The organism is Flavobacterium artemisiae, from assembly GCF_042678225.1.
In the GTDB taxonomy this organism is placed as follows: domain Bacteria; phylum Bacteroidota; class Bacteroidia; order Flavobacteriales; family Flavobacteriaceae; genus Flavobacterium; species Flavobacterium artemisiae.
In genome coordinates, this window is record NZ_JBHUDZ010000018.1 from 646292 (window position 1) to 703962 (window position 57671).

At 34.5% G+C, this 57671-nt stretch carries 47 protein-coding genes and 1 pseudogene (1 of these 48 cut by a window edge); 23 read left to right on the plus strand and 25 right to left on the minus strand.

The window, feature by feature from the left end; translation table 11 throughout:
- The 3 genes from ACFSC2_RS22670 to ACFSC2_RS22680 all read left to right on the plus strand — a co-directional run.
- Window positions 1-552 carry the 3' portion of a hypothetical protein gene (locus tag ACFSC2_RS22670; protein ID WP_379813378.1) on the plus strand. Its footprint begins 144 nt before the window's first position, so the window shows 552 of its 696 coding nt (coding positions 145-696); its start codon lies beyond the left edge, outside the window; its stop codon occupies window positions 550-552.
- 21 nt (window positions 553-573) lie between these two features.
- Window positions 574-945 (plus strand): hypothetical protein, encoded by a 372-nt coding sequence (locus ACFSC2_RS22675; RefSeq protein WP_379813379.1) that lies wholly within the window; start codon window positions 574-576, stop codon window positions 943-945.
- Between the two features lie 63 nt (window positions 946-1008).
- Complete coding sequence (locus tag ACFSC2_RS22680) at window positions 1009-1560, plus strand: HD domain-containing protein (RefSeq protein ID WP_379813380.1); 552 nt, start codon at window positions 1009-1011, stop codon at window positions 1558-1560.
- A gap of 31 nt (window positions 1561-1591) precedes the next feature.
- On the opposite strand, the gene ACFSC2_RS22685 is transcribed toward ACFSC2_RS22680, so the two are convergent.
- The 5 genes from ACFSC2_RS22685 to ACFSC2_RS22705 all read right to left on the minus strand — a co-directional run bounded on the left by ACFSC2_RS22685 (window position 1592) and on the right by ACFSC2_RS22705 (window position 7501).
- Window positions 1592-3022, minus strand: coding sequence for a glycosyltransferase family 2 protein (locus ACFSC2_RS22685; RefSeq protein WP_379813381.1), 1431 nt, complete (start codon window positions 3020-3022; stop codon window positions 1592-1594).
- A gap of 11 nt (window positions 3023-3033) precedes the next feature.
- Window positions 3034-3855 carry a hypothetical protein gene (locus ACFSC2_RS22690; RefSeq protein ID WP_379813382.1) on the minus strand — a complete coding sequence of 274 codons (822 nt, stop codon included), beginning with the start codon at window positions 3853-3855 and terminating at the stop codon, window positions 3034-3036.
- A gap of 1 nt (window position 3856) precedes the next feature.
- Window positions 3857-5071, minus strand: a complete 1215-nt coding sequence (locus tag ACFSC2_RS22695; RefSeq protein ID WP_379813383.1) for a tetratricopeptide repeat protein — start codon at window positions 5069-5071, stop codon at window positions 3857-3859.
- Entirely contained in the window at window positions 5068-5436 is a 369-nt protein-coding gene (locus ACFSC2_RS22700; RefSeq protein ID WP_379813384.1) for a response regulator transcription factor, read from the minus strand. The genes ACFSC2_RS22695 and ACFSC2_RS22700 overlap by 4 nt, the downstream gene beginning before the upstream one ends.
- Window positions 5437-5512: 76 nt before the next feature.
- Window positions 5513-7501 (minus strand): GAF domain-containing hybrid sensor histidine kinase/response regulator, encoded by a 1989-nt coding sequence (locus ACFSC2_RS22705; protein ID WP_379813385.1) that lies wholly within the window; start codon window positions 7499-7501, stop codon window positions 5513-5515.
- A gap of 171 nt (window positions 7502-7672) precedes the next feature.
- Between ACFSC2_RS22705 and ACFSC2_RS22710 the strand changes: the two genes are divergently transcribed.
- Window positions 7673-8593, plus strand: a complete 921-nt coding sequence (locus ACFSC2_RS22710) for a phytanoyl-CoA dioxygenase family protein (protein WP_379813386.1) — start codon at window positions 7673-7675, stop codon at window positions 8591-8593.
- 127 nt (window positions 8594-8720) lie between these two features.
- On the opposite strand, the gene ACFSC2_RS22715 is transcribed toward ACFSC2_RS22710, so the two are convergent.
- On the minus strand, window positions 8721-10988 hold the full coding sequence (locus ACFSC2_RS22715; protein ID WP_379813387.1) for an ATP-binding protein: 2268 nt from the start codon (window positions 10986-10988) through the stop codon (window positions 8721-8723).
- Window positions 10988-11590 (minus strand): biliverdin-producing heme oxygenase, encoded by a 603-nt coding sequence (locus ACFSC2_RS22720; RefSeq protein WP_379813388.1) that lies wholly within the window; start codon window positions 11588-11590, stop codon window positions 10988-10990. The genes ACFSC2_RS22715 and ACFSC2_RS22720 overlap by 1 nt, the downstream gene beginning before the upstream one ends.
- A 327-nt stretch (window positions 11591-11917) precedes the next feature.
- Between ACFSC2_RS22720 and nadA the strand changes: the two genes are divergently transcribed.
- The 4 genes from nadA (at window position 11918) to ACFSC2_RS22740 (ending at window position 15852) form a co-directional block, all read left to right on the plus strand.
- Window positions 11918-12850: a quinolinate synthase NadA gene (gene nadA, locus ACFSC2_RS22725; protein ID WP_379813389.1), complete on the plus strand. Its 933-nt coding sequence runs from the start codon at window positions 11918-11920 to the stop codon at window positions 12848-12850.
- 29 nt (window positions 12851-12879) lie between these two features.
- On the plus strand, window positions 12880-14403 hold the full coding sequence (gene nadB, locus ACFSC2_RS22730; protein WP_379813390.1) for an L-aspartate oxidase: 1524 nt from the start codon (window positions 12880-12882) through the stop codon (window positions 14401-14403).
- 19 nt (window positions 14404-14422) lie between these two features.
- Window positions 14423-15172, plus strand: coding sequence for an iron-sulfur cluster repair di-iron protein (ric, locus tag ACFSC2_RS22735; RefSeq protein ID WP_379813391.1), 750 nt, complete (start codon window positions 14423-14425; stop codon window positions 15170-15172).
- Window positions 15173-15405: 233 nt separating this feature from the next.
- Window positions 15406-15852, plus strand: a complete 447-nt coding sequence (locus tag ACFSC2_RS22740) for a copper resistance protein CopD (RefSeq protein WP_379813392.1) — start codon at window positions 15406-15408, stop codon at window positions 15850-15852.
- A 117-nt stretch (window positions 15853-15969) separates the two neighbouring features.
- Here the strand turns inward: ACFSC2_RS22740 and ACFSC2_RS22745 are convergent, their stop codons facing one another.
- From ACFSC2_RS22745 to ACFSC2_RS22755, 3 genes are all read right to left on the minus strand, one after another.
- Window positions 15970-16701, minus strand: coding sequence for a hypothetical protein (locus ACFSC2_RS22745; RefSeq protein ID WP_379813393.1), 732 nt, complete (start codon window positions 16699-16701; stop codon window positions 15970-15972).
- Between the two features lie 141 nt (window positions 16702-16842).
- Window positions 16843-17940, minus strand: coding sequence for a PepSY-associated TM helix domain-containing protein (locus tag ACFSC2_RS22750; RefSeq protein WP_379813394.1), 1098 nt, complete (start codon window positions 17938-17940; stop codon window positions 16843-16845).
- A gap of 57 nt (window positions 17941-17997) precedes the next feature.
- Complete coding sequence (locus ACFSC2_RS22755) at window positions 17998-20373, minus strand: TonB-dependent siderophore receptor (RefSeq protein ID WP_379813395.1); 2376 nt, start codon at window positions 20371-20373, stop codon at window positions 17998-18000.
- Window positions 20374-20625: 252 nt separating this feature from the next.
- Between ACFSC2_RS22755 and ku the strand changes: the two genes are divergently transcribed.
- A complete protein-coding gene (ku, locus tag ACFSC2_RS22760; RefSeq protein WP_379813396.1) occupies window positions 20626-21396 on the plus strand; it encodes a non-homologous end joining protein Ku in 771 nt (256 codons plus the stop codon).
- Window positions 21397-21435: 39 nt separating this feature from the next.
- On the opposite strand, the gene ligD is transcribed toward ku, so the two are convergent.
- A complete protein-coding gene (gene ligD, locus ACFSC2_RS22765; protein WP_379813397.1) occupies window positions 21436-23961 on the minus strand; it encodes a DNA ligase D in 2526 nt (841 codons plus the stop codon).
- 88 nt (window positions 23962-24049) lie between these two features.
- Window positions 24050-24178 (minus strand): hypothetical protein, encoded by a 129-nt coding sequence (locus ACFSC2_RS22770; RefSeq protein ID WP_379813398.1) that lies wholly within the window; start codon window positions 24176-24178, stop codon window positions 24050-24052.
- Window positions 24179-24394: 216 nt separating this feature from the next.
- On the opposite strand from ACFSC2_RS22770, the gene ACFSC2_RS22775 reads away from it, so the two are divergent.
- From ACFSC2_RS22775 to ACFSC2_RS22795, 5 genes are all read left to right on the plus strand, one after another.
- A complete protein-coding gene (locus tag ACFSC2_RS22775) occupies window positions 24395-24838 on the plus strand; it encodes a response regulator (protein WP_379813399.1) in 444 nt (147 codons plus the stop codon).
- A gap of 221 nt (window positions 24839-25059) precedes the next feature.
- A complete protein-coding gene (locus ACFSC2_RS22780; protein ID WP_379813400.1) occupies window positions 25060-25863 on the plus strand; it encodes a DUF2490 domain-containing protein in 804 nt (267 codons plus the stop codon).
- 188 nt (window positions 25864-26051) lie between these two features.
- The gene (locus tag ACFSC2_RS22785) at window positions 26052-26642 is read left to right on the plus strand and encodes a hypothetical protein (protein ID WP_379813401.1); all 591 of its coding nucleotides are present in this window, start codon (window positions 26052-26054) and stop codon (window positions 26640-26642) included.
- Between the two features lie 107 nt (window positions 26643-26749).
- Window positions 26750-27232 (plus strand): GNAT family N-acetyltransferase, encoded by a 483-nt coding sequence (locus tag ACFSC2_RS22790; RefSeq protein ID WP_379813402.1) that lies wholly within the window; start codon window positions 26750-26752, stop codon window positions 27230-27232.
- Window position 27233: 1 nt separating this feature from the next.
- On the plus strand, window positions 27234-27707 hold the full coding sequence (locus ACFSC2_RS22795; RefSeq protein WP_379813403.1) for a MarR family winged helix-turn-helix transcriptional regulator: 474 nt from the start codon (window positions 27234-27236) through the stop codon (window positions 27705-27707).
- Between the two features lie 259 nt (window positions 27708-27966).
- Here ACFSC2_RS22795 and ACFSC2_RS22800 read toward each other — a convergent pair whose 3' ends face one another.
- A complete protein-coding gene (locus ACFSC2_RS22800; protein WP_379813404.1) occupies window positions 27967-28323 on the minus strand; it encodes a winged helix-turn-helix transcriptional regulator in 357 nt (118 codons plus the stop codon).
- Between the two features lie 107 nt (window positions 28324-28430).
- Here ACFSC2_RS22800 and ACFSC2_RS22805 point away from each other — a divergent pair, with 107 nt between their 5' ends.
- The 5 genes and pseudogenes from ACFSC2_RS22805 to ACFSC2_RS22825 all read left to right on the plus strand — a co-directional run bounded on the left by ACFSC2_RS22805 (window position 28431) and on the right by ACFSC2_RS22825 (window position 31371).
- Window positions 28431-29063: an NAD(P)H-dependent oxidoreductase gene (locus ACFSC2_RS22805; RefSeq protein ID WP_379813405.1), complete on the plus strand. Its 633-nt coding sequence runs from the start codon at window positions 28431-28433 to the stop codon at window positions 29061-29063.
- Between the two features lie 270 nt (window positions 29064-29333).
- On the plus strand, window positions 29334-29711 hold the full coding sequence (locus ACFSC2_RS22810; RefSeq protein WP_379813406.1) for a hypothetical protein: 378 nt from the start codon (window positions 29334-29336) through the stop codon (window positions 29709-29711).
- 121 nt (window positions 29712-29832) lie between these two features.
- Window positions 29833-30279: pseudogene (locus ACFSC2_RS22815) on the plus strand (transposase); the annotation flags it as partial.
- 43 nt (window positions 30280-30322) lie between these two features.
- Window positions 30323-30886 (plus strand): Crp/Fnr family transcriptional regulator, encoded by a 564-nt coding sequence (locus tag ACFSC2_RS22820; RefSeq protein ID WP_379813407.1) that lies wholly within the window; start codon window positions 30323-30325, stop codon window positions 30884-30886.
- 95 nt (window positions 30887-30981) lie between these two features.
- Entirely contained in the window at window positions 30982-31371 is a 390-nt protein-coding gene (locus tag ACFSC2_RS22825; RefSeq protein WP_379813408.1) for a RidA family protein, read from the plus strand.
- A gap of 115 nt (window positions 31372-31486) precedes the next feature.
- Here ACFSC2_RS22825 and ACFSC2_RS22830 read toward each other — a convergent pair whose 3' ends face one another.
- Window positions 31487-32026: a hypothetical protein gene (locus tag ACFSC2_RS22830; protein ID WP_379813409.1), complete on the minus strand. Its 540-nt coding sequence runs from the start codon at window positions 32024-32026 to the stop codon at window positions 31487-31489.
- Window positions 32027-32335: 309 nt separating this feature from the next.
- Between ACFSC2_RS22830 and ACFSC2_RS22835 the strand changes: the two genes are divergently transcribed.
- A complete protein-coding gene (locus tag ACFSC2_RS22835) occupies window positions 32336-33094 on the plus strand; it encodes a helix-turn-helix domain-containing protein (protein ID WP_379813410.1) in 759 nt (252 codons plus the stop codon).
- Window positions 33095-33126: 32 nt separating this feature from the next.
- A complete protein-coding gene (locus tag ACFSC2_RS22840) occupies window positions 33127-34332 on the plus strand; it encodes an FAD-dependent oxidoreductase (RefSeq protein ID WP_379813411.1) in 1206 nt (401 codons plus the stop codon).
- Window positions 34333-34393: 61 nt separating this feature from the next.
- Here the strand turns inward: ACFSC2_RS22840 and ACFSC2_RS22845 are convergent, their stop codons facing one another.
- The 10 genes from ACFSC2_RS22845 to ACFSC2_RS22890 all read right to left on the minus strand — a co-directional run bounded on the left by ACFSC2_RS22845 (window position 34394) and on the right by ACFSC2_RS22890 (window position 48746).
- The gene (locus tag ACFSC2_RS22845; RefSeq protein ID WP_379813412.1) at window positions 34394-34780 is read right to left on the minus strand and encodes a DoxX family protein; all 387 of its coding nucleotides are present in this window, start codon (window positions 34778-34780) and stop codon (window positions 34394-34396) included.
- 294 nt (window positions 34781-35074) lie between these two features.
- Window positions 35075-35488 (minus strand): 3-hydroxyacyl-ACP dehydratase FabZ family protein, encoded by a 414-nt coding sequence (locus tag ACFSC2_RS22850; RefSeq protein WP_379813413.1) that lies wholly within the window; start codon window positions 35486-35488, stop codon window positions 35075-35077.
- Window positions 35489-35625: 137 nt separating this feature from the next.
- On the minus strand, window positions 35626-36609 hold the full coding sequence (locus ACFSC2_RS22855; RefSeq protein ID WP_379813414.1) for a glycoside hydrolase family 43 protein: 984 nt from the start codon (window positions 36607-36609) through the stop codon (window positions 35626-35628).
- Between the two features lie 202 nt (window positions 36610-36811).
- Entirely contained in the window at window positions 36812-37990 is a 1179-nt protein-coding gene (locus tag ACFSC2_RS22860; RefSeq protein ID WP_379813415.1) for an aldose epimerase family protein, read from the minus strand.
- Between the two features lie 24 nt (window positions 37991-38014).
- The gene (locus tag ACFSC2_RS22865) at window positions 38015-39037 is read right to left on the minus strand and encodes a glycoside hydrolase family 43 protein (RefSeq protein WP_379813416.1); all 1023 of its coding nucleotides are present in this window, start codon (window positions 39035-39037) and stop codon (window positions 38015-38017) included.
- 215 nt (window positions 39038-39252) lie between these two features.
- Window positions 39253-41067: a glycoside hydrolase family 2 protein gene (locus ACFSC2_RS22870; RefSeq protein ID WP_379813417.1), complete on the minus strand. Its 1815-nt coding sequence runs from the start codon at window positions 41065-41067 to the stop codon at window positions 39253-39255.
- Window positions 41068-41304: 237 nt separating this feature from the next.
- A complete protein-coding gene (locus tag ACFSC2_RS22875; RefSeq protein ID WP_379813418.1) occupies window positions 41305-42345 on the minus strand; it encodes a glycoside hydrolase family 43 protein in 1041 nt (346 codons plus the stop codon).
- A gap of 405 nt (window positions 42346-42750) precedes the next feature.
- On the minus strand, window positions 42751-43926 hold the full coding sequence (locus ACFSC2_RS22880; protein WP_379813419.1) for a cellulase family glycosylhydrolase: 1176 nt from the start codon (window positions 43924-43926) through the stop codon (window positions 42751-42753).
- Between the two features lie 262 nt (window positions 43927-44188).
- On the minus strand, window positions 44189-45712 hold the full coding sequence (locus ACFSC2_RS22885) for a RagB/SusD family nutrient uptake outer membrane protein (RefSeq protein WP_379813420.1): 1524 nt from the start codon (window positions 45710-45712) through the stop codon (window positions 44189-44191).
- A gap of 16 nt (window positions 45713-45728) precedes the next feature.
- On the minus strand, window positions 45729-48746 hold the full coding sequence (locus ACFSC2_RS22890) for a SusC/RagA family TonB-linked outer membrane protein (RefSeq protein ID WP_379813421.1): 3018 nt from the start codon (window positions 48744-48746) through the stop codon (window positions 45729-45731).
- Between the two features lie 388 nt (window positions 48747-49134).
- On the opposite strand from ACFSC2_RS22890, the gene ACFSC2_RS22895 reads away from it, so the two are divergent.
- Entirely contained in the window at window positions 49135-53064 is a 3930-nt protein-coding gene (locus tag ACFSC2_RS22895; protein WP_379813422.1) for a hybrid sensor histidine kinase/response regulator transcription factor, read from the plus strand.
- 647 nt (window positions 53065-53711) lie between these two features.
- Window positions 53712-55316: a class I SAM-dependent methyltransferase gene (locus tag ACFSC2_RS22900; RefSeq protein WP_379813423.1), complete on the plus strand. Its 1605-nt coding sequence runs from the start codon at window positions 53712-53714 to the stop codon at window positions 55314-55316.
- A gap of 650 nt (window positions 55317-55966) precedes the next feature.
- Here the strand turns inward: ACFSC2_RS22900 and ACFSC2_RS22905 are convergent.
- A complete protein-coding gene (locus ACFSC2_RS22905) occupies window positions 55967-56980 on the minus strand; it encodes a zinc-binding alcohol dehydrogenase family protein (protein ID WP_379813424.1) in 1014 nt (337 codons plus the stop codon).
- Window positions 56981-57671: the final 691 nt, after the last annotated feature.

Here is a 57671-nt window from a genome sequence, read left to right on the forward strand (position 1 = left end):
ACGGAAGCTTTATTTTCCACTGACAAATTGAATTGCAATTTCAACGAAAAGATGGAGATCGAACATCCAACACGAAATTTTGCTTTTATTCCTTGTGCAGATCGTATTTTACTTGACACTACCAATTTTTCAAAAACTAACTTAAAAATATATTTTAGAGAAAATGGCAGCACGTATACAGATCAATTGAAAGGAAGTTTTTTTTACGCTGATTATCATTTGACAATCAATTCCAGAAGCTTGATTTTGACCAATCTCAATACTTTAGAAACAAATAAAATAAAATTCCCTGCTGAAGTAGATATCGAATGGGCGTATTTTAAAAATGCTTCTCAGATTCAGGTTTTTGAAGCTTTTTCCAACAAAGGTTTTATTTATAATATTGAAAATGAAGAAATTATTTCTCAAGAATCTATTATTGACGAAACGCTTTATCCCAATATTTTTAGATGGATTTACCGCGGACAACTCTATAATTCTAACGAAGTTGAAATGGAATTGATTCAAAAAAAAGACGATACAATTATACAAACTTATTTTAGAGTCAGTTAAACAATTTATCTCCTTTATACTATGGAAATCATCGGTTTAATAAAAGAATACAATCAAAAAAATGCTAAAAGCTATTTTGATTATCAGAAGAATTGTCTTTACGATCATAAAGTTCAAATTCTGAATTATCTGCAAAGCGGCATTTGTTTTGCTGTGACTATGAAAGTCGTTCAGTCTTTAATTCCAAATGATAAAAATATAATTGGCGGCATCAGTTATTACACCGATGGTTACTGGATTTGGCCTAACTATATTCTTTATTATTTTGAGAAAGAATCAATTGAACTGCCCAAAGATTTTATTACTTCTATTTTACAAAAAAAACTTCCTCCACAAAATAAAATCGATACTGCTGAAGCTGTAAATTTCTTGAAAGAAAGCGACATAACTTAAACTAAAAAAGCCAAATTATTCGTTATATTTACAGGAAACGATTTTATAATTTAAGTTGAAAATATGAAAAACTGGTCAATCGATCATCTGCAAAAAACATGGAATTTAATTGCTAAACTACATCAGGGACAAAAATATGGAGGCGACGAAGAAGGTCTTCAAATTGAATACATTAATCATATCGGAAGTGTGACTTTTGAGATTTTACAAGCATTACAGCATGATGAAACTTTAAATGGTGATTTTGCTGTGTCTTGCGCTCTTTTACACGATTCTATAGAAGATACACCTTTTACATTTGATTCGGTTAAGGATTTGTTTGGTGAAACTGTTGCAAATGGTGTGAGCGCTTTAACCAAAAATACTTCACTGGATAAAGACGATCAAATGATAGATAGTCTTACGAGAATTAAAAAACAGCCTAAAGAAGTCTGGTCGGTAAAAATGGCTGATCGAATCTGTAATTTGTACTCTCCCCCTTTTTATTGGACAACAGAAAAGAAAAAGCAATATCACACCGAGTCGCTTTTAGTTTATGAGAATTTAAAGGAAGGAAATGCCTATTTGGCCAACAGATTAAAAGAAAAAATTGATCATTATGTATCGTATTTTTAGTGTTCTAAAAATACGATACAATTAAATCTAACTATTTTTTGGTAAAACCTTTTCTGGTCATTTCGCCCCAGCCTTTGGTTCCTACTATTTTTTCTTTATAACCAACTAAAGCAGCATAAACAGTCATTGGATGAAAATACAATGGTTCGATAAAAGCCGCTAAAAGCAGTTTAAAAAAGTCTCTTTGTTTTGGGTATTTATGATACGTCTGCTCTTCGCTGAATAAGGCAATCACTGAAAAGAAAACGGCAAAAGTATAGACAAATAAAAGCAGTAAAAAGAAAAAGTGCCAGTTTAAAAGTCCGAAAACAATAAACAAAAGTGTTACTAAAAGTCCGATAAACTCAATACCCGGCGCCAGAAATTCGAACAATGTCCAATAAGGCACACTCAGCATTCCTAATAATTTATACTTTGGGTTAAGGAACATTTTTTTATGAAAACTCAAGGTTTCGATTGTTCCTCTCATCCATCGGCTGCGTTGTTTTTTGAATATTTTAAAATCTTCTGGAGCTTCTGTCCAACAAAGCGGATCTGGAATATAACAAACTGTGTAAGGCAATTTATTCTCAAGCATATAACGGCGCATTCTTACCACCAATTCCATATCCTCGCCTACTGTTTTGGTATCATATCCTCCGGCCAGCAAAGCAATTTCTTTGTCAAATGCTCCAAAAGCACCGCTTATAAGCAATAAACCGTCGAGACGTCCCCAAGCCATTCTTCCTAAAAGAAAAGCTCTTAAATACTCTAAAACCTGTATTCTGGACAGCATTACGTCTGGAACATTTACTTCGACCAAACGTCCGTTTTTAATAATACATTGATTGGCAATTCGTACAACACCGCCCGTTGCAATTATTCGTTTTCCGTGAGATTCTAAAAATGGTTTTGCAAGTTTTAAAAGCGAATCCTTATCCAGAATACAATCCACATCAATACAAACCACATATGGATTTTGTGCAATATTTAATCCCGCGTTTAATGCATCTGCTTTACCTCCATTTTCTTTGTCAACGACAATTAGTTTTTTGAAAGCGGCATTTCTAGAAGTGTAAATTCCTTTTATTTTTTTTGTTTCAATTTTAGGATTAATATCCAATTCGGTTAAAACAAGATCGTAAGTGTTAATTAAGATTTCCATCGAATTATCCTTACTTCCGTCATTTACCACAATTGCCTGATAATTGTTGTAATTTAAAGACAGTAACGATTTTACATTTTCTTCGATAGTAAAACCTTCATTATAAGCCGGAGCAATTAAAGATAGTTTTGGAGCAAATTCGCTGGTCAGCAACACTTCATAATCTACAAAACTATTTTTTTTTAGATAACTTCTTAATTCTTTTGTAGAAAGATAAGCCAGCACCAAATAAGAAGACATGATTAGTATTGCATATCCTAAAATCAGGATAATATACCAATCTATAAACCACATTATATCGTTAGTAAAAACAGTCATTTGTTTTGTTTTTAAGCAGTAAGTGCTTGTATTATGCTTTCTGCTTCGTATTTAATTAAAGTATTCGGTGCCTGCGCGGCCAATTGCGACACAAAAGGAACCTTTTGGGTAAGTTTAAGCTCTTTTATTAGTTTTAAACCCAATGCAATTACCGTCGTATTCTTTGATTCTAATAAAAGTTCTACGCCTTTGGTATCGCCAATATCATGCTTTTTGAAAGCAGCGATAATGTTAAGCTGTGTCCAGTCATCAATAGGATCCGAATGTTCTGCCAGATGTATAATTCCTCTTGTTCCTGCAAGTTTTATGCAGGCGTTTAAAGCTGTAATTTTTAAAGTCTTTTTTCGAGCTTTAGAAAAAGTCAAAATACGATCAAAGGCAGTGGTGATATTAAACTCTGCCAGTTCTGTAATTCCTTTGCATTTTATCTCCCATTTCAAACTTTTGAGTTTCTTAAATGAATCTCCGATTAATCCAGAATCTTTGTAAAACTGCTCTAGTTTTTCTGCATACACACCATCATAATTTTTATGAAGATTAAGAACCGATTCCATAATTACTGATCTAAAGAAAACGGTATCAAAAAGCACCATAAAATTTTTATCTTCTTTTATGGAAGCAAAAGAAACGCCTTCAAAAATAACCGAAGACATTATTTTATCAATAGAGTTATTATATTCTGTTCTAAGTCTTTGTCTTCTAATATTCTTGCTTCTGCTTTCGATAATCAGTAAATACAAAAGCACCGAAGTTATAATGAAAAAGCCAATCGAAAAGATTAAAAAAGGTACGACCCAATCTCCGTTTCTATAAAGTTCCCAAAGCTTTTCCATTCTAAAAACGTTTTGTTAGAATCAACTGTACATTAAACCTGTTTCTATATTCTCCCGGGATATATTCTTCATATTCGTATAGAAAAATCGGACGTACAAAAAAGGAGTCTCCAAAACGATACTGATATTGTACACCTGCTCTGTAAGACGTTAATGGCGATGATAAACCATTGTAGAGATATAAATAGGGAACGTTTCCGTATTGAAGCTCAAAACGAAGAATTCGCTCTTTTTCTTCATTTACTTTTTGAAGACTTAAAACATGCGAAAATAATTCGTTAGAAGTATCATAATACGGACGGTACGCAATGGTGTAAGAACCTGTATTATAAGCCAATTGCCCTGTAAGCAAGGTTACATCGTCATTTTCAAAATGCATGAATCTGGCTCCAAGCGAGAAGTCAAATTTTTTCTGTGGTTTGAAGTAATATTCTAAACCCACTTTGGCAACAGGAAAAACAGTTTCTCCTGTAGAAGCTCCTGCGTTTGCGTATAAATAACTTTTGTTTTTGAAAGTCTGATAAAAATCGGCTTCAAATAACATTTGTGTAGAATTGTTTACGTTTCCAATATTGGCGCGCCCAACAATTGCTGATTTCGAAAACTTATGCGAATATTCCGCGTAAGCATAATGCGAAGGAGATTGCCCAGGATCTGATGTTGAAATATTTAAATAAGAAACGGATACTGCATTTTTAGCTTTACGTCCGATAAGTGTTCGTATTCCTCTAAAAGCCTGCGTGCTGTTGTCTGCAAGAGAAGCTCTTTCTATAATTTCTAATGCTTCTTGATCACGATTCAGCTTTTCTAAACAAGTAACTTTTGTTTTTAAAACGTCAACCGAATTAGGCTGTACCGCCAAAAACTTATCGCAGTAATTGATGCATTTTTCGTATTGTTCTGACCAAAAATAAACGTTGATTACTGCCTCAACAGCCTCCAGATTCGGATTTGCTCTATCTGCCATTGGCAATAGTATTTTTAGCGCTGTATTATAATCTTTTTTCCAGCTGTAGATTCTTCCTGTATAAATTTGAATATCTTCATTTTCAGGATATTTGGCACGAAGCGGTTCTATCAACGATAAAGCTTTATCATAATGTTCTTTCTCTGCTTCTTGTTTTACTTTTGCCAGCGTTTCATCAATAGTAATTTCCTGTCCGAAAACAGTGATTGAAACTAAAAAGAAAAAAAAAGTGTAATAAATAAACTTCATCTGACATGTGTTTTTAATAATTTATTAATTCTTACTAAAAGCACAGCGGGACTTACGGGTTTTGCAATAAACTCATTGGCACCGATATCAAAAGAATCTAATTCGGTTTGTTCTACTCCAGACGAAGTCAATATTATGATGGGAACTTCTGAGTTTAAATGCTGCCTTACGTGCTGCGTTATTTCCATTCCGCTGCTTCCGGGCATATTTATATCGGTTAAGATTAAATCGTAATTATTTTCTGCGATGGCATCGATTGCTTCTCTTCCATCAGAAAATTGATCTACAATAAATCCTTTTGATTCTAAGAAAAATGATAATGATTTGCGTAGGATGTCATTATCTTCGGCTAAAATAATTCTCATTACTTTTATTATTTTGGGGCAATTATACTTCTAAATATCGGTTTATATTGTAAAGCTAGAGTTTATTTCTCGTTTTTCATAGCTCTTTTAATATTTTTACTGTTTCAATGATTCCGCAGTGTAAAATATTTATTTTATCAAAAATTTCGGTCGAAATCTGTCCAGTTGATGCTTCTTCCTCAATTACGGCAACGCAATTACTCAGATCTTCCAACATAAAAATATCCAAACTAGATTTCATGTTATGCGCCAGTCTTTTTACAGCATCGGCATCATCATTTTTATAAGCTTCTTCTAACTGCGCTACATCGTTCGGAATCTTTTCTACAAAAAGATTGATCATTTCTCGTCTAAAATCGGGATCACCGCAAGCCATTTCATCTAAAAAAGACAAATCTAAAACTCTCTTTCTTTCTGCTTCAGGCTCTTTCGTCATTACGGTTTTTATTGCTTTTAAAAGTACGGGCTGTTTAAATGGTTTTGGTACATAAGCATTCATTCCGACTTTAAAACAACGTTCCTGCTCTCCTACCAAAGAATGCGCTGTCATGGCAATAATCGGAATAGGAAGTTTCATTTCGTTTCGAATATATTCTGTTGTCTGATAACCATCTTTAACAGGCATTTGAAGATCCATCAAAACCAAATCATATTCTTTTGTTTTCAAAAGTTCAATGCCTTCTTCTCCGTTTGATGCGATATCCAATTCAAAACCAAAATTATTCATTACGCTTCTTACCAATTTCTGGTTCAAAACATTGTCTTCGCAAAGCAAAATTTTAAGCTGTCCCAAATCATTTTTTGATGGAGCTTTGACCGTATTTTCACTTGGGCTGGCTCTTTTATAGGCAAGCGTAAAGAAGAATTCAGAACCATGTCCCATTTCACTTTTTACATGAATTTCAGATTGCTGTAATTCGATTAATTGTTTCACAATATTTAATCCAAGTCCAGTTCCTCCATACGTTCGGGTTGTACTTTCTTCGCCTTGCGTAAATCGGTTAAAAATGGTTTTAATTTTATTTTTCTGGATTCCGATTCCAGTATCTTTTACAGAGAATTTTAATGAATAGGAATTATCGGTTTGTTCTATCATTTTTACAGAAGCCGTTACTTCTCCTTCAACAGTAAACTTAAGCGCATTGCCAATAAGATTCACCAAAATTTGATTCAATCTTCCTTGATCTCCAACCACCATTTCGGGTAAATCAGCATCGAGATAAAGATTAAATTCAACATCTTTTTGAACTTTAACTTTAAGTAAATTATAAACGTGTTTTAGTGTCTTTTTTAAATTGAAAGGTTCTGCGTCTATCGTCAAATTTCCAGATTCAATTTTAGAAAGGTCCAGAATATCATTTACAATCAAAAGCAGATTTTCTCCTGCAATCTGTACATTATCAATATATTCACTTTGTACTTCATTCAGATTTGTCTGTGCAAGAAGATCTGTAAAACCAATTATCGAGTTTAACGGTGTTCTAATTTCATGACTCATATTCGCCAGAAAACTATCTTTAGCAAAAACCGCTTTCTCTGCTATTTTTTTCTGTTTATCAAGTTCAATATTTTTAGTTTGAAGTTCTAATTGATTGATAACGTGTTTCGCAACAATTGAAAGTGCATTTCGCTGATTTTCATTAAGCGTTTTCGTAACATGATCTACTGCACAAATTGTCCCGATATTATAGCCGTCTGGCGTTGTAAGCGGAACACCGGCGTAGAATCGTACTTTAAAGCCGCCAGTTACATTAGGATCGTCTTTAAAACGATCGTTCAGAAATGTATCATTTATTTCAACCATTTCTGACTGCAATATCGTATAACGGCAAAAAGTGATTTCGCGAGGCACCTCAGAGACTCCAATTCCTATTTCAGACTTAAACCACTGCCTGCTTTCGTCAATAAAAGATATATGTGCAATTGGCACACCGCATATGTAAGAAACGAGTTTTGTCGCGTCGTTAAAAGCGTGATCAGGAAGAGTATCAAGAATATTGTAGCGTTTTAAAGCCGCTAAACGCTGCAATTCGTTATCTGGAATGGGGAAATTATTGTCTTGCATTGGTAGGAAATAAAGTCTACAAAGATAAATTAAAATCCCTTAAAACTCTAATAATAACTGCTTAACCCTTGTGCACTATAACTTACATCGTTTATTTTTTGATGAATCACTCTTTTTTGTAAGTTTATATATTGTTTTTACATTTATAATTTAATCCTTTAAACCTAAATTATGCCTTGGACTATCCTCGAAAAATTATGGAACCGTTCTGTAAATGGTTCCAATAATGTTGAAGAAAATGACACACAAACTTGGGATAACGAAGTGAAAACACTCTATCAGCTGGGAATAGGAATGGAAGATACATTACAGTTTTTGTATTTTGAAAAACCAGATTTCCAAACTTTTAAAAATTGGATTTCTAAAAGACAAAAAAACGAAAACTCTGAATCTGAAGATTTAACTGAGAACGTTTTATCGGAAGAAGATCTTCAATTTTGGGCTGAAAATGGTTATGTGGTTGTAAAAAATGTAATTTCAAAAAAAGAATGCCAAGAAACAGAAAAGGCTGTTTGGGAATTCCTGCAAATGAATCCTGATGAAAAAGAAACTTGGTACAAGAGACACGAAGATCATAAAGGTTTGATGCTCAATTTCTCAGACCACGCCACATTAAACAAAAACAGGTTTTCTCCGAAAATCAAAAAAGCATACGAACAGCTTTATAATACGACTCAAATCTATAAGACGATAGACAAAGTAAGTTTTAATCCTCCAGAAACCGAAAATTTTACTTTTCTTGGAAGTGCGCTTCATTGGGATACAAGTTTAAAACAGCCTATAACTTTTGCGCTTCAGGGTTTGCTTTATCTTACTGATTGCACAATCGAAGATGGCGCTTTTCACTGTGTTCCAGGTTTTCATAATGAAATAAAATCTTGGCTGGATAATTTAAGTCCTAATGAAAATCCGAGAGCGAAAGCGGTCGAATCCCTAAAACCGGAAGCTATAACTGGCAATGCAGGCGATTTTATAATCTGGGATAACAGATTACCGCATTGTGCAACTGCTAATAAAGGAAAAAAGCCAAGAATTGTACAATATCTCACTTATTTACCCAACGATTTTAATGCGACGGGAGAATGGATTTGATTTTTCTAAATTGAAAGCATTTTAAAGAACTAAAAAACTTGTTTCAAATTAGAAAATGTTTCTTTTGAATTGACTAAATAATCTATAAGCTAAAAAGCTCTTTAAGAAAATTTCTTAAAGAGCTTTTTTATAGTAATGAATCTTCTGGATCACAAGGAAAATAGATTGTAATGGTAGTTCCTTTACCTGGTTTTCCTTCGGCATGAATGGTACCGCCTACTGTCTGCATGATTTTTTTACACAATGCTAAACCAACTCCAGATCCGCTGTATTCCTGCTGCGGATGCAGTCTTGTAAATACTTTGAAAATAGATTCTGCATACTGCTGTTCAAAACCAATTCCGTTATCCGAAAAGCGAACCCAGTAACAATACACATTAAAAAGATCTTTTATAATTACGGGTTCTTGAGAGGCTGTAATTTTAATGGCCGGAACTCTTTCTGGCGAAGCGTATTTTAAAGAATTCTGTATAATGTTAGAAAACAGCTGACGCATTAAAAATCCAATTGCATGTACTGAAGGAAGTTCTTCGAATTCTATTACAGCATTGTTTTCTGCAATAACTTCTTTCATTTCATCCAATGTCGTTTCTAAAACTAGATTTAAATCTGTTTTTTCTAATTTCTCTTTGGTATTTTTAATTCGTGTATATTTCAGAATATCTTCCAGCAAAATTCTCATTCTGCTCGCCGATTTTGAAACACGTTCCAGCGAATTTGAAAAAGGATTTTCCGGCTCTCCATTTAAATCGGACATCATTTTTGAAACTATCATCTGAATTTTGCGAAGCGGTTCCTGCAAATCATGCGTACTAATCCAGTTAATATTTTCTAACTCCAGATTGGTTTCTCTCAAAATTTCACTCTGATTACGGTACTTTTCTTCTTCCTCCGTAAGCATAATCATCATCAAATTATTATGCAGTGCGTGCGCATATTGTGCCGCTGTATTGATTTCGAATTGTTTCCAATTACTGCTTTGGTCTTTCACGATCTGTTTCCAGATATTAAAAGAATTTCTCGGATGCAGTCCAGTACTGTCTTTTATGATGCTTTTTTCAGGATCTCCTCCCCAATTAATCTCCGAAATAGTTTCCGGCCTGGACCAGATAATGCAATCCGAACTTCCTAGCGGGTGGTAAATAATCCCTGTAAAATTGGAACATTTTTCAAGCTGCGGAAAATGATCGCTTAGTTTATTGGTGGAAAATAATTGATTGATTTTTGCTTCATTAATACTTGTAATCAACGTATTAATCTGTTCGTCTGAAGGCGCTAAACCATTTTTATAAATCTTATCTCGAAATACAATTGCAACTCCCGCAGCATTACAAATCTGAAGTAATTGCGGTGTTTTTACGATTGTTTTCAGTGTATCTTCAACAAGCGGTAATTCTAAAGCTGTCAAATATTCTAAAGCCTCAGATGACTTTCTGGCACTTATATTTTCATCGTTAGATTGACGAATATCAATTTGAGAAGTTATAAACTGCCCCTGAAGTTTGGCAGCAAGCCTTATTTCGGGCGAAATATTTTTCTTTGAATAATGATGACAGGCAATTAATCCCCATAAACGATCGTGATGAATTAATGAAATAGTAAGCGTGGCGCCTACTCCCATATTTTTCAAATATTCGACATGAATCGGAGAAGTACTTCTTAAAATAGAAAGACTTAAATCAAGATTTTTATTTTCTTGATCATCAACGGTAAAAATTGGAACAGGGTCATAATCAATATCCACAATCAAACGAAGCAGATTTTTAATATACAATTCCCTTGCTTGTACCGGAATATCGGTATGCGGATAATGAAGGCCCAGAAAAGGCTCTAAATCTTCTCTGCAATTTTCGGCAAAAACTTCACCATTATATTGTTCATCAAAACGATAAATCATTACACGGTCGTAACCGGTGATTTCGCGGGTTCCCTGCGCCACCAAAGCACACAAATCTTTAAGCGATCTGGTGTTATTCATTTGGGTTACAAACTGAATTGTCTGTGTATAAACGTCGGCTAGTTTTTCTTTATTAAACTGAGGTTCAGCCTCAAGTACATAAATATCAAAACTTTTATGAATACTGATTTGGAATAATTTTCCGTTAAGTTCAATTTCTAACGGAAAAGCATCCTTAATTTTTTCTTCATTAATATAACCAAAAATTTGTTCTTGGGCTTTTGAACCGAAAACAGTCTCAAAAGTTTTGCCAAGTGCCTGCGAATGTGTGATGTCAATAAATGACGAAATATTGTCAGTACAAAAATCGATTTTCCATTCTGCAGTAAGGCCGATTAAAAAACCATGCGGCTGAATTTTGCCTGGAATATGTATGGGTTCTTGGTCACAATTGGTTAGTGTAACAATATCCCGATTGACTATATCTTTAATCTTCATTATTTTTCTGTACTGAGAAAATGATTATATATGCTTTCAAATCCGTAAACTGCACCTTTTATAATTTCATCTCCACAATTAAAACGTTGTTCGTATTGCTCTAAAACATTTAGAAAAGATTTCCAGTAGCTTCCTGTTTTATCTCCGTAACCACTAAAATAAGAAACGCCTTTTCCTTGGGATAATTGCTCATTTAAAGTTACATTTTTCAAAATAAATCTTCCGCCAAGCGTAGATCCTTCAATCACATAAAAAACACCAAGTGCAAAAGGAACTGACATTTCTTGATTATCAAAAACGGACTTATAACTTTCTTTTTTGAAGTTAAGAAATTGAAGGTCGTTTTCTAGCAGCTGACTCTTTTTTCTTTCTTCTAAATCTTCTATAATGTCTGATACTAGAGGAAAAACAACTGCTTCGGTATCATCATGAACATCTTGCATTAATGCTAAATAATGGCAGTAATCTTCAATTTTCATTTCGGGAGAAAGTATTGAAGATGAAACCGGAAGGCTTTCTAGTTTTTTATGGGAATCTGACGTTTTACTTTTTAAATCGTTAAGAAAATTTGATGATATCAGAGGAGCAGGATTAGAACTCATTGTTTTAAAAATTATTTTTTATGAAAAGCCAAAAGCAGCTTCTCCAAAAGCAAATTTAATAAAAAAAACTATTCTGTTGATGTAACATTTAATCAATGCTTTATTAGTGCAAAATCATCCGAAAAGTCTTTAAAATTAGGATAAAAAAACATTTCGAATATAATCAAACAAATATCAAAAAGCATGATTTGGATCATGATTTGAAAAAATTGATGCTTCTATATTTACCCTATTAAAATGAGATACTGAAAGGTTTTCAAAAACAGATATTACTAAAACCACAAACTATTTCTATCCAGAGTTTTGGAAGAAATTAATACAAAAAAAATGGACAAAACTTTTTTAATGCAGGAAATTCTCCGATTAAAACAAGAAAAAAATGCTGTAATCCTCGCTCATTATTATCAAAATGAAGACATTCAGGAAATAGCTGATTTTATTGGAGATAGTCTTGAACTGGCTAAAAAAGCACAAAATACCGATGCCGCTATTATTGTCTTTTCGGGTGTACTTTTTATGGCAGAAACAGCCAAAATTTTGAATCCGAACAAAAAAGTACTATTTCCAGATTGGGAAGCGGGCTGTTCGCTAGCCGACGGATGCGATCCAAAAGATTTTAAAACATTCAAAGCGCAATATCCAGATCATGTGATTGTTACCTACATTAATTGTTCTGCCGAAATAAAAACGATGAGCGATTTGGTCTGCACTTCGGCGAATGCCAAAAAAATTATTAATTCGATTCCTGAAAATAAGAAAATCATATTTGCTCCAGATCAGAATTTGGGTAAATATCTTCAAAAAGAAACACAGCGCGAAATGGTTTTATGGAAAGGTTCGTGCGTAGTTCACGAAGCATTTTCACTGGAAAAATTAATTGAAATCTATACCAAAAATCCAACCGCAAAGATCGCAGCGCATCCCGAATCTGAAACTCATATTTTAAAAGCAGCGCATTATATCGGATCAACATCCGGCATTATTAACTTCATAAAAACAGATCCTTCAGAAATTTTTATTGTCGCTACCGAAGCGGGAATTCTGCACGAACTTTCTAAAGCGGTTCCTAAAAAAACATTAATTCCAGCGCCGTCAAAAGAAGACAATACTTGTGCTTGCAGCGAATGTGCTTTCATGAAAGTTAATACACTTGAGAAATTGTATTTGTGCCTAAAAAATGAAAGCCCCGAAATGCTGCTTTCAGAAGAACTTAGAAAAGAAGCTTTAAAACCGATTGAAAAAATGCTTCAATTATCTTGAAAAACGCAATAATTCTAAATCAAAATAACATGCTAAAAACAGATGTATTAATTATTGGTTCTGGTATTTCGGGATTATTTTTTGCTATGAAAACAGCAAAGCAACGTCCCGATTTATCACTTGTTATCATGGCCAAAGAAACGGCAAAAAACACCAATACAAGACTTGCTCAAGGTGGTATTGCTGTAGTTACAGACCATAATTCGGATAGTTTTAAGCAGCATATTAAAGATACAATAGAAGCTGGAGGCGGGCATTGTGATCCCGAAATTGTAAAAATGGTAGTTCAACAAGCACCAGACCGATTAAAAGAACTTCTGGAAATTGGGACCGAGTTTGATAAAAATAAAGAAGGAAAATGGGATTTAGGTTTAGAGGGCGGCCATTCTCAAAACAGAATTCTGCACCATAAAGATAATTCTGGACTTGAAATAGAACAAAAACTACTTAAAATTATCAAACAACTCCCGAATGTTGAGCTTTGGGAAAATCATCAGGTTATTGATTTAAATACTGAAACTAAAAAAGATAAAACAACTTGCAGCGGTGCTTTTTTTTATGATAAAAAATACAATAGAATAAAATATATCAGAGCTAGAACTATAGTGTTGTGTACAGGCGGATGTGGTCAGCTTTTTGAAAATACTACCAATCCGCGAATTGCAACTGGAGATGGAATTGCGATGGCGGCTCGTGCAGGAGCTGAAATTGAAGATATGCAGTACATACAATTTCATCCTACTGCTTTACATTCCAGCACTGAAAATCCGTTGTTTTTAATCTCCGAAGCTGTAAGGGGTTTTGGCGCCCATATTGTAAATCAAGATCAAAAAAGATTTTTGTTTAAATATGATACAAGAGGCGAATTGGCTACGCGTGATATTATTTCGCAAGCTATTTTTAAAGAACTGCAATTCAGCGACCAAGAGCATATGTATTTGGATTGCAGACATCTTGATTACGAAGCTTTTACTTATCATTTTCCTGCAATTACAGCTTTTTGCAATCAAAAAGGAATAAACCAAAAAAAAGATTTGATTCCGATTGTTCCTGCGGCTCATTATCAATGTGGAGGCATAAAAGTAAATCAAAACGGAAGAACGGCTATCAAAAACTTATATGCAATTGGTGAATGTGCCAGAACGGGACTTCACGGCAAAAATCGATTGGCTTCTAATTCGCTTCTCGAAGCTTTAGTATTTGCACATCAGGCTTCAGAAGATATAAATAAAACTATCGCTGGCTTTACTTTTTCATCCAAAATATTAATACCAAAATTTCCAAAAACAGAACAATCAAATGATTACCATGCTTTTGATATTCTAAAAAAAGAACTTCAGATACTGGTAACTTCTTTTTATACCAGTGAAAATCGTAATCCTGTTCTAACCGAAGAAAAGATAAAAAAGCTTCATGAAACGGCAATTTCTACTATTAATCCGAATGAAATTACGATTCCATTTATAGAATTTTCAAATATGACAGCAACCGCTTTGCTCATTATTGAACAATGCAAAAAACAAAATTCTCTAAGTGCTCAAATTCAAAATTAACTGAATTATTATAACCACTATGAAAATTACAAGTAAAACTACCATCGGAGAAATTGTTGCAGATGATTACAGAACAGCAGCAATTTTTAGTAAATATCATATCGATTTTTGCTGTAAAGGATATCGAACTATTGGAGAAGTCTGCAGAAATCGTGATATAGAAGAAAGTGTTCTTATTGAACATATTGAAGCTTCAAAAAATAGTTCAGCCAATCAGTCTTTTGATTACAAAACATGGCCGGCAGAAACTATCACAGATTATATTACCAAAACGCATCATCGATATGTTGCAGAAAAAGCACCGATTATTCTTCAATATTTAAATAAATTATGCGGTATTCATGGCGCTGTGCATCCTGAACTTCATGAAATATTTACGATATTTTCAAAAGCTGTTTTGGATTTAACCGCTCATATGAAAAAAGAAGAATTGGTTGTTTTTCCGTTTATTCAACAAATGCGGAAAGCGCAAAAAGAAGGAAATCATTTAGAAACGCCCCCATTTGTATCTATTGAAAACCCAATTGCAATTTTAAAACAGGAACATGAAACTGAAGGAGAACGTTTTGTACGAATTGCAGCTTTAACTAACAATTATGTACCGCCAAATGAATCTTGCTCAACATACAAAGCAGCATTTTTACTGCTTCAGGAATTCGAAAAAGATTTACGAAAACACATGCATTTAGAAAACAACATTCTGTTTCCGAAAGTAATCGAAATGGAAAAATCTTTGGAATCTGTGAGAGAAAATTTCACGCAGATTTAATTGGATTTAAGAAGATCAATGAAGATTTTTTAATTATAAATGCGCATAATCTTTGGCTGGAAAACAGAAAATCGGATTGAATTATTATTTTCATTTTTTTTTTTTTGCAAACAATACGCCAACGCTTTGTAAATTAAAAAGTTAACATAAATAAATTGGAATTAAAACTATTCGACTTCAAAAATAAAAGTTATTTTTAGAGAATAAATCACTGAATTTCAAACTCATATATCATGACACTCCATCATATTGTACTTATTTTCCATCTTATTGCAGCAACCATTTGGGTTGGCGGTCATTTACTGCTCAGCATTTGTTATCTGCCGACAGCTTTAAAGAAAAAAGAGCCGCAGATTATTCTCAATTTTGAAAAGAAATTCGAAAATTTAGGAATTTCATCTCTCGCCGTTTTAATCTTAACCGGAACTTGGATGGCTTACGATTTTGGCGTTACATTTAAAACATGGTTTAGTTTTTCCGGCGGTTTTGAAAAAGTGGTTTCGATTAAGCTTCTTTTGTTGCTGCTTACTTTTATTTTCGCTATTTGCGCACAATTGTATTTTATCCCAAAACTGAATCAAAACAACATTAAAAATATGGCTTTTGTTATTCTTTCTGTAACTGCTATTGGAGTTGCGATGTTGGTTTTAGGATCGACTTTGAGGTATGGCGGGATTTAATACAGATTAAACATTTTCTACTTAAACATAGCCCAAGGTTGAAACCTTGGGAACGCAATATAAATCTCTTTTGTTTGTGTCCCCAAGGTTGAAACCTTGGGCTATGTTTTTTCTAAATCAAAAACTTCCAAAATTACTTCGATGCTTATCCATCACAGTTTTAAACAAATCTTTGTTTGACGGCGGCGAAAGCACAACAGCTTTAGCACCAGAAGTAATAGATTTCTGAATGTTAGTAAGACTTTTACCGCCTGTTGCCATTATTGGAAATCCAGGAAATTGACTCGTAATATCTTTTACAATTGTATTCGTATGCATTCCTCCAGAAACATGAAAAACTGCCACACCAGAATCGATTTTATCTTTTAAAAATTGATAATCTGATGATGCTACACTGGCAATAATCGGAATCGAGATTTTTTCTCTTATAATCTTAATATCTTTATTCTCGAATGGAATATTCACAATAATGCCCGCCGCGCCCATTTCTTGTGCATAAAGTGCCATTTCGAGTGACTTTTTCCCTTTTGTCATGCCACCTCCTACACCACAGATAACTGGTTTTCCAGAAAAATCAATTAAGGTTTTTATAATTTTTGGAGACGGCGGAAAAGGATAAACTGCCAAAATCGCATCGGCATCGTTATTTTCTATAAGTGCCATATCTGTAGAAAATAATAGTGATTTTACATTTTTATTTCCCAGCAATAATCCCTGGCAAAATTGACCAATAATTTCTGGAGTAGTCAAGGCTTTGTCAACGACGGCTGTCTTTCTGAATAATCGCTGCCAAAAAGAAAGCCTCTTTTTTCCTGCCCAAATTGAATCTGAATTTGTATGTATTGCCATACTTCTAATTTTTATTTTCGGACCAAATTTAGGATACTGAAATTTAAAATTTAGAGAAAATAAAGACGAAAAATCAGATTTTGTAATGAGTTGGGGAAAATTTGCAGCGAAACTAAAATCTTGCTTTTTTTAGGTATTTTTTCAGCTTTTAATTTTCTTGCCTTTTGACTTTTTTCCTTTCTTCCACCAAATAATAAATCCGGTTACAGGGAGCGATGCCCCGATCAAACTCACCAAACTCCAGATTATTTTTCCGGTAAGGCCGAAGAAAACTCCCGTGTGAAGATCATGATTGCTGGCTTCGTAAACATCTGCTGCGGTATTGCCTTTGTAAAGTTTTGTTCGCAGCAACTGCCCTGTTTTTCCATCAAAGAAAATAGTATTCTGATTTCTTGCCCAATTATTCGGATAAGTCATTCTTACTCTTAATTCGCCTGTTTTTCTAATTGAAAATGAAACCGAAGTTGCTCCTGGATATGACTTATTTACGTTTTGATAAATTGCATCATAACGCTGCGAAATTGTCGTCGAATCTATTTTTTCTTTTGCTTCGACTTTATCTCCTTTTCTTAACTCAGAACCTGTTACCAAACTCACAGTTTTTTTAACGGTTTCATATTTAAAATAAGTTCCCGAAAAAGCAATCAGCAATAAAAATAATGAAGCATAAAATCCTAAAACCTGATGTAAATCGTAATTGACTCTTTTAATAGAACCGCTCCATTTTATTTTTAAAGACTGTTTAAGCAAACGTCTTTGATTCGGAAACCACAATACGAGTCCGGTAAGGAGCATTATGATAAAAATCACTACCGACCAGCCTTGAACAAATTCACCAAATTCACCTAATAATAATGTTCTGTGAATTTCTAAAACCGTGTTGAGCCAATCTGCATTTTGTTTATTAATTAAAGTGCCGTCGTAAGGATTGAAATAATAGGTCTTTTTCTTTTTAGTAGAAATTTCAACAGAAGCGCTTGGCTCTTCCCTATTTACTTTTAAAGCCGTAATTTTCTGCTTTGGCTCCAGTTTTTCGTAGTTTTCAATTATAGTTTTTACTCCTATAAATGGTTTTTCTTGAACGGGAACGTGCAGATATTCTTTGTGTGAAAAATCACGGATTTCTTCTTCAAAAACATAAAGAAATCCCGTGATGCTCACTATAAAAACAATGAGGCCCGATGCTAAACCGAGCCACAAATGTATTTGTCTTATGGTATTCTTAAAACCTTTGGTCATGATATTTAATAAAATCCAAATGTAGATAATATCATTGGAAATGACGAATTGAAATTCTTAGAATTTAAACGTAAGATTTCCAGTAACTCTCGTCGGATTTTGAGCTGCCAATCGATACGACCAATATTTTTCATTTGTTAAGTTATCTACTTTTAAACCTAACCTAAATCTTGGTCTGTCATAAAATATAGAAGCGTCCAAAACAGTATATGACGGAATACTAAATTTGAAAGTTGCCGTATTTGTTTGGTAATATTCGCTTCCGTAAATTCCTCCAAATCCAAATCCTAGACCAGATGCAGGCCCTTCGACCAAACGGTAACTTGCCCAAAGATTGGCTGTTCTCGGCGAACCTGCTGTTGTAGGACGTAATCCGTTTACAGATGGATTTGCTTTTGTGTATTCACTGTCATTATATGTATAACCCGCTACGATATTTAAGCCTCGAATTGGATTTGCAATTAATTCTGCTTCAAAACCTTTACTCACTTGCGTTCCGTCCTGAATCTGAAAGTTAACGTGATCAGGATCATCACGTGTTACGTTTGTTACTTTTACATTATAGTAACTTATAGTGGCGCTAATTTTATTAAAATCAAATTTTAATCCGCTCTCAATCTGATTTGCCTGATTTGGTTTGAAAGTATTTCCGTTAAAATCTGATCCTCCTACATTATTAAATCCGTTCATGTAATTGGTAAAAACAGAAACTTTTTCTTTTACAATCTGATAAACCGCTCCCAAACGAGGAGAAAACGCTGTTTGATTGTAATTTCCTGCGATAGAATCACGGCTTGGGTAGTACACTCCTTTATTAATGTAACGATCTGCACGAATACCTCCCATCACTAATATTTTGTCTGTAATATTCAATACATCAGACACGTAAGCGCTGTAAGTTCTCTCGTTATTAGATACAAAATTAGTGTATTTTGCTGTTGCAAATAATGGCTGAATTCTACTGATTGTGAAGTTATTATAAGCATCTCCTGGTTTTTTAAAGTTAATCGCCGGCATGTTGATAGAAGCATCATTACGCGTTGCGCGAAGACTGTAATAATCAAAACCTACTACAACTCTATTACGCAGTTTTCCGATTTTAAAATCACCATTAAAATTCTGCTGAATATCAGTTCCGTAGTACGGATATTCCTGATTGGTAACTTGCTGTCTCAATGTTTCGTTACTCAAAACTGTTAAAGCAACAACATATCCGTCTGATGAGGATCTCGTACGCGAAACAATTGTCTGAGAAGTCCAAGCATCTGAAATTTTATACTTTAACTGCGTAAAAATATTGTATTGCTGGCTGGTATAATTCACAGTATTATTAGCAAATGAAAGCTTGTACGGAATTCCTAATTCTTCTATACTATGAGCTGTTCCGCCAGTCCAAGGTGCTAACCTTGTTGGAGAAGTTCCTTTTGAAGTGCTAAATTCAGCATCAATAAGTAAAGTCAATCTTTCGTTTACTTGATAAGAAAAACTCGGCGCAATAAAAAAGCTTTTGTTAAACCCAGCATCCTGAAAACTTCTTTCGCTGTGCAAAGCCGTATTGATTCTAAAAAGTGCCGTTTTATCTTCATTTAAAGGCGCATTGATATCTGCAGTTAAACGATTCAAATCCCAATCGCCGGCAGAATACGAAACTTCTCCTTTAAAGAAATCAAAAGGCTTTTTGGTAACTCTGTTGAACAAACCTCCAAAAGAAGAAATCGTGCTTCCGAACAAAGTCGCAGACGGACCTTTAATAACTTCAATTCGCTCTAAGTTAGAAGGATCGATTGTAGTGTACGTAAAACTTCCCACTCCATTTCGTACCAATTGCGGTGTTGCAAATCCTCTGGAAATGTTGGTTGTTCTTCCTTGATTTCTAACTTCTGCAATACCCGCACCCGGAACGTTTTTAAAAGCACTGTTGTAATCTGTAATTACCTGCTCTTTCATAAGTTCTTTACTTACAATGGTATAAACCTGCGGATTTTCCATGTTTTTAAGTTTCATTTTAGAAACCTCTTCACTTTCTTTTCTTGCAAATCGGTTTCCTCCAGTACTTACAATTACTTCTTCTAATTTTTGAGAAGTATACGTAAGTTCAAAATCAAGCTTCACATCCAGATTATTTTGATCGATTAAAACTGAAGATGGAGACGAGTCGTAACCGTTTAGTTTTATTTCTACCAAATAGGTTCCATACGGAATATTTTTAAGTTGATAAGCACCTTCAGAATCAGTAGTTGTTGTTTTATTTAATTCTGAAATTTTTACTGTCGCGCCTTGTAAATAATTTCCGTCTTTGACAATTGCGTGACCAGAAATTGTCCCTAAAGTTGATTGAGAAAAAGCAGTTTCTGAACAAAAAAAGAGCGTCAAAAACAGCACTAACACTTTTGATAAAACATTGCTTTCAAGTGTTTTAAAGATTGTTTTCATATTAATATTTGTAATTTATTCTTATTTAGACTGATTACAAATATATAAACAAGATGTTACTTCTTAGAGAAACATTAAAATTTTCTTAAAAAATTATTAAAGTGTATTTTTTACATTATTATGGAAAAAGAAAATAAAATTTAGAAAACACCAAATTTTTAGATTGACATTTTGTAACTTTTAAAAAAATCACTGTAAAGAAAATGATCATTTTAAATCTAATTTTATAAGTCACTTAAAATTTTAGAAATCATGAGATCAATCTGGACGGGTTCAATAAGTTTTGGACTGATTAATATTCCCATAAAAATATTTTCTGCTATTCAAGAAAGCAATCTTGATATGGATATGCTGGACAAAGGCGATCATTCTAACATAAAATTTAAGCGTGTAAACGAAAAAACGGGAAAAGAAGTAGCTTTTGCTGATATCGTAAAAGGCTATAAAGTAGACGATAATTACGTCATTCTGGAAGATGAAGATTTTGAAGCTGCCGATGCTGAAAAGACAAAAACAATTGATATACAGAATTTTACTTCAGAAAAAGAAATTGATAGTTTGTACTATGAACAGCCGTATTATCTAGAACCAGATAAAGGTGCCGCTAATGCCTATGCGCTTCTTAGAGACGCGATGGAATCTACAGGAAAAGTCGGTGTTACCAGTTTTGTGCTTCGAAACAAAGAAGCATTGGCCATTTTAAAACCGTATAAAAATGTGATTGTTTTAAATAGAATTCGTTTTGCACAGGAAATCCGAGATACAAGTGAACTAAAGCTTCCAGCGGTTTCTAAAACTAAAATCAAAGAAATCGATATGGCCAATAAATTGGTGGAACAATTGACTGAACCTTTTGATATTTCAAAATATAAAGACGAATACACCGCCAAACTTCTAAAAATTATAAAAGATAAAGCAAAAGGTAAAAAACAAGCAAAACCAAAATTAAATGTCGTTCACAAACAAAGCGATGATTTAATGAGTATGCTAAAAGCAAGTTTAGAAAAGAAGAAATCGTCTTAGTTCTTAGTCGTTAGTTTTTTAGTACTAAGTACTAAAAAACTAACGATTCAAAATAGCCTTAATATCAATTCCTTTTCCTAAAACGGGTTTCCATAAGTCGCCTTTTTGCTCAAATCTTTTTAGAACATTTTTGATTGTAAATTGTTTTGGAGAAAGCTTTGCATTAACTTCGCTCCATTCTAACGGAGTTGAAACTGTCGCGCCAGGTTTTGGACGCACAGAATACGGTGCAGCCAGCGTCTGCCCTTTTCTATTCTGCAGATAATCAATATATATTTTGTGATTTCGTTTCTTGATCGAACGTTCTAAACTTGTAATTTCGGTTACTTTTTGATGTACTTCATGCGCTATAAGTTCGGCAAAAATCTTCACTGTATCATAATCATATTTCCCGCCAAGCGGAATATAAACATGCAGTCCAGAAGCACCAGACGTTTTGCAATAACATTCAGCTTCAAAACCGTCCATTACTTCTTTTACTGCAAGCGCTGTTTCAACGACTTTGGTAAAATCATCTTTTTCAGGATCAATGTCAATTACCACCCAATCAGGATTTTCAATTCGTTTAATGGTAGAATTCCAAGGATTTATATCAATACAACCCAAATTGGCCATATACAAAAGCGTTGCCTTATCATTACAGATGAGATAGTCGATATTCTCATTGTTGGATTCTGAGAATATTTTTTTGGTTTTTATCCATGACGGAATTTTATCTTCGTCGACATCTTTTTGATAAAAACTGGGTCCATTGATTCCGTTGGGAAAACGATTCATAGACTGTGGACGGTCTTTTAAATACGGCAAAATCAAATCTGAAACTTCGCTGTAATATTGAATAATTTCTCCTTTTGTAATCGCATCATCTGGAAAATAAATCTTATTCTGATTGGTGAGGTGCAAAGTTACTTTGCCCAGCTTTAAATCAAAATCATTTTCAGTTTGTTTCGATATTTTTTGGTTCATTTTGGTTTCTTTTTTAATAGTGACACTGCTTTTTCCGATAAACGAAACATCATTGGCGCTTTTATCTACGCGAAGTCCAAGATATACCGGCTGTCGCAGATGATTGTCTTGCGTCCATTCGGCAAATTTAACCTGACAGACAAATTTTGGTTTGATCCATTGAATGGTTTCTCTAAGGGAAATTTTTTCTTCTAAAGGACTTTCGTTTATAAAATAAGGACTGAATTTTTCGTGGAGTTCTTTCAAAACTTCCTGCGAAAATCCCGTACCGCATTTTCCAATATATTTTAAAGTTTTTCCTTCGTACTGCCCAAGTAATAAAGCCCCAAAATATTCCCTTGTATTTTTAGGCTTTGTAATTCCGATAACAATCGCTTCTTCTGCCTGCGTATTTTTAATTTTCAGCCAGTCTTTAGTGCGTTTGTTTACGAGATAAGAACCAGAAGCTCTTTTTGCAATAATTCCTTCTGTATTATTTTTAATTGATTTTTCAAAAAAATTAATTCCTTTTCCTATTACATGATCAGAAAAAAACACGTTAGAAAGTGCCGATTTTTCGATTAGAATTTTCAAAAGTTCTTTTCGTTCCAATAATGACAAATGCGTTACATCATTTCCGTCAAGATTCAAAATGTCAAAAACATAATATTTCAATTTTCCTTTTCCCGTTTTTAGATAATTTTGAAGCAATTGAAAATCAGAAATTCCAGCTTTTTTTTCAACCACAACTTCGCCGTCCAAAATAGCTTCATGCTCTATTTTTTTCAATTCATCAGCAATAATCTGAAAGTTCTTAGTGAATGAAATTTCGTTACGACTATATAAATCTGCGCTGTTTTCTTTAATAACAGAAATGGTTCTGTAACCATCATATTTGCTTTCAAAAATCCAGTCTTCATCATCAAAAGGTTTATCGGTAAGGCTGGCCAGCATGGGTTTCTTAAAACTTAATTTTGACTTTTTTACAGTAGTTTTTGTCGGTGTTTTTTCCTTTTTCTCTTCTGATTTTTCTTCTGATTTTTCAGCTTCTATAATCATCGTTTCTAAACTTTTTCTAGAAATCACCGATTTGTTTTTCAACAAAATATCCTCTTTAGAAACATATTTATCTTCTCTTTTAAGCAAGAGCCAGGCATTTTCTTGTTTACCGTGCAGTTTTACCAGCGAAAAACTACCTTTTAGTTTTTTGCCTTTTAATACAAATCGCAAATGTCCTTTTTTAAGATCGTCTAAAAGCTGTTTTTGGGGCGATTTCCCTTCGGCTACTTCAAGCGGTTCATACGTTCCATTATCCCAAACAATGACATTTCCGGCGCCGTAATTGCCTTTCGGAATATTTCCTTCAAAATCTTTATACGAATACGGATGATCTTCAACCTCCATGGCGAGTCTTTTAGTATCAGGATCTAAAGACGGACCTTTTGGAACGGCCCAGCTCTTGAGAACACCGTCCATTTCTAAACGAAAATCATAATGCAGATGCGAGGCCGCATGTTTCTGAATCACGAAAACCAATTCATTTTTAGAGCTTTCCGTTTTTCCTTTCGGTTCTTTCGTCGATTTAAAATTTCGTTTCTGGTTGTATTTCGTTAAAGACATAAAAGACAGTTTTAAGATGTTTAAAAACCAAAAGCGTGCTGTGTACAAGTAGACAGCACGCTTTTATTATTAGCTTTTTGTACTAATATTAATGACCTGCACGTCTAGTATCTGTTGATTTTGCAGTATCGTTTTTTCCTCTAGAACCCGTATTTGATTTTTGAGTTTTTCCAGAATTTTTCATTCCGGATTTCGAATCTTTTCTTGAAGTTTCCATAACATTTGTTTTTAAATTACAAACACAAAGTTCTAGAATACAACGCATTAAATAGTTACAGAATTTTTTATTTGAATTACAGTTTTACACCTTCAAAACACAAGAACCTTATAATAGTATAAAAATCGGATTAAATCATGTAAATTTTATTCACAAACAATTTGAATATTTACACTACCAAATTTTATTTAATTCATATTTAAAACTTTTTAACAAATGGCAGATACCATATATATTGTTTTAGCTGATGACGATGCAGATGATCGTTCTTTTTTTGAAGAGGCTTTTAACAGTACACAGCTTCGATATAATTTGAAAATGTTTAATGACGGCGAAGAATTAATGAATTATTTAAAAGCACCCGACACCGTTTTACCGAGTATCGTATTTTTGGATTTAAACATGCCGCGCAAAAACGGAATTGAATGTTTAAAAGAAATTCGAGACGATAAAAATCTTAAAAATTTGTCGGTTGCAATTTACTCCACTTCTTCTAATTCAGAAGATATTCACGATACTTTTGTGCTTGGTGCCAATATCTATATTACGAAACCAAACAATTTTAGAGAATTGGTCAGAGTTCTGCATAAAGTTGTCACCGTCAATTGGCAGTTTCATACCGCCAATCTCAACAAAGAAACTTTCTTAATGACTATTTAACTCAAAATAAATCAACCCTTTAATGCTTAATTAAAGGGTTTTTATTTTTTTGTAATACACAAACTGAAAAGTAATTCTAACTCTCCTATCGTCTTGCTGCTTTTTCGTTTCATTTTATAATATGAAACATACTTCTAAGAAGTTCATTTTAAATTTTATCTAACTTTAACTGACTCAGATGCTATTTTGAGAATGAGTAAAATTTAATAAAATTAAAGACGATGAGAGTATTCAAAAAAGGTTTTGTTTTATTAGTTATTTTTTTCCTTACACAAATTTCAAATGCACAAGACGCGCCCTATTCTATAGGCTTTATTCCGGCTTCTATATCAGAAGGCGATATTGCATTTCCGATTTATGAAAAATGGCATCTCAGCGGTCAAGCCGATTTTCAACTCGTGACGCAAGGAGCCTATACCAACGGAAATCCTTTTGAGTACACACAGCGCAAAGTAATTCGGCCTTGGCTTATTTATTCGGGTTTTAAAAATATAAAATTATGGCTCGGTTATGCTCATAATCAAAAATATGCTGTAGAAGAAGCCGGAAATTATAAAACACTCGAAAACAGACTTATTATAATGGGAACATTTTCTCAAAATATGCCCAAAGGAAACATCTTCGAGCAAGTTCGTTTTGAAACTAAATTTTTTGACGACAGAAACGGAACCCCGCAGACAATTCCTAGAATTCGAGTTCGTTTTGGAGTCAATCATTTTTTGAAACAGACTAAAGAAAAACCCATTTTTTTGGCGCCAAACATTGGTTATTACACCGAATTGATGCTCAAATTTGCTTCTAAAGATTATGCAAAAGAGCATTTTGATATTTTTAGACTTTCTGTTTATTACACAGCAGGAATTACACCCAACATTCATTTTTTAGCCGGTGTAATCGGTCAAATGCAATTGCGTACCAACGGAACTCAATTTGACGTTTATTATGGTCCAATGGCATCTATAAAATATACGATTAAACCCAAAGAAAGAGAAACTTTTGACAGTGTTGACGGCGGTGCAGATTAAATCCTTACACAATATGCTTGATTGTTTTTTCTGAAGAAAACTAAAACGGGTTTTAAAACAAAAAAATGCCAAATTTTTGATAAATCCCATTCAATAAGGCAATAAATCCTATCATTAAATGTTTATAATTAATAACAATAACACATTTAATTTTAAGAATCAATCGTATTGATTAACACGTATAAAGTATGAAAAAAGTCTTTTTTTTATTAGCCATAACAACTTTCTCTTTACAGGGATTTGCACAAGAACTCAACAACAAATACAAAGCGATTCCTTCTAAAAATCCGCCAAAAGAAGTGATTCCGCCGAAAGAAGTTTCGCCAAAAGTAAATCCGCCTGCAGTTGTAGAAAAGCCAGAACCTCTAAAAGTAGATCCAGAACAGTTGTTTAAGGATACTAACATATACAAACAAGAGTCTAATGTAGACGGAATTTTATATAGAAGAAATCAGTTTTTGGGCAACTTTACTACCACAGCGGTTACTTCGACCATTATGTATCGTGACGCTGCTTTTGTAGACGGAGATAAAGTAAAAGTATATTTAAATGATAAAGTAATTGAACCTGAAGTTTCGTTAACAAGCGAATTTAAAACGGTCAAAATTACGCTGGTTCCTGGCATCAACAAAATAGATATCGAAGCCTTAAACGAAGGTTTTGCTTCTCCAAATACAGCCGAATTTAAAGTTTATGATGATAAAGGAGCTGTTATTTCGTCAAGCGAATGGAACGTAGGAACGGGCTACAAAGCGGTAATTGTTCTGGTAAAAGAATAATTCAAATCATAAAAAACATTTAAAACTGCTGCTTTCAGCAGTTTTTTATTTGGATATATGTAGTCAACTACGTAGTTTTGTACCTATAATTTAATTTTATTCAAAAAATGCGTATTCAGCCTATCCAAAATGAGTTTGAAAAAGAAATCATCGATTTGATTTTAAACATTCAGCAAAAAGAGTTTAACGTGCCGGTAACCTTAGAAGACCAGCCGGATTTAATGGAAATTGAAAACTTTTATTATCAACCAGGCGGTATATTTCTTGGCGCTTTTATTGACGAAAAACTTGTCGGAACTATTGCTTTGGTCCGATTTAGTGAAAAAGCTGGAGCGATTAGAAAAATGTTTGTCAAAAAAGAATTTAGAGGAAAAGAATTCGGAATTGCACAACAATTGTTGGAACAGTTAATTACTTTTAGCAAAGAAAACGACATTAAAGATTTATATTTAGGAACGGTAACCATCCTGCAGGCGGCTTTGCGTTTTTACGAAAAGAATGGTTTTGAAACCATTGCAAAAGAATCGCTCCCACCCGATTTTCCGTTAATGAAACCTGACAATGTATTTTGTCACTTAAACTTAAAATAAGATGAATATAATTGATGAAATCGGTATTCTGGCCATCTCAACAAGATTGCAGCGTTTAAGCGAACAATTACGAAAAGACGGTGCACAGATTTACAAATCTTTCGATATTGATTTTGAACCGAAATGGTTTCCGGTAATTTATACGCTCCACATAAAAGAAATGCTGAGTGTAGTCGAAATTGCAAATGAAATCGGCTACAGCCATCCATCAACTATTAGTTTATTGAAAGAATTGGAAAAACAGAAAATCATCAGTTCTAAAAAAGATAAATTAGACGAACGCAAAAGACTGATAGTTTTAACTGCAAAAGGAAAAGAACTTGTTGTTAAAATGCAGCCGGTTTGGAGCATCATGAAAAAAGCGCTAAACGAAATAACAGACAATCAAAATAATCTTCTAAAAGCAATTGAAGAAGCCGAGCAAAATCTCGAACGCCAAGGATTTTTTCAACGCGCCGCGGAGCTTAAGATGTAAATTTTAGATTTTAGAATTTAGATTTTAGAATTTGGAATTTTTTAAAACACATAGAAACATAAATTTTTTAAACTTAATTAAAAAGACTAGTAAAAAGAAACTCGTTTCTCGCACATAGCTATGTTTGTTTAAACAAAATGAAATGCCTTTCTACACCAATAAAAGCTATGTCTCTATGTGTTTAATTTTATTATCATTGACATTGACATTGACATTGATATTATATTGGAATTTAATTTTTGGAATTTTTAAAATTCCCTTATTCCCTGCCAGTAATCTTTTTACGGTGATTTGCGCCCCATTTTGCAAGCGAGTCTATTACTTCTTTTAAGGTATGGCCGTATTCTGTGAGTTGATACTCTACCGTAATAGGCTGTGTATTAAGAACCGTTCTCGTAACTAGCTGATTTTCTTCTAGATTTTTTAATTCTCTGCTAAGCATTTTTCCCGAAATTCCTTCAACTTCTCGAAGCAGGTCTGTAAAGCGTAAGGTATTAAAACACAATGATGCAATTATGGCGATTTTCCATCTTCCGTTTAAAATATCCATGGCGTCGTGTACAGCCAATATTCTTTTATTGCAGTTTGTTTTATTGTGTTCAAGCTCTTTTATCATACTGATGTTAGTTAGTTACCTCAATGTTACAGTTACTTTTGGTAATCAGATGACAAAAATACACTTAAAGTGTTTACATTTGAAAACAATTTTAAATACAACAAAAAATGACCTTAATAGAAGCTCTAAAGTGGCGTTATGCTACCAAAAAAATGAACGGACAAGCTGTTCCGCAAGAAAAATTAGATTATATTCTTGAAGCTGCAAAACTAGCTCCATCTTCGTCTGGTCTACAGCCTTACAAAGTTTTTGTGATCTCGAACCAAGATTTAAAAGAAAAAATTAGAGCCGTAAGTTTTGATCAAAGCCAAGTTACAGATGCTTCTCACGTTTTGGTTTGGGCTGCATGGGACGGTTATAGTTTAGAAAAAATCACAACTGTTTTTAACAGAACTACTGAAGAAAGAGGTATTCCTGCAGAAGCAATGGACGAATATAAAGCGAGACTTTGGGGAATGTACGAACCTCTAGGACAAGAATGGCACGCTAATCATGCTGCTAGACAAGCTTATATTTCTTTTGGTTTGGCAATTGCCGCTGCTGCTGAACAAAAAGTAGACGCAACTCCAATGGAAGGTTTTATTCCGGCAGAAGTTGATAAATTATTAGGCCTAAATGAACTTGGTCTTAAAAGTGTTTTAGTGTTACCTCTTGGTTATAGAGACGAAACTGGAGACTGGCTTGTAAACCTTAAAAAAGTACGTACGCCGCAAGACGAATTTATAACTGAAATTAAGTAAAAAACTTTTCGTTTTGTTTAATTTACAAATGCTTCTAAGACTGCTTAAAACGCTCTTTTAGAAGCATTTTTGATTTAGTTGAAAATCAGAAAAACAGTTAAAGGTCAAACAAAAAAAGCAGCTTAAAGTTAAATAAGACAGCATCTCAATCTTTTTTTAATTGTCGAACAAAAAACGTACTCAAAGCGGATAATTAAATAATATTGTATACCTAATTTTGTTTCATCCAAAACAATTCAATCCTTTTAAAAATAATTTAATTTTAGAACTATGTCTGATTTTTTAACCCAATTCGGAGAAGACTTAAAGAAAAACGTGCCTGGTTTTATCGGCGTTTCTGTTGCCGAAATTGCAAGCGGTATGTCCTACTACTCGCAATCTGTGCTGGCTGATTTTGACCCAGAATTAGCGTCTGCTTTTAACCTTGAAGTGGTAAAAGCAAAAATGAATGCCATAAAAGCATTAAACCTACAAGGTCAAGTAATTGACAACATTATGATTACTTTGACATCGCAGATTCACATTGTAGATGTTTCTGACAATCAAGATTATTTTATTTATCTTGCTGTAGATTCAACAAAAGCAAATTTAGGAATGACAAAATCCATCTTAAATAAATACAAAAAAGAGATCGCTGCAAAACTTTAATACTTTAGTTTTCAGCATCATTAAAAGGAATATTCTAGTAGGATATTCCTTTTTTTATTTTCAGTTGTGTACACTTCAATGAAAAACTTTATATTTAACATATAAACTGTGAAGCACATTAATGGAATTAAGAGCCTATTTTGAAAAATATCCTGACGAGGCAACCTGCATTGAAGAATTGAAAGATAAAAGACTGCAGCATGGACTAATCTGTAAAAAATGCAGTCATGACACGCACTCTTTTAGGAGGACAGATCTAAAATTTCAATGCAAAAAATGCGGTAACCGAATCAGTCTTCGATCTGGAACAGTGATGGAAAACTCGAATCTGCCTGTTCGTTATTGGATGATCTGTATCGAATTGATGACTTTAACGCATAAAAAAATGCCGATTCTAAAGATTCAATATTTATTAGGACATAAACGTTACGAACCTATTTGGCTTATGGTTCAAAAAATTCGTATCGTAATGCGTATCAGAGACGAAAAATACAGATTAAGGGCTTATTCTCAATTTGATCCAGAGTTTCTTCAAAAAATTGATACATTAGTATTGAAGAAAAAAGAGAAATAATTCCTCAAAATCTTCAATTCCAATTTTACATTCACACATGCAAGCAGATTTACGAAAACATATTGAAAAAATTATCCCTTTAACCGATGACGAATATGCTTTTGTAATTTCGCATTTCATTTCAAAAAAATTCAAAAAACACCAATATCTCATTCAGGAAGGCGATCCTGTAAAATATTCTTATTTTGTAATTTCCGGACTTTTAAAGTTAGTTTTTACTGACGCTAAGGCCAAACAGCACATCGTTTCTTTTGCTATGGAAGATTGGTGGGAAAGCGATTATTATGCTTATTTTACCGAAACAAATGCCACAATGTCGTTGGAATGTCTTGAAGATACTGAAGTTCTTTGCTGTACTCTAGAAGATTACAAAAAGCTTTGTGAAGGTCTGCAGAAAATGGAGCGCTTTTTTCTAGACAAAGCTACTTTTGGTTTTCTGGGTTCGCAGCGACGCATTATTTCCTGGCAGACTTCGAACTCTAAAGAGCGCTATGAACAGCTTTTAAAACAATACCCTACTCTATTTCAGCGTGTTTCAAAAAGTCTTATTGCTTCTTATCTTGGTGTGTCACGCGAAACTTTAAGCCGTTTATCCTCTTAAATGTGACAAACCGCACTTTTTATTTGTGAGAAACATCAACGGCAGTTTTTACGATTTATATGCAATTTTGTCTTGTAATTTTAAAGCAAAACAAAATGGAAAAAAGAGTTATAAATCCGTGGGAATGGCAGAACGAACGCAGTTATGCACAAGCAGTAGAAGTTAAAAATCCGCAGGGCACTTTGTACGTTTCTGGGCAGACAGCAATTAGCGCCGACGGAATTTCGAGCGCTGAAAACATGGAATCTCAAATCGTTCTCGCTCTAAAGAATCTGGAACAGGTAATTACAGAAGCCGATTACGAATGCAGTGGGATTGTGCGACTCAATATTTACACAACTTCAACCGCCGAACTTTGGCCTCATTTTAATATCATTCAAGAATGGGTGGCCAAACACAATATTAAACAAGCCACCACATTATTAGAAGTTACAAGTCTTTTTGAAACTCTAAAAGTCGAACTTGAAGCTACTGTTGTAAAATAAATAAAAAAAAATGCTGTGCAGCTATCCTTTGCACAGCATTTATATTTTTAATTATAAATTATCAATTATAAATTGATTTTAAACTTTTAACTGTATAGTTTACAATTTATAATTACTATTTCTTTTTATTCTTTTTCGCTTTAGCTCTTTTTGCTTTTTTCTTAGCGATTTTTTTTGCTTTTGCTTTGTCTTTTGCTTTTTTAGCTTTGTCTTTCTTTTTTGCTTTAGCTTTTAGTTTCGCTTTTTTTGCTTTTTCTTTCTTTTGGTCTTTCGCTTTTTCTTTTTTCTTAGCAGCCGCTTTTTTCTTTTTTAGCTTCTCTTTTTTCTCAGCAAGCTGTTTTTTATCTTTTTCTTTCATCTTTTTATTTTGTTTTTTATTCTTAGATTTATCTTTTGTTTCATCCGTCGTCTCTTCTTCTGTTTCAGAAACTGCTTCTTCGCTTTCTAGTTCTTTTGGCTCTTCCAAAATAGATTCTGTTTCTATCGTTTTTTTCGGAGTTCTTTTTGCTTTTGGCTTTGACTCAGGAACAGCTTCAGTTGCTGCAACTTCTGTTTCTACAATTTGAGCCTCATTTTGATTGCTTTCTTCTGCAGGAACGACAGTGTTCTTCTCTGCTTCTTGTTCAGATTCGTTAGTAAGTACTTCTTTTGTCATTATTCTTTTAATTTTAAGAATTTATTTGAATTAAATTTTACAATTACAAATTTCTAATGTTACTAAATCATTAAATTAACATCAAAAAATAATAAACAAATATAAAATGAAAAAGACATTCGCCAATGTTAAGTTTTTACTGATTCACAAAAACCGTATACAAACATTTAAAAATCAATAACTTACCCAATGTTAAGTTTTTCTTTACGATTTTGTATAATTTTAAAACGCTTGTAGAGGACGTTCAAAAAACAATTTTACGCTGTAGAAATAACAACAATTTGCATAATTTCGTTTAAAACTTAGAACATGCACAACGATTTAGAATACAAATCTGTAAAACCGAATCAAGATCTTTCTGATTTTGTAGATAGTTTTTGGTGTATGCATCATAAATCGGAGCAGGCTTTAGAAACAATCGGTCTTCCCGACGGCCGAATCGATTTATCACTTATTCTGACTCCAGAAAATTCTTTTCAGATTCGGCTTTTGGGTTTAGGAACGCAGCAATATGAAAAAGGAATAATTCCCGCAAACAGTTTGACTTTTGTTATCAGCTTTAAACTTCCTGCTGTGGAATATATTTTTCACGAAAGTGTCGCATCTCTTGTCAATTCTGGAAAATTTCTAGAAAACACTTTTTGGGATTTCAACGAAAAGGATTTAGAAAACTTTGAATTATTCTGTGAAAAAGCTTCGTTAAAAATCCAATCTTTACTATCCAAAGAACTGGATTCCCGAAAACAGAAACTCTTCAACCTTATTTACAAAACAAACGGCGACATGACCGTCAAAGCATTGGCAGAACAATCCAACTGGAACAGTCGTCAAATCAATCGCTACTTTCAGCAATGGTTTGGAATTTCGTTAAAAGCCTATTGCAATATTCTTCGGTTTCGTACTTCACTGGAACATATTGCAAAAGGAAAACTATTTCCTGAAGAAAATTTTACCGATCAGAATCACTTTATAAAAGAAATCAAAAAAATTTCGGGCTCACTTCCAAAAGAATTATTTCACAATAAAAATGACCGATTTATACTATTATCGGCTCTTTCGTCACAATAATTTTGCTGCATTAGATTTTAAACAATAAAACGATGTTAGTTCAAAATAAACGAATCGCTGTTATTGGCGGCGGTATGGGCGGTTTACTTCTTGCCCGTCTTTTACAAATGAAAAATGGTATTGTAAAAGTTTATGAAAGAGATCTCAATCAAGAAATTAGAGTTCAAGGTTCTCCTTTGGATCTTCACGAAGATTCAGGCATAAAAGCCATGAAAGAGGCTGATTTACTGGATGAATTTTATAAAAATGTCCGCCCGAACGCTAGTAAAGCTCGTATTGTAGATCAAAATTTTAAAATTAGATTTGATGAACATCATATTCCCGAAACGGCTTCAGCAAAAAACACAGACGAAAAACAGCATTCTTTGGCAGCGATTTCAAAACCACGTCCAGAAATTGATCGTTCAGCGCTTCGAAATATCTTAGTAAATTCATTGGAAAACGACACTTTGGTATGGAACAGCCAGTTTGATTCTATGGAAAAACAAGGAAACGGCTGGAAAATTCATTTTAAAAACGGTTCAGAAGCCTATGCCGATTTAGTAATTGCTGCAGATGGAGCCAATTCTAAAGTCCGTCCATATTTGAGCAAAATAAAACCGATTTATTCTGGCATCACGATGATTGAAGGCACAATTTATAATGCGAAAGAAAATGCCCCAAATTTTTTTGATTTTTCTAAAGGCGGTAAAGTACTTGCTTTTGGAAATGAGCAGACGATTATGTACGGAACAAAAGGTGACGGTTCGCTTATGTTTTTAACCAGCACTAAAACTCCTGAAAACTGGATTACAGAAAGTGATTTGGATTTTAATGATCATCTAAAAATGTATGAATGGTTTAAAGAAGTCTACAAAGATTGGAGTTTTGAATGGCATGAACTTTTTACGAGTCAGGAATTGTATTTTATACCACGTCCGCAATATTATTTTCCGTTAAATCAAACTTGGGAAACTCAGGAAAATCTAACGATGATTGGCGACGCCGCACACAGAATGCCACCGTTTGCAGGAAAAGGCGCCAATCTTGCTTTGCTGGATGCTTTAGAATTAGCTGAAAATTTAACCTCTACACCATTCTCCGACATCCTATCGGCATTATCAGATTTTGAAAAACGAATGATAAAACGTGCTGCCGAAGCAACAAAAGAAACTTTGACAAATGCAGAACAGCTTTTTGGAGCAGATGCTTTAGAGAAATTGGTTTCTATTTTTGAGAAAGCGAATACTATTTCATAAAAATAAAAAAGCTCTAAATCTTAATAACTTAGAGCTTTTTAAAATTATATATTGAAACAATTTAGTCCCATTTATTAGTATGAGAAACGGCATATTTTCCTGCTCCTGTAAAAAACAAAGCAACAGATCCTAACAAATACAGCCCTAGTAACTCTAATGCATAACCACCGTGTTCGCTTATTGAGAAAATCTCATTCGCATGTGCAACCGCAATAGCCACAATACAGTTGATTGCAAAAATTACCGAAGCGATTTTGGTACGCCAGCCCAGTAAAATTGCCAAAGGCGCCAATACTTCTCCGATGTAAACAGCGTAACCAACTGCTCCCATATTTTCTACAAGAAATGAAATTCCGTGAAGAATTTTTGAAACTCCGTGAAAAAGCATTAAACCTCCAACGCTGATTCGTAATACTAATAATCCTAAATCTGTGTTTTTTGAATTCATATAATTAAGTTTTGGGTTTTATATGAAACTAAAATACAAAATTAAGTTGTTCAAAAAAGCTTTTTATTTAGAATTGGTTTAAATAATATGTTTTTACTTTGGATTTTTTCCAGATCGAATTGTTTTAATGTCAAATTCTTTCGAACATATATTTATTCTTTTCAGCGTATTTTCGTTTAGATTTTAAAAAGGCTTTTTTTGACGTTATTTCAAACAAAAACAACAATCAAGCACTTCGTGGTCATTTAAAATAGAAAACGGTCTTAAAATCGACAAAACAGCGCCTTTAAAACATTATTGAAGTTTAACACAAAGCCATTCGCCGCGCAGAATTAATGTATCATCTGCAAAAGCTTCTCCAGACTGCTTGATTATTTTCTCGCTTAAGCGAATGTTTTTCACCACAAATTTTACGAGTTTTTTAAATTCAACACCCGCAAAGAACTCTACTTTATCCAGACTTACGAGCCCAAAAACGCCATCGGCTATACCCAGCATTTTAACGCCCGCGCCACCGCATTGCGCCATTGCTTCTATTAAAATTGTTCCTGGAACCAAGTTAAGCTCCGGAAAACTTCCTTGGAGCCAAACATCTTTTTCTGTAAACGTTTTTAAGCCTATAATCGTTTCAGTCGTAGCAGAAATAATCTCATCCACAAATAAAAATGGGGCTCTATGCGGAATCAAATCTTCTATTTTTTGAGTCATGTTTTAGAATTTTCAACAATGTACAAATTTGATTTGAATTAGCAATATTCTCATTTTTACTGTTTTCAAAACAGACTAAAAAAAGAGATGCCTTTCAGCATCTCTTTTCACGTTATCAACTCTAAAATCAACAAATATTATTCTTCTAAAAGGATAAAAGTTTTATCATCTGCTTTGATTTTAGTTCCTTCAAAAGCAATATCGATTATTCCGGTTTTTCGAGGCGAAACACCGCTATTGCTGTTATGTGTATGCAAAACATATTTCATTTTTCCATTTTTATCATAAAAAACATCGCCATGTCCTGCACCATTTATACCAACATTCTTTTTACTGATTATTGGACTGTCAGATGCTTTTTCCCAAGGTCCAAACGGACTTTTTGCTGTTGCATAACCCACTGCATAATCAGGATTTCTAAAATCATTTGCCGAATAAATCATATAATACAAACCGTTGTGTTTTAAAACTGTCGGTCCTTCTGTTACCGGCCAGCTTACATTTTGGGTATTCTCCCACGGAAGAATACCCGAAATACATTCTTTCAAGGTTTCTTCCTTGATACCCGATAGATCCTCTTTTAATTCGGCTGCAAAAATTCTATTTCCGTTTGTCAGGCGCACGTGATACAAGTATTTCTTTCCGTCAGTATCGATAAAAACAAACGGATCAATCTGCTTTCCTGTACCAAACATTGGCGCTTTCGATTCATTTACAAAAGGTCCAAGCGGACTATTTGAACTGGCAATAGCAATATTTTCATCAGCCGTATAAATCATGTAGAACTTGTTATTGTATTTTAAAACTTGCGGCGCCCAAAAACCTTGCGTTCCAAAAGCTTCTCCTTTTTTAAGAGCCAATCCGTTTTGAGCTACACTCGGACCATTCCATTTTTTCAAATCTGAAGAAGTATAAACCATAAATCCGTTTCCGTTTAATGGCGTTTCTCCAGTAGTAGTTCCGTACAAATAATAAATCCCATTATCAAAAAAAATAGTTGGATCTGCCAGCAATATCGGAGACGCTTTAGAACTTGTTTTTTTATTGATTTCTTTCTCCTGAGAACAACATGCAAAGACAAAAAACAGTGTAAATAAGCTAAAATATTTTTTCATAATCATTATTAAACTTTTTATTTAATTAATTTAAATTAAAAACTAAAAATCAAATAGTTAAACAAACACTATAGAAAACCTCTATAATAGAAATTTGGAAAAAAAACATTATTTTTCCAAAAAAAATTAATCGTTTTTATTTTAAAAAAGAAGCTTAAAAACTTTCTTAAAAAAGGTTCCTTTCTCCTAACATTTAACTCCCAACTTATCACTTTTGAATCGAAAATTTATACAAAGAAACCGTATGATACTTCTCTCCTGCTTTTAATGTGATTTTTGGGAACTTTGGCTGATTTGGTGCATCTGGAAAATGCTGCGTCTCTAAAGCAAAAGCCGTTCTAAAATCATCTTTCGTACCTGATTTAAAGACGTTTTTACTCTGCATAAAATTACCGCTATAAAACTGCAATCCAGGTTCTTCTGTATAAACATCTAAAGTAATACCCGAAATATCGCCTTTAATAGTTGCTGCATGAATAAATCCGTCTTTTTTAAGACCTGATAGCACATAATTATGATCGTAACCTTTACCAAATTTTAATTGTTCGTCTTTTGTTTCGATTCGTTCGCCAATTGTATGTTTTGAAGTAAAATCGAATGGTGTATTTTTTACTGATTTTAATTCACCATTCGGAATTAAACCTTCATCAACTGGCGTAAATTCGTTCGCATAAATTTGTAATTCATGATTTAGAATCGAACCGCTTCCTTCTCCATTCAAATTAAAAAAGGCATGATTGGTTAGATTTACCAAAGTTGTTTTATCTGTTGTAGCTTCATAATCCATTTTAATTGTTTGATCATCTTGAAGCGTATACGTCACTTTCACGTTTAAATTTCCTGGAAAACCCTGTTCTCCATCTGGCGAAATATAAGTCAAAACCAATGTATGATCATCTACTTTTGACGCATTCCAAACCACATCCTGAAAACCTTTTACACCACCGTGAAGTGCATTCTTTCCATTATTTAACGGAATTTGATATTGTTTTCCTTCCAGCGTAAATTTACCTAATGCAACTCTGTTGCCAACTCTTCCGATTGTCGCGCCAAAATAAGGTTCAGTTGAATTTTTGAAACCTTTCACACTATTCATTCCGACCACAACATCGGTTTCTTTTCCGTTTTTATCAGCAATCCACAAACCAATCAATCGTCCGCCGTAATTGGTAAAAGCCGCTTTAATGCCTTTGTTTTCGATCCAGTACAAAGCCACTTTTTTACCGTCGATGATGGTATCAAAATCTTTGGCTTGTAAAACTGATTTTATAGTATCTTTTGTCGTTTCCACAATTTCCTTCGACTCCTGAGTCTCTTTCTTGGTGTCTTTACAATTGAATTGCAAAAGAGCCAATAAAACAACTGCAGCAATTTGAATATTTTTCATTTTCTGATATTTTAAAATTTGAATTTATTTGGACGGAATTGCCAGTTTTGTGTCTTCGCTTACCGGAATCCCTAAAACTGGGAAATCGTTCGAATCCCAGCTTATTTTCTGCATTCTCGGCGATCTCTTATTACCACAACCCTCGCCCGGATTTGAATTGGCGTGATATAAAATCCAATCTTCTTTTCCGTCTGGCGATTTAAAAAAGGAATTATGACCCGGTGCATACACTTTATTTTCTGGAGATTGTTTAAAAATGGGTTCAGGAGATTTCTCCCAAGCCGATGCGTCCAGCAGATTATCACCGCCTTTAAAACGCAATAGTCCTAAAGCATAAAAATCTGTCCAGCAACCACTTGCTGAGAAAACGATAAAAACTTTGCCATTTCTTTCTAAATACTGAGGCCCTTCGTTCACATTTACCTGCGGTGGATTTACCTCATCATGCAATGCTCCATGTGTTTCCCAAGAATGAGTCGGCGAAGAAATTAGAACGCGGTCACCCTCAATTTGCAGCGGGTTTTTCATTTTAGCGATGTAGATATTCTGCTGTCCGTTTTTGTCGCCTTCCCAGCCAGCCCAAATCATATAAAGCTGTTTTTTATATTCAAAAACATTTCCATCAATTGCCCATTTATCGGTTTTAGCAGCAATTTTACCCTTAAAGTCCCACTTTCCTTTAAACGGGTCAGACGATTTATTTTCAAGCACATACATTCTGTGATTATTATTATCTCCGTTATCCGCAGCAAAGTAGCAATACCATTTTCCGTTAATGATATGAAACTCAGGCGCCCAGATTTCTGCTGAATAATTGGTGCCTTTCGGCGGTTCCCAAATCACCTTACTTTCGGCATTTTTAATTTCTGATAAATCTTTGGTTTTCCACAAAACCAATTTATTTCCTAAGGTATTGGTGTAGTAATAATAGCCATTGTAATAGGTGCTGTAAGGATCTGCTCCAGAAGGCAGAATTGGATTTGTGAAAGTTTTCTGCTGTGCAAAACTTATTGTGGTAAGCAGTAAAAGAATTAGGTATTTTTTCATTTTTGTTTTGTTGTGTAGTTTTTAACGAAAACCTTTGTCAAAGTTTAAAACTTTGACAAAGCTGCCATCGGAAAATTGTCAATCTTTGTCCCCAAGGTTGAAACCTTGGGCTATGTTTTCAATACTATTTGTTTAAATATTTCACGCAGATTTTACAGATTAATGCTGATGCACGCAGATTCATCCAAAATAATCGGCTCAAATCATTTTAAAAATCACTTCTGATTCAAAGCATCAATAACTTCTTTATTGACTTTATTAACCTTTTTAAAATCCATTTTATCAACTTTACGATCGTAAGTCATAAAACCGTTTACCTCGCCTTCTACATCGGTTGTCTGTGTGTAAACTGCTGCCGAGAATCCAGATTTCACAAAACCTTTCAAGACATTCGCGTATTTGATGTATTCATTGGTTACTTCATTTGCATTTTTAAATTTGATATAGCCCCAATTGCCATTCGTTCTCCACAAATGTCCTTCGAGAGGCAAACCAATTCCGCCATATTCACCTAAAACCGTTACACGCTGTGCATCATACAAATACAGTTCTGGACCCGGATAATTATGCAAATCTAAAATATCGCCTGTTTGAAAATGATTCCCTCCGCTTGCAGAATTGATCAAACGAGTCGAATCGTACCTCTTAGTCCATTCTGTAATTTCGATCGTTTTAAACTGCCCCCAAGCCTCATTAAAGGGCACCCAAACCACAATACTCGGATACGAATACAAATGATCCATGATTTCTGCCCATTCTTTACGGTAAATATCCTCTGATTTTTGTGAACGTTTTAATTCTGTTCCGTCAAAATACTTTTTGTTTTGCCAGATCGGCTGATCATCTCCGCTTGGCATATCCTGCCAAACCAAGATCCCCAGTTGATCGCAATGCGTGTACCAGCGCTCCGGCTCTACTTTTACGTGTTTGCGAATCATATTAAAACCTAATTCTTTGGTTTTGATGATATCGTATTTCAAAGCTTCATCTGTTGGTGCCGTGTACAATCCATCTGGCCACCAGCCTTGATCTAAAGGCCCAAACTGGAAATAATCTTTGTTATTTAACTGCATTCTGATAATCCCATTCTGATCTCTTTTGGATGAAATCTTACGCATGGCAAAATAACTCTTCACTTCGTCAACTACTTTTCCGCCGCTAATCAAACTGATTTTAGTCTGATACAAAAACGGACTTTCAGGCGACCATAATTTTGGCGCATTCAAAACAATATCGGCGCTTTCTGTGACAACTGTTTTTTCTTTCGCAATTTCTTTTCCGCCGTCCAAAACCGTTACTTCAATTACATCGCCCGCTTCTGCTCCAACAACATCGCTTTTTATGCTAATCGAATTCTGATCGATATTTGGCGTTGTTCTTAAACCTTTGATGCTTTTCGCATTTACTGGTTCCAGCCAAACCGTCTGCCAAATTCCTGTAACCGGTGTGTACCAAATTCCTTCTGGATTTTTAACTTGTTTTCCTCTCGGCTGCGGACCATCATTTGACGGATCCCAAACTTTTACAACCAATTTTTGTGCTGTTCCGTTTTTGATAAAAGGCGTTATATCAAACGAAAATGGTGTATAACCTCCCGTATGTGAACCCACTTTTACATCATTCACATACACTTCGGTTTTCCAGTCGACAGCGCCAAAATGCAGCAGAATGTTTTTTCCGTTCCAATTCGAATCAATACTGAAATTGGTTTCATACCAAAGTTCGTTTTTTGAACCTACTTCTTTCATTACACCAGACAAACTGGATTCTGCTGCAAACGGAACCAAGATTTCGCCGTCATATTTAGAAGGCGCCGTTTTTCCTGCTTCCTGAATGGCGTATTTCCACAAGCCATTTAGGTTTTTCCATTCACTTCTTTCCATAATCGGGCGCGGATATTCTGGCAGCACCTCAGCAGGATTTACCTCCGATGCCCATTTTGTTTTGATTTTATCACCCTGCGGTTTCCATTGCGCATTAGCAATAAAGACAGAAAACAAGGCTGCAAAAAGTATATTTTCTCTTTTCATAATATATTATTTACACATTGTTGCAATAAGCAGTAAATGCTGTTTCTTTCCATTTTAAAGAATTACCAGACTGCTTTTTCCACAGAACAGCCTGGCATTTCAAACTAACTTAACTAACCATATTTTTGTTTATTAAACCATATAAGGCATATAAGTTTATTTCATCTTATCACATGCCAATGAAAAAAACTTTACTATGAACTTATATCACTTATATGGTTCAAAAAAAATTATCCTTTATTTTTTCTCGGTCAAGCCGAATTTACTCACCAGCTTGTTGTATTCATTTTTAGAGATTGTAATCATACAGCCGTGGCGCACTTTTTCTGGAAGACTGTATTTGTCCCAATCCGAGAAAAAAGTATAACCTGAGGCTTGAAACCAAGGTCCGTTTAGGTTATCTGCAATAGATAGACCGTACGAAACTCCTGGATATTGTTCGTAATACATGTACCATATTTTATCATCTGGAGAAGGGATCAACATTGGCGCTTCTCGAAAGTTTGGACTGATAGATTGCTGGGGCAAAGAATAAGGCCCTAAAAGGGATTTCGATTTGGCAATTCGGATGGTTTTTCCTGTTGTCCAATACAAAGTTGGATAGGTTTCGTCTTTAATCACGGCATAGTAGGAATCACCGACTTTACGAAGAAAAACATCTATAGTTCCCATATCCCAATCAAAAAGACGTTTTGGAGTTCCTTCGAAGGTTTTCAGATCTTTAGACAAAACATACAAAGTACGCTGACTTGCCCAATAACGTTCTCCGTCTTCTTTTGTTCCTTCCAAATGCGGGGTATGCCATGTCATAATGAACTTTCCTGACGGTTCATCATAATATAATTTTGGCGCGCCAATTCGCTGTAAAGCGTTAGCATAATCTGGCGTACTTTTTAAATTTGGTGTGTAATCGGAATGTTTTTTCCAAGTAATTAAATCATCCGACACCCAGATATTGATCGCTTTTGCATCGTCTCCTGTATTTCCCGCGATGTAATATTTTCCGTCTGGTCCTTTACAGATATCGGGATGTCCTTTGTATTCTTCAAAAACGCGTTTGCCGTTATTCAAGTTTTTCCAATGAAGTCCGTCTAAGCTAACTGAATAATACAATCTTCCGTAATCTTGATGCGTCATGTGCGCAAAAAGATAGGCTTCGTTTTTTGGTTTTTCGTTTCCTTTTACCTGCCCTGGAGGATCTGGTTGTTGTGCTTTCGCAGAAAATCCGATTACGATTACCGTTATTAAAAGAAGTTTTTTAATGATATTTTTTTTCATTTTGATTGAGATTAAAATGTTTTTTGCCACGAATTGCACTAATCTTCACTAATTTTTTTCCACTCTCGATAGCTGTCCGAATTCATAGATTAAAAGGATTTTTTTTTCAAACATGGCCCAAGGTTTCAGCCTTGGGCTATGTTTTTAAAAGCTTTTTTTGCCACAGATTAAAAGGATTAAAAAGATTTCTTAACACATAGAGACATAGTTTTTCTTTGTCTAAAAAAGACGTTTCACTCATTAAAACACACATAGCTATGTGCGAAAGCGAGATTTTTGGGAAATCTTAAGCAAGGACAATAAAATCTATGTCTCTATGTGTTTAATTTTTCCGCATGAATGATAATCTTTTTAATCTTTTAATCAGTGGCAAACAATTATCTAATTATCAAATTGCCACATTATCTAATTAGCCTTATTCGCCTCAGCTGTCATTTTTTTAATCAAATCGGTTTCAGCTTTGATGTATGGTCCTCCGTCTGTATGCAATACCTCATGAAACCATAGTTTTGGTTCTGCAGTATATGTTTTTGTCCAGCTGTCCCAAGCGTATTTGGTTTGTGTTTTTCCATCAACAAATCCCCAGTTGATCATTCCGACATTGTATTTTCTTGCAACTGGTAAGAATCCTTCAAAAGTACTTCCGTTTGGTCTGGCCATGTATTCTGTACAGATTAATGGTTTTCCGTAGCGCTGTAATTGTTTGATTACTTTTTCGAAATCTTGCGGCGTGTTGTAGTTGTGAAATGAAACCACATCAGACTGTTCAATCTGCATTTTGTGCATTGGCTGCATTTTAGCTTCATCACTCCAGTCTCCTACCCATACTCCTGAAGTAAGAGGCTGCGAAGGATTGCTCGATCTTGCCCATGCAAAAACTTGTTTCAATAACGGTAATATTAACGCTGCTTTATTTTTGATTTCGACTTTTTCGTAAGACGGTCCTGTCATATTATCGGGTTCGTTCCAAACATCCCAGCCTAAAATTCTTTTATCATCTTTGAAATGCGAAACCGTTTCTTTGACATATTTTTCTAAACGAGGATATTGTGTTTTATCCTGAAGCGCTTTTTGTCCTGGACTCTGCACCCAGCCTGAATTATGTGTGTGGGGTTTTGGCGCTCTTTGTTTTCCTAACGCAGGAAACGGATCCCAGCATGAATCAAACAAAACAAAAAGTGTTTTAATGTGATGTTTATCGGCAATAGCCAAGAATCCATCCATACGTTTGTAAAGTCCTTCAGCGTCTTGCTGATGCAGTAAATCCTGAAGATAAACACGCATAACATTCATCCCTAAATCTTCTGCCCAGCCCAATTCCTGATCAATTCTTTTTGGATCAAAAGTATCTGCCTGCCACATTTCTAACTGATTGATAGCCGAACTTGGATAATAATTGGCTCCAACCAGCCAAGGTTGTTTTCCGTACCATTCGTTAGCCTGTTCTTTGGTCCAGATTTCTCTTTTTTCGATTGCTGTAGTTTCGTTTTTAGATGCTTCTGTGTTGTTTTTTGTTTTGTTACAGCTTTGCAATACAAGCCCTGCCAACACAAATGTCAGATACAATTTTACTTTTCTCATTATAGGTTTTCTTATTTTAGAACAAATGTTCTTTGGTGATTAAAGGAATCGGAATTTGGTGCTTTCCGATTCCTTAATAAATAGCTTTATCTGCTGAGTGTGCATTTTAACACATAGAATCATAGTTTAATTTGTCTGCAAAAGGCGTTTCACTTTTTGCAATTCACATAGCTTTTATATGTGTGAAAGCTAGTTTCTTCGCTAACCTTCATAAACAAAAAAACCTATGTCTCTATGTGTTAAAAAAATCAACAGAATTATTTTAATATCCTGAGTTCTGCTCCAGATTTGGATTATTATCAACATCAACCTGCGGAATCGGCATTCTGTGGTTTTTACCCACTTTAAAGTTTTTAAAGTCCGAATCACGAAGTGAAATTTTATCAACAGAAGCCTGAGAATCTAAATCTCCCCAGCGTTTTAAATCTTCCCAACGAACACTCTCGCCCGCTAATTCTAAAACTCTTTCTGTTTTTAAACGTTCTAAGAATTTATCATGATCGGTTCCAATTTCTGGATGCGCGGCAGCTAATGTATTCATGTTCACACGAGCTCTCACCAAATCAACATATTGATACGCTGCGGCGGTATTTCCTGTTTCGTTTAAAACTTCGGCATAACGTAGTAAAATATCACCATATCGAACCAATCTGTAGTTTACCTGACTGTAGTAATCTTCATTATTTCTGTAATAATCACGGCTTCCTTTTCTAAACCAAGCTTCATCGTTGTTCCATTCCCAGTTTCTATCGTAGGTTTTGTCTCCAAAATCAGCCAATAGCTGCGGATAATACAATGTCCATCTTAAACGAGTATCCAGGTTTCCGTCTTTGTTTTTTTCTTCTTTAAAAGCATTTACCAACCAGATTCTTGCTTGTCCGTCTGACCAGCCGATTCCTCTTGGGGCAAAAAATTGTGAACGGTTACTCGAAACTGCTGCATTTTGCGCTTCGTCTGTTCCTCCTTTTCTTTGGTCTCCAAACTGAATTTCGAAAACAGATTCGCTGTTATTTTCATTCACATCTGTAAAGTTGTCTCGATAATTAGCAACTAGAGAATATTTCGCGCCAGCTCCTGTAATTAGATATTCCAAAGCTGTTTTTGCTTCTGGCCATTTGTGCTGCTGCATGTATGTTTTCGCTAAAAATGCTTTCGCAGCGCCTTTGTCTGGTCGTCCGGTTTCTGAAGTCGGCCAGTCCCTTGGTAAATCTTCGTAAGCTTCGTTTAAATCTTTTTCTATTTGCGCCCAGATTTCAGCCACCTTTTTTTGCTGTGGTAAATCTGCGGGTGTAGACGGATCTAAAACCAATGGGACATCTTCCCAAATAACAGCCGCATAGTAGTAATGCAGTGCTCTAAAAAATTTAGCCTGAGCTATAATTTTCTTTTTATCTTCTTCATTTTGAAAAGCGATATTCGGAACATTTGCCAAAACCTGATTACATCTAAAAATAGCTTTGTAAGTATCTCTCCATGTTACGGCATTTCCTTCCCAGAAATTATAATTGATGTAATTGAATCTCGTCCAGTCTGCCAATTCTGTCCACGGACTCACGCTGTATCCTTCGTCAGAAGTTAAATCCAAACGGAAATACATCCATCTTGCCCACAAACCATCTTTATAAAACATAGCATAAATGGAGTTTACGCCGGCTTGTGCATCACTTTCAGTTTTCCAATATTGATCTACTGTAATATCATTTGGGCTGTTCAAGTCCAATTCGTTTTCACAAGCTGTAAAAACAAGACCTAGAAAAGCTGCTGTTATAATTATTATTTTTTTCATTACGCTGTTTTTTTAATTAAAAGCTAAACTCTACACCAAAAGAATACGTCTTAAGATTCGGGAAAGAACCGTTATCAACACCTCTCTCAAAGATTCTATTATCGCCAGTATTACTAAACTCAGGATCTAAACCTTTGTATTTTGTAATTGTGATAATGTTTTGAGCTGATAAAGTCAATCTTGCTCTTGTAATTCCAGATTTTTCTAAAACACTCTTAGGAAGATTATATCCAAATCCGATGTATTTTAGGCGGATAAAATCACCGCTCTCTAAGAAACGGTCGCTGTCTCCTCTAGAGTTCAAAGTCGAACCTTTTGTAACTCTAGGAAAATCAGTATTTGGATTTTCTGGTGTCCAAGGCTGTATTCCAGTTCTGTAGTTACTGTTGTCATCAAAACGATCAACAACACTTCTAAATCCGTTATAAACAGTCGCTCCGTGTGATGCAATCCAGTTCATAGAAAAATCGAAACCTTTGTATTCAGCTCCAGCGTTTAAACCCATTTCAAATTCTGGCCACGGACTTCCAACCACTTTTTTATCAGCATTTGTAATTTGTCCGTCTCCATTGTTGTCTTTAAAACGAATATCTCCAGGAACTGCATTTGGCATAATAACTTTTCCGTCTGCCGTTTTGTAGTTATCAATTTCCTGCTGGTTTTGGAATAGCCCATCTGTTTGCAGTACATACCACATCCCTACCGGATTACCGCTGCGCGTCATTGTATTTCCAACAATGTTTTCGTTTTGACCATTTCCTAAAGAAACCAGCTTGTTATTTACTTTTGTGAAGTTTACAGAAGCATTAAAAGAAAATTCATTGATTTTTTTGCTGTAAGCCAGCTCCAATTCAAAACCTTTATTTTCTACAGTTGCAGCATTTGAAATCGGATTTCCTCCATCATTTCCTGTAGTCAATAAAATTGGAAAACCAAACAATACATCTTCTGTGCGAGCGATGAAATAATCTGCTGTTAGACGTAAATCATTATTTAAAACGCCTAAATCCAATCCGATATTGGTTTGTTTTAATTTTTCCCAGCGCAATTGTGAGTTTGATAATTTAACCTGAGTGGCAGAAGGATATAAATTTTGCTCATTCCCTAAAACAATCTGCCCGAAATTATTCACGAAGCTTTTAGATTCATACTCTCTAATATTTCCAGAACCTAATTCTCCATAACTTGCTCTTAATTTTAAGTCTTTAATGAATTCTGATTTAAAGAAAGATTCGTTACTCAATCTCCATCCTGCAGAAACTGAAGGGAAATTCCCCCATTTATTTCCGTCACTGAATTTTGAAGAACCGTCACGTCTGATCACGGCATTCAACAAATAACGATTATCATAATTGTACTCAAAACGCCCTAAATAAGATGCCAAAGCGGCTTCGTTTATAAAACCTCCAACAACTGGCGAATCTCCTTGATTAAGAACTTCATAATATTGTCCTGTTCCAGAATTCATCGGAAGGTTTCTCTTTGTTCCATAAATCTGATCGTAAGTATCTTTTTGAAACGTCTGACCTACTAAAAGCGAGATATCATGTTTACCAAATTCTTTTTTGAAAGTCAATGTATTTTCAAACAACATGGTTTGAGATCTTCCTTTGTTTTGATCGGTTTGAGATGGATCTTGAGGCTGGTTTAAAGTCCAGCTTCCTTTCTTTCTCATGTATTTATACGAATCGAAACTCGTTTCATAACCAAAATTGAAACGGTATTTCAGCCAAGGCACAAATTTTAATTCTGACCAGATGTTTCCTCTAATTCTAAAGTTTTCATTTGTAGTATTAGAAAAATCAGCCAACGCTAAAGGGTTTGTTCCAAAAGTATCTGCAACTCCTTGTTTTCCGTAACCATAACCGCCTGGATTAGACGGATCGTAAAGCGGAATTGTAGGCGTCATTCTATAAACATCAATGATTGGGTTTCCAGACATTTCATCTGTTTTAGAATTACTGATGGCTAAGTTTTCTCCAATACTGAAAATCCCTTTTGTTCCGCTTGAATTGACACGGAATGAAATCCTGTCAAAATCAGTTCCGATCACTGTACCTTCATTTCCAAAGTAATTTCCAGACATAAAGAAGCTTGAATTTTCATTTCCTCCAGAAACGCTGGCATTATAATCCTGAATCATTCCCGTTCTAAAAACTGCATCCTGCCAGTCTGTATCTACAGCCATGTTTAGGTTCTGTCTCGGAAGTCCTGCGTTATCATAAGCCATGTTATTTAATTTGGCAAACTCTTGAGTTCCCATTAAATCGTAGCGAGGCATAACGGTAAAACTGCTTTTTGCTGAAACTTCGACTTGAAGCGGGCCTTTTTTTCCTTTTTTAGTGGTAATAATGATAACACCATTTGCCGCTCTTGAACCGTAGATCGCCGCCGCCGATGCATCTTTTAAAATTTGAATCGATTCGATATCATTTGGGTTAAAATCCCTGTTGGCAGAAGTCACTAATCCGTCGATAACATAAAGCGGATTTGTGTTTTGAAGATTCTTAAGACCACGAATCTCCACATTGGCTTCCTGCCCCGGACGTCCGCCGCCACGAACTTTTACCCCAGTTGCAACACCTTGAAGTCCGTCTGCAACCGTAGTTACTTGTCTTTTCTGGATTTCATCGGCTTTTACTAAAGCAACTGCTCCCGTAAGGTCTTTTTTCTGTTGTGAGCCGTAACCTACAACAACTATTTCTTCGAGTTTCATTGCGTCTTCGGCTAACGAAACATTTACTGAAGTTCGATTGTTAATCGCAATTTCTGTGGTTTTATAGCCTTGCGAACTAAAAACTAAAGTCTCATTTCCGTTGGCAGCAATAGAATATTTTCCGTCAAAATCTGTTGCAACACCTTTTTGAGAGTTTTTAATCAAAACATTTGCAAACGGAATTGGTTCTCCCGTTGCTCCGGTTACGGTTCCGGTAACCGTTATCTGCTGTTGGGCAAATGAGGACTGCAGTAATAAACTAAAGAAAAACAAGAGGTAATATCTCTTTGTTAAAATTTGATTGAACTTTGTTTTCATTGATTTTGCATTTTAGATAGTTATTTCTTCTGTGGTTTGGTTTAAAAATTAGACCTAATTCAATCTCCAGGTCTTCGGCCAAAGAAAGAATTAAAACTAATGACTTTTGATAAGTTGTTCATTTTGTTTCAAAATTATTAATGGTTGATTTTTTCAAACATAATTTTATTGATAGTATATTTTTAGACTTAAAAAATTATCAATATGATTTATTTGAAAATCCAAAGTAGGTGCTTTTTATTCAAAATAAAATGCTTCATTTGTGTCAATATCTCTCTCAAATGATTCAAATTGTATTAAAAACAGGCCATTTTCAGTCAGTTGCAACATTTTGTAGAATATTGAGACGATTTGCAGAAACATCGATTTAAGCCTAAAAAACACAACTATGCGTAAATTCTTTCTTTTCTTAATTATCTGTTTTTTTTCGAACCAAATTTTAAATGCACAAGAATATTATTTTAAACATTTTCAGGTCGAAGAAGGTCTTTCAAACAATACCGTTTTAGCGTCCATTCAGGATAATGACGGCTTTATGTGGTTTGGAACTAAAGACGGTTTAAACAGATTTGACGGTTATCGCTTTAAAACCTATCGAAATTCCGGCGATCCGATTCATAGTTTAGGAAGCAATTATATCCAATCTTTACACGAACACAACGGCACTATTTGGGTAGGAACTGATAAAGGACTTTACCATTATGATAAAAAACAAGATCGCTTTACGATTTTAAATGAAGCTATAAATGATCGTATCAACGACATCAATCACGACCGAAAAGGCAACATTTGGTTTATATCCGGCAACATATTGTATAAATATGCGACACAGAAGAAAGAAACAACGACTTTTAATCCGAACAAATATTTTGTTACCACATCAATTACACGAGATTCTAAAGGCGAAATCTGGGCTTCCTCTTTAAATAAAATCTATCACTATTCTGAAGAAAACCTTTCGTTTGAAAATATGGTTTTAAATCCGCCTGCGAACAAAGCCAATTTTAGAATTACAGTAATTTATACTGTTGACACCGAAAATATCGTAATCGGAACTCAAGATCACGGCGTCCTTATATATAATAGGAGAAATAAAACGACAAACGAATTAAAATTTGACACGAAAGAACCTGTTTTTGTCCGTCAGTTTAGAAAAAGAGGAAATGATGAACTTTGGATTGCCAGCGAATCTGGTGTATACGTTTATAATCTGAAAACACATACAGCGGTAAATCTTAAAAAGAATTACAACGATCCGTATGCGATTTCAGACAATGCCGCCTACTCGATTACAATTGATAAGGAAAACGGAATTTGGATAGGAACTTATTTTGGCGGTATCAATTATCATCAAAAACAATACACACAGTTCAAAAAGTATTTTCCGCAGAAAGGGCAAAACTCCATCAGCGGAAGCGCGGTTAGAGAAATTCACAAAGATGATTACGGCGATTTATGGATTGGAACCGAAGATGCGGGCGTCAATCGTTTTAATCCGAAAACGCAGCAATTTACCTCCTATCCTGCATCTTATTATAATATTCATGCTCTTTTACCAAGAAAAGACAAAATCTGGGTCGGAACTTTTGAGCATGGTTTGGATGTTCTAGATCGAAATTCGGGAAGAGTGATCAAACATTACAGCGCCAACGACGGCAGAAGCGGACTGCACAGCAACTTTATTTTTTCTTTTTATGAAATGAAAAATAAAGACTTTATTATCGTTACCACTTCTGGATTGTACCGTTATAACGAACAGGCGGATAATTTCGAAATCATGAAATTCTTCCCAGAAACCTATCATTACACCAATTTTAAAGAAGACAGTGACGGAAATTTCTGGGCAGGAAGTTACCGCGACGGACTGCTTTTTTATAATCCGAAAACAAAGAAAAAAGAGGTTTTTACATATGATTATAAAAATCCGAAAGGCATCAGCAATAATACCATTAATACGATTTTTGAAGACAGCTCAAACAATTTATGGATTGCTACAGAAAACGGCTTAAATCTCGTTGACCGCAAAACGCATACGTTTACCAAATTCACGACTAAAAACGGAATGCCGAGTAATGTTTTCTATTCGATTTTGGAAGATGACGAAAAAAATCTTTGGATGACGACTTCTAAAGGTTTGGTGAAATTTGGCCCCAACCATAAAACTACCAAGATTTTCACGACTGCAAACGGACTTTTGAGTGATCAATTCAATTATAATTCGGCTTTTGAAGATACAAATGGCGATATGTATTTTGGAAACCTCAACGGAATGATCAGCTTCAACCCGAAGCATTTTACTAAAAACAAATACACGCCTTTTATTTACATTACCAATTTACAAATCGGTAATAAAGATATTGAAGCAAACGAACCCGACTCGCCTATTAATCAGTCGATTTCTTTTATTGATGAATTAGAATTAAACAACAATCAATCGTCTTTTAACCTGGAATTCGCATCGTTAAACTTCACGGCTCCTGAACTTACCGAATATTGGTATAAACTCGAAGACGTCAACAAAGACTGGGTTTATTTGGAACGAAATAACAAAGTGTTTTTTACCGAACTTGCGCCGGGAGATTATGTTTTTAAAGTAAAATCGCTGAACAGTTTTGGGGTTTGGAGTAAAGAAGTAAAACTCAAAATTAAAATCCTGCCGCCATTTTATGCCAGCAATTATGCTTATCTGCTGTATTTTGTACTGCTTTGCGCCGGATTTTATTACGTTATTCGTTATTCTCAAAATCTGACACAGATTAAGAATAACCGTAAAATCAAGCATTTGAATGATGAAAAAGAGAAAGAAATCTACCAAGCCAAAATTGATTTCTTTACCAATGTCGCGCACGAAATTAGAACGCCGCTTACGCTGATAAAAGGGCCGTTGGAAAAACTTTTAGGTTTAGAATACGAACAGGCCGAAGTACCTCAGCATCTTTCGATTATGAAAAAAAATACTTCACGGCTTCTAAAATTAGTAAATGAACTTTTAGATTTTAGAAAATCAGAAATTGGCGGTTTGAAATTGACTTTCGTCGAAGCAAATATTTCTTCGCAGGTTCGAAACCTTCATTTGAGATTCAGCCAGCTAATTGAAGAACGCGGTTTGGATTTTCAATTAGAATTGGGAGAAAAAGACATTCATGCTTTTGTAGACAAAGAAGCCTTTAAGAAAATCCTGAGTAATTTGATCAGCAACGCTATTAAATATTCTAAAGACAAAGTTTCGATTTCTTTATTTAGAGATGAAAAAAAACTGACTTTGATTGTGAAGAATGACGGAAGCATTATCCCGATTCACTTAAAAGACAAGATTTTTGAACCCTTTTTTAGGGTTGATAATTCGAATACAGCTTCTGGAACGGGAATCGGACTTTCGCTGGCGCACTCGCTGGCACAGCTTCACAACGGAAATTTACAGCTGGTTGAAGATTCGAATTTTAATGTTTTTGAATTAACGATGCCTCTTCATCAAAAAGAAGAATTTATGTTGTATTCGGAATCTGAAAAAGAAGAAATTGAAAACGAAAAGCCAAAAGAAACTGTAGAAATCAAAAACGAAAAAGCACAGATTTTGGTGGTCGAAGATAATGAAGATCTTTTAAGTTTTATTACAACCGAATTAGCTGTAAATTATACCATTTTGAAAGCAGTAAATGGCGAAGAAGCGCTGAAAATCATTCATAATGAAAACATTCAATTGGTAATTTCTGATGTTTCTATGCCCGTTATGGACGGAATTGAAATGTGTAAAACAATTAAAACCAATCTTGAAACAAGCCATATTCCCGTAATTTTATTGACGGCTAAAAACTCATTGAAATCACAAATTGACGGTCTTGAAGTTGGTGCAGATGCGTATATAGCCAAACCTTTTTCTATGGATTATTTAAAAGTTCAGGCCAATAATCTGATCGAAAACCGAAGACAGATTATGAATTATTATGCGAGTTCGCCACTTTCGCACATTAAAAGTATTGCACACAATAAAACCGACGAAAAGTTCCTGAAAAAACTCGATGACGAAATCCTTAAAAACATTACAGACCAAGATTTAAGCGTAGAATCTTTAGCCGAAATCATGAATATGAGCCGTTCGACTTTATACCGAAAAATTAAAGACATTACGAATCTGAGTCCGAACGAGCTGATTAATATTGTCCGTCTTAAACGTGCTGCCGAATTATTATTAAACGAAAACTATAAAATGTACGAGATTGCCGAAATGATTGGTTATAAATCACAGACAAGTTTTGGGCGTAATTTTCAAAAGCATTTTAATATGTCGCCTTCCGAATATATTGCTGCTAATAAATAAAATTTTATTTTAACACATAGAATCATAGATTTTGTTTGTGTTTAGAGGCGTTTCACTTGTTTCAATTCACATAGCTTTGTGGTAAGCTTTGCGTAACCAAAGTTGAAACTTTGGGCTATGTTCTCAAAGCTATGTGTGAGAACGAGTTTCTTTCAATTACCTTTTTTTTAAGACAAAAAATCTATGTTTCTATGTGTTTAAAAAATTAAACCCAACCTAATTTGCGATAAACTTTGTCAAAGTTTAAAACTTTGACAAAACTGCGAATTAAAAATCGAAGTTCTTCTCTCAAAACTATGTGTGAGAAACGAGTTTCTTTAAATTACCTTTTTTTTTAAGACAAAAAATCTATGTTTCTATGTGTTTAAAAAATTAAACCCAACCTAATTTGCGATAAACTTTGTCAAAGTTTAAAACTTTGACAAAACTGCGAATTAAAAATCGAAGTTCTTCTCTCAAAACTATGTGTGAGAAACGAGTTTCTTTAAATTACCTTTTTTTTTAAGACAAAAAATCTATGTTTCTATGTGTTTAAAAAATTAAACCCAACCTAATTTGCGATAAGCTTTGTCAAAGTTCCGAGTTAAAATGAATATCATTAGTTTCAAAAAAATCACTAATTTTAAACTAACTTCATTTTTACATATATGACTGATAAATCACAATGTTTAAGTTCCATTTTCAGACATCTGGACGGTTTAGTTACAGCTCCAGTGGCAATAGCATTCAAAAACAAATTTATTTTAGACTATATTTTAAATAAAGAACAGATAACCTTATCAGAACTTACTGCTGCTTTTAAAGCCAATGAAGGCTATCTCAATGTCGGTTTAAGAGTTTTGGCTTCACAGGGTTTTCTGGAATATGAAGTTGATAATAAAACTCAGGTTATTACGATTTCTGTCAATGACAAAACAGAAACAGCTTTTTCGCTTTTTCATTTGTATGAAGATGTCGTGGCACTGCTTCAATTATCGATTCAGTTTCATCCGCGTTTGTTTGAAGATACGCCATTTGAAAAACTGAATCTTATTTTCGAAAAATATAAAAACAGATACGGAATTGAGCCTTCTGAGGATCAGTTAACAAACATCATTCAGGAGCAGATTTTAAAACATATTGAAGGTTATTTGATCGGCCCAACAATTGTGCGTCTGGCGATGAACGGAATGTTTCATAAATATTTTATGGAGACTTCTTTCCGTCCAGAAGAATTTCATAAATCACCTGAAAATTTTAAAAAGATCTTAGACTTTTTTGTGCATTTGGGCTGGTTTCTGGAAAAAAACGGCAATTATCAATTTACAGAAGCAGGTTTATTTTTTGCCAAAAGAGCTAGTGCTTACGGCGTTACCGTTTCTTATCTGCCTACTTTTGCCAAAATAGAAGAATTGATTTTTGGCAATCCCGATGCTTTAAGAACTGCCGAAGGCGAAACCGAAACACACGTAGACCGCGAAATGAATGTTTGGGGAAGTGGCGGTGCACACGACACTTATTTTAAAGTAGTAGATGAAATTCTAATCAAGCTTTTTAATCTTCCGATTGAAGAACAACCAAAAGGAATTCTCGATATGGGATGCGGCAACGGAGCTTTTCTACAGCATATTTTCGAAGTCATCGACAGACAAACTTTAAGAGGTAAAATGCTCGACGAATATCCGTTATTTCTCGTTGGTGCCGATTATAATCAAACGGCATTAAAAGTAACCAGAGCCAATTTAATAAAAGCCGATATTTGGGCAAAAGTAATTTGGGGCGATATAGGCCGTCCAGATTTATTGGCCAATGATTTAAAGGAAAATTATAACATCGATTTAAAAGACCTTTTAAACGTAAGGACTTTTCTAGACCATAACAGAATCTGGCAGGAACCCAAACATATTGACGAAAACAGAGTCAGTAAATCTACAGGCGCATTTGCGTATCGCGGAAAAAGAATTAGTAATAACCTGGCGGAAGATAATCTTTTGGAACATTTACAAAAATGGTCTCCATACGTACATAAATTTGGTTTGCTTTTAATTGAACTGCATACTATAAATCCGAAACTTACGGCTCAAAATTTAGGCAGAACTCCCGCAACAGCCTATGACGCCACGCATGGTTTCTCGGATCAATATATTGTTGAAATTGATGTTTTTAATGCTATTGCAGCAGAAGCTGGATTATTTCCTGACAAGGCAGTCTTTAAAAGATTCCCAGATGCTGATACCGCTACAGTTAGCATTAATTTATTGAAAGGGAAATAAAAACTGAGAGAGAAATTTGAAAGAAAATCTTTCGTGATCTTCTTTTATCTGTTTAAATCTGCGTGAAATTTTACTCTCGCAGATTTGGCAGATTGTGCAGATTATTTTAATTGATTAATTCGATGCTTATAGACATTATATTGTCATCCTGACGGAGGAAGGATCTTCGCAAGTAACTCTACAAAGATTGGCGACTTGCTGGGTGGAGCTTCTTGCGAAGATCCTTCCTCCGTCAGGATGACATAAAATGAGAAAAAACTTTGCGACTTTGCGAGAAATTATCTGCCTAAATCTTTTTAAATCTGCGTGAAATTTTACTCTCGCAGATTTGGCAGATTGTGCAGATTTTTTTTGTTTCACGCAGATTTAAACAGATTTTAGCTGATTTAAACAGATTAATTTTATTGATTAATTCAATGCCAATAGGCATCATATTGTCATCCTGACGGAGGAAGGATCTTCGCAAGTAATTCTACAAAGATTGGCTACTTGGTGGGTGGAGCTTCTTGCGAAGATCCTTCCTCCGTCAGGATGACATAAAATGAGAAAAAACTTTGCGACTTTGCGAGAGAACTATTTAAAAAAAATCCGCTTTTATCTGCTAAAATCCATTTAAAATCTGCGTGAAACTTTACTCTCGTTTTTAATTATTAAAACTTAATCGCAATTTTTCCAATCGTAGTTCCCGATTCTAATTTTTGATGTGCTTTTTTGAGGTTTTCTGCCGTAAGTCCGATCAGCGTTTCTTTTAAAGTATGTTTTAAAACACCTTCGTCTAGAAGATCCGCTGTTTTGTTGAGAATATTATGCTGTTCCTGAATATCATCGGTTTCAAACATAGAGCGCGTGTACATTAATTCCCAGGAAAAAGAAACACTTTTACCTTTTAATTTATTCAAAACAACTGGCTCAGCACTTCCTGTAATAGAAGCAATATGACCTTGCGGTTTAATCAATTCTGCCATAATATCCCAATAGAAATTGGTATCAACAAAATCTAATATAAAATCAACGTATTGAAAACCAGCGTTTCGAACTTCTTCTACCAAATTTTTATGATTAACTACAAAATCAGCGCCCTGTTCTTTGCACCAAGCAATACTTTCGGGTCTAGAAGCCGTTGCAATTACGGTTAAACCTGCAAGCTTTTTAGCCAGCTGAATCGCAATTGACCCCACGCCTCCTGCGCCGCCGATAATCAAAATGCTTTTTCCTTTGTCTTTTTCGGGGTTGATTCTGATTCGGTCAAAAAGAATTTCCCAAGCCGTTAAAGTCGTTAATGGCATTGCAGCCGCTTCTTCAATCGATAATGATTTTGGTTTTCTGCCCACAATTCGTTCATCAACAACTTGATATTCGGCGTTGCTACCTTGTTTCGTAATATCTCCCGCGTAGTAAACAGGATCACCAACTTCAAATAAAGTTACTTTTTCTCCCACAGCCTGAACAATTCCGACAGCATCCCAGCCGATAATTTTTGGCGTTTCCAAAACAGTTTCTTTCGCTGCGCTTTGACGTATTTTAAAATCAACCGGATTTACCGATACCGCTTCTATTTTTACTAATAATTCGTGCCCTGCAGGTATTGGTTTTACCGTTTCAAATTCGATAAAACTGTCTTGATCCTCAATGGGTAATGATGTTTTAAATCCTATAGCTTTCATATGTTTATGATTTTCTTTTTTAATTATAAGAACAAAGATATAAGCTGTTTAGATTTTACAAATGGTATATTTTTATACTAAATCGGTATATTTTTTTAAAGATGCTAAGTTTCTGAGTTATTAAGATGCTAAGTTTTTTTGCCATTGAATTTTACTCTCGTAGATTGTGCAGATTGTGCAGATTATTTTTTTGTTTCACGCAGATTTAAACAGATTTTAGCTGATTTAAACAGATTATTTTAATTGATTATTCAATGCTTATTGAAGTCGTATTGTCATCCTGACGAAGGAAGGATCTTCATAAGTAACTCTACAAAGATTGGCAATTTGCTGGGTGGAGTTTCTTGCGAAGATCCTTCCTTCGTCAGGATGACATACATTGAGAAAAAACTTTGCGACTCTGCGACTTTGCGAGAGAAATATATTTTTTAAAAAAAATCTGCCAGATCTGCTTAATCTGCGAGAGAACTATTTAAAAAAATCTGCGTTTATCTGCCTAAATCTTTTTAAATCTGCGTGAAATTTTACTCTCGCAGATTTGGCAGATTGTGCAGATTCTTTCTTTTTATTTCACGCAGATTTTATGGATTTTAGCAGATTTAAACAGATTAATTTTATTGATTAATTCAACGCTTAAAAGGATCTTCACGAGTAACTCTACAAAGATTGGCGACTTATGTGATGGAGTTTC

Bases quoted from the DNA above. Each gene is read 5' to 3' on its own strand.
- ACFSC2_RS22675 (WP_379813379.1), top strand. From the start codon at position 574: ATGGAAATCATCGGTTTAATAAAAGAATACAATCAAAAAAATGCTAAA.
- ACFSC2_RS22680 (WP_379813380.1), top strand. From the start codon at position 1,009: ATGAAAAACTGGTCAATCGATCATCTGCAAAAAACATGGAATTTAATT.
- ACFSC2_RS22685 (WP_379813381.1), bottom strand. From the start codon at position 3,022: ATGACTGTTTTTACTAACGATATAATGTGGTTTATAGATTGGTATATT.
- ACFSC2_RS22690 (WP_379813382.1), bottom strand. From the start codon at position 3,855: ATGGAAAAGCTTTGGGAACTTTATAGAAACGGAGATTGGGTCGTACCT.
- ACFSC2_RS22695 (WP_379813383.1), bottom strand. From the start codon at position 5,071: ATGAAGTTTATTTATTACACTTTTTTTTTCTTTTTAGTTTCAATCACT.
- ACFSC2_RS22700 (WP_379813384.1), bottom strand. From the start codon at position 5,436: ATGAGAATTATTTTAGCCGAAGATAATGACATCCTACGCAAATCATTA.
- ACFSC2_RS22705 (WP_379813385.1), bottom strand. From the start codon at position 7,501: ATGCAAGACAATAATTTCCCCATTCCAGATAACGAATTGCAGCGTTTA.
- ACFSC2_RS22710 (WP_379813386.1), top strand. From the start codon at position 7,673: ATGCCTTGGACTATCCTCGAAAAATTATGGAACCGTTCTGTAAATGGT.
- ACFSC2_RS22715 (WP_379813387.1), bottom strand. From the start codon at position 10,988: ATGAAGATTAAAGATATAGTCAATCGGGATATTGTTACACTAACCAAT.
- ACFSC2_RS22720 (WP_379813388.1), bottom strand. From the start codon at position 11,590: ATGAGTTCTAATCCTGCTCCTCTGATATCATCAAATTTTCTTAACGAT.
- nadA (WP_379813389.1), top strand. From the start codon at position 11,918: ATGGACAAAACTTTTTTAATGCAGGAAATTCTCCGATTAAAACAAGAA.
- nadB (WP_379813390.1), top strand. From the start codon at position 12,880: ATGCTAAAAACAGATGTATTAATTATTGGTTCTGGTATTTCGGGATTA.
- ric (WP_379813391.1), top strand. From the start codon at position 14,423: ATGAAAATTACAAGTAAAACTACCATCGGAGAAATTGTTGCAGATGAT.
- ACFSC2_RS22740 (WP_379813392.1), top strand. From the start codon at position 15,406: ATGACACTCCATCATATTGTACTTATTTTCCATCTTATTGCAGCAACC.
- ACFSC2_RS22745 (WP_379813393.1), bottom strand. From the start codon at position 16,701: ATGGCAATACATACAAATTCAGATTCAATTTGGGCAGGAAAAAAGAGG.
- ACFSC2_RS22750 (WP_379813394.1), bottom strand. From the start codon at position 17,940: ATGACCAAAGGTTTTAAGAATACCATAAGACAAATACATTTGTGGCTC.
- ACFSC2_RS22755 (WP_379813395.1), bottom strand. From the start codon at position 20,373: ATGAAAACAATCTTTAAAACACTTGAAAGCAATGTTTTATCAAAAGTG.
- ku (WP_379813396.1), top strand. From the start codon at position 20,626: ATGAGATCAATCTGGACGGGTTCAATAAGTTTTGGACTGATTAATATT.
- ligD (WP_379813397.1), bottom strand. From the start codon at position 23,961: ATGTCTTTAACGAAATACAACCAGAAACGAAATTTTAAATCGACGAAA.
- ACFSC2_RS22770 (WP_379813398.1), bottom strand. From the start codon at position 24,178: ATGGAAACTTCAAGAAAAGATTCGAAATCCGGAATGAAAAATTCTGGA.
- ACFSC2_RS22775 (WP_379813399.1), top strand. From the start codon at position 24,395: ATGGCAGATACCATATATATTGTTTTAGCTGATGACGATGCAGATGAT.
- ACFSC2_RS22780 (WP_379813400.1), top strand. From the start codon at position 25,060: ATGAGAGTATTCAAAAAAGGTTTTGTTTTATTAGTTATTTTTTTCCTT.
- ACFSC2_RS22785 (WP_379813401.1), top strand. From the start codon at position 26,052: ATGAAAAAAGTCTTTTTTTTATTAGCCATAACAACTTTCTCTTTACAG.
- ACFSC2_RS22790 (WP_379813402.1), top strand. From the start codon at position 26,750: ATGCGTATTCAGCCTATCCAAAATGAGTTTGAAAAAGAAATCATCGAT.
- ACFSC2_RS22795 (WP_379813403.1), top strand. From the start codon at position 27,234: ATGAATATAATTGATGAAATCGGTATTCTGGCCATCTCAACAAGATTG.
- ACFSC2_RS22800 (WP_379813404.1), bottom strand. From the start codon at position 28,323: ATGATAAAAGAGCTTGAACACAATAAAACAAACTGCAATAAAAGAATA.
- ACFSC2_RS22805 (WP_379813405.1), top strand. From the start codon at position 28,431: ATGACCTTAATAGAAGCTCTAAAGTGGCGTTATGCTACCAAAAAAATG.
- ACFSC2_RS22810 (WP_379813406.1), top strand. From the start codon at position 29,334: ATGTCTGATTTTTTAACCCAATTCGGAGAAGACTTAAAGAAAAACGTG.
- ACFSC2_RS22820 (WP_379813407.1), top strand. From the start codon at position 30,323: ATGCAAGCAGATTTACGAAAACATATTGAAAAAATTATCCCTTTAACC.
- ACFSC2_RS22825 (WP_379813408.1), top strand. From the start codon at position 30,982: ATGGAAAAAAGAGTTATAAATCCGTGGGAATGGCAGAACGAACGCAGT.
- ACFSC2_RS22830 (WP_379813409.1), bottom strand. From the start codon at position 32,026: ATGACAAAAGAAGTACTTACTAACGAATCTGAACAAGAAGCAGAGAAG.
- ACFSC2_RS22835 (WP_379813410.1), top strand. From the start codon at position 32,336: ATGCACAACGATTTAGAATACAAATCTGTAAAACCGAATCAAGATCTT.
- ACFSC2_RS22840 (WP_379813411.1), top strand. From the start codon at position 33,127: ATGTTAGTTCAAAATAAACGAATCGCTGTTATTGGCGGCGGTATGGGC.
- ACFSC2_RS22845 (WP_379813412.1), bottom strand. From the start codon at position 34,780: ATGAATTCAAAAAACACAGATTTAGGATTATTAGTATTACGAATCAGC.
- ACFSC2_RS22850 (WP_379813413.1), bottom strand. From the start codon at position 35,488: ATGACTCAAAAAATAGAAGATTTGATTCCGCATAGAGCCCCATTTTTA.
- ACFSC2_RS22855 (WP_379813414.1), bottom strand. From the start codon at position 36,609: ATGATTATGAAAAAATATTTTAGCTTATTTACACTGTTTTTTGTCTTT.
- ACFSC2_RS22860 (WP_379813415.1), bottom strand. From the start codon at position 37,990: ATGAAAAATATTCAAATTGCTGCAGTTGTTTTATTGGCTCTTTTGCAA.
- ACFSC2_RS22865 (WP_379813416.1), bottom strand. From the start codon at position 39,037: ATGAAAAAATACCTAATTCTTTTACTGCTTACCACAATAAGTTTTGCA.
- ACFSC2_RS22870 (WP_379813417.1), bottom strand. From the start codon at position 41,067: ATGAAAAGAGAAAATATACTTTTTGCAGCCTTGTTTTCTGTCTTTATT.
- ACFSC2_RS22875 (WP_379813418.1), bottom strand. From the start codon at position 42,345: ATGAAAAAAAATATCATTAAAAAACTTCTTTTAATAACGGTAATCGTA.
- ACFSC2_RS22880 (WP_379813419.1), bottom strand. From the start codon at position 43,926: ATGAGAAAAGTAAAATTGTATCTGACATTTGTGTTGGCAGGGCTTGTA.
- ACFSC2_RS22885 (WP_379813420.1), bottom strand. From the start codon at position 45,712: ATGAAAAAAATAATAATTATAACAGCAGCTTTTCTAGGTCTTGTTTTT.
- ACFSC2_RS22890 (WP_379813421.1), bottom strand. From the start codon at position 48,746: ATGAAAACAAAGTTCAATCAAATTTTAACAAAGAGATATTACCTCTTG.
- ACFSC2_RS22895 (WP_379813422.1), top strand. From the start codon at position 49,135: ATGCGTAAATTCTTTCTTTTCTTAATTATCTGTTTTTTTTCGAACCAA.
- ACFSC2_RS22900 (WP_379813423.1), top strand. From the start codon at position 53,712: ATGACTGATAAATCACAATGTTTAAGTTCCATTTTCAGACATCTGGAC.
- ACFSC2_RS22905 (WP_379813424.1), bottom strand. From the start codon at position 56,980: ATGAAAGCTATAGGATTTAAAACATCATTACCCATTGAGGATCAAGAC.